Here is a 57671-nt window from a genome sequence, read left to right on the forward strand (position 1 = left end):
GGAAGAAACAGTCATTACGCATGATCCCGATACGTTATTTCCTCCATTGAAGCCTTATTTTGTGCTCGGCATGTTTCATGATTCCTTCCAACGATTATTCCGCAGCTACTTCGGCAGTGAGAACGTCATGAGAGGCTCGGTGAGCGAGGATTTGCTGACTTGGCGAGCGGCAGGGGAAGCTTATAACGTACCCCCACAGCCGGAATATACGATTCTAAGAGACCCCTTTCTCTTCTGGAATGATGAAGAGCAGCTGTATTGGATTATCATGACAAGTCGAAAAGGAGGAGACAACAATGGTCCCAATGGAGGCATTGCCTTTGCATCGTCCTCCGATCTGATGACCTGGGTACCTCGCGGCGATCTATACTTCCATGGCGACATGGGTGATCCGGAATGTCCCGAAATGTTCCGCATCAACGAGAAATGGTATTTGCTCTACAGCGCATATGACCATGCGGTCGGAAGACCTGATTATCTGGTGAGCGATCATTCCACTGGACCTTGGGTCGCCCAACATTGGGCTTGCCTGGACGGAAGCGATCTGGCTGCCGCCCAAACCATACCCTACGGGGACGGCAGACTGATGTTCGGCTGGATTCCCCTTCAGGATAAGGAAACATTAGGCCATCAGTATTGGGGAGGACATCTTGCTTTTCCCCGTGAGATCTATCAGGATCGCGATGGTTCGCTCGCTTCGAGATTGGAGGCATCGGTTGGGAAGAGCATTCGCGGTGAGCTTCTATTATCCATGGATCAGGCCGCAATGAATCCAACGGCGGCGGTTGAAGCTTTGCCCGGCAGCTACGAGCGTATCGACATGGATATAACCATTCAATGGGACACTGGCTGTGAACGGGTAATAATATCCCTTCGGGATGAAGAGTCCCCGTATCCGGTAGACATCCAATTGGATCGCAAAGAAGGTCGATTGATGATTGCCACGAATGACACGATCCACAGCGATAGACCCGTTCATTCGTTAGACTCCTGCTCCCAGGTTCGCATCATTGTCGAAGAAGATATTATCGAGCTGTTCGTGGACGATCGATATTCTCTGGCCGCCAGGATTTCCGTTAAGTTACGTCAATTCACCGTAGGTCCCTCCACTGAAGGCGGGGCTGCAGCCTTGGAACGGATTCATATTTATCGCCTGAAGGGAGGTTGAGTAAGATCAGCCGTACTTTTCGAATGGGTATGATTGGCTGTGGCGCAATCTCCCATCTTCATGCAGGCTCCATTGCTGATCTTGCAGAGGATTTGCGCTTCTCAAGCTGCTGCTCACGGAATGAACGCCGTGTGCAGCAGTGGGCGGAGCAATATCATTGTGACAGTTTTTATACGGATTATGAAGAAATGTGCAGCAAGGAAGAGCTTGACGGAGTATTGTTGGCTACATGGCCGACGCAGCACTACGATCAGATTAGGATGCTTATCGATGCAGGCGTGAAAAACATACTGTGTGAAAAAGCATTGACTTTAACAGGTGAAGATGCCAGGGCCTTATACAATTACGCAAGGAAACATGATGTGTTCCTGATGGAAGGCTTTATGTATCGACATAATCCGGCCATTCATAAAGTTGCTGAGTTAGTCAACAGCGGTCGTTTTGGAGCAGTGGATAGTGCTCGGGCTGTATTTCATTCCTATGACGATGAAGCTTCCTCTCCGGAAGATGGGGATCGGAACTGGAGGCAGCGTAAAGAATGCGGAGGGGGTGTCGTCTATGATCGCGTATGTTATTGTGTCAATGCTCTCAGTCACTTCATCGGTGGAAATCCTGTCAGGGTGTTTGGAAGCGGTACCATAAGCGCCAAGTATGAAGTGGAGAATCGTTTGTACGGATTAATTGAATACGATAATGGACGAATCGGTGTGATCGAGAGCAGCAAGCAAGCGCATCAAAGCCAGGAACTGCAAATTACTTGTGCCAAAGGTATTGTTCATCTTCCGGTCGCGTGGACGATGAAGAAAGAGAGCGAGATTAGAGTGATGCAGGCGGGAGCAAGCAGTCCGCGGGAAGACGAAATCTATCGGGTTCCATGGATGGACTCCTATCGGCTGCAATTGTTGAATTTCGCTAGAGCTGCACGGGGCGAGGAGCTTCCGGTAATGCCTCTTCTGGAATCGGTGAACAATTCGTATGTCATCGAGTCGTTATTGAAGAGCATGCATGAGAAAAGGGCGATAGAAGTCAGGGTTGCGCAGTAATGGAGGAGGAAGCGTAATGGGGCTTTTACGATTTACAGGCAAGACGGCACTTGTTACCGGGGGGGCTTCCGGGTTCGGGTATGCTGCAATAGTCCGGATGGCGGAAGAAGGCTTGGGGACGGTTATCATTGTGGACCGGAATCGGGTATTGAGTGAGCAAGTACGGGATGAAGTTGCGGAGAGGGGCATTAAGGCTTTTTATATCGAGACCAATCTGGCAGAATTCCAAGCTATTGTCGGGATGGGTCGACAGGCTGCGGAGCTAGTAGATGGCTTGGATATTTTGATTAATAGTGCCGGGATCCCCATTGGCGGCGGCAATCTGGAAATGGCAAAGCCGGAAGCCTGGGAACCAGGTCTATCCATTAATATGAAGGCTCCTTATTTTGTTACGCAGCAAGTATTGCCTCTGCTCAAGAAGAGGGGGGCGTCTGTTGTGAATGTTTCCTCAGATGGTGCGACAATAAGCAGAGCAGGCGCCAGCCTGTACGATTCAACCAAAGCCGGTCTTCAGTCGCTGTCTAACAGTATGGCAGTCGAGCTCTGCAAATACAATATTCGGGTTAATACCATTGCTCCTGGGAGGGCGGCGACTGAATTTCATTATGGCTATGGGCCCGGTGCCGCTGACAGAAAGAAGGAGCTCGAACAGATGAGAATTACGAGCTGTATCATGAATCGCATCGGAAGAGCCGAGGAGATCGCTGCGGGTATTGCTTTTCTGGCCAGTGATGACTCTTCTTACATGACCGCTGCAACGCTATGCGTGGATGGCGGACGATCCGGAGTCGATCTGAATTATGCACAGTAACAATCCGGTGTGCCTCAGCCATTCAGGCTGAAATGTCTTGAATCGCAGGTTAACTCAATCCAGTTGAGACAACGTTGTCATAACGATTGCCGGGATCTGCGATTATGCTGTAAGCCATCCTGTTAGGAGGAATGAAGCATGTTGCGAAGGAAAATTCGCCCGCTGTTATTATCCATTCTTTTGTTTGTTACATCCGCCGCCTCTCTGGTTCAGGCAGAGGAGCCTGCGCCTGGATCGGGTAATTGGGCGGGCAAGCAGTATAAGGCTTCTGAAGCTTACAATACAACGACGCAAGGCAAACAATACTGGTACTATCAGGATTGGAACGGAAGCACTTATGAGAATATGGCTTATAATTCTTCTATTGATGGTTGGCAAGGAAGGGAAGAATGGTCTCGAATCGGCTTTCGAGGTGCGGATAAAATGCACCCGGGGAGATCTAATGTAGACAGTGTTCGGACTTTTGAAGCTCCGGTTAGCGGGGTTGTCGCAGTATCTGGAGATATTAAGAAATATGATCGAAATGGCGGCGACGGCGTCAATGTGAAAATTATGCATAATGATACGCAAATATGGCCGGCCTCGGGGTGGCAGCATATAACCTACAATGAGGCAGTCGGGATCGCTGTCGATGTTACTGTGGATGTAGAAAAGGGCGATCATCTTCGTTTTGTTCTCAACCAGAATATTAACATCTCCAACGATAATACGATCTGGGATCCAGTAGTGACGTATATTTCCTCGGATGCTCCGGATATTCCTGTGATCACAGGAGTTGAAGAAGGCATCCTATACAGAGAGGCTAAGACGCCAGTGTGGGTTAATGCTGCAGGCACGACAAGCTTAGCGTTTCTGACGAAAGACAACGGCGCCGGTGTACCTTATATAGCGGGAACACCTATTGTCGAAAGCGGGCGTTATGAGTTGGATGTCACCTCTACCAGCATAGCGAGCGGGTTATCAGCGTCTACCAAAATTACATTCACTTTGAATCTGGATCCGGGAGCAGGAGACTGGGCAGGCCGCACGTTCAAGTCGTCGGAAGCTTATAACATGCAGAAGCAGGGAACCGGGAACTGGTACTACATGGACTGGAACGGCACCGATTATTATTACATGGGTTATCAGAGCAACTCGTTTAATGCATGGCAAGGAAGAAGCCCCTATACACTGATCGGATGGAACGGCGCGGAAACGGTGCACCCTGGTGACGGATCGGATATGGTTCGTGTTTTTAAAGCTCCGGTCGATGGCGAGGTGTTGATCTCCGGCAACGTCAGGAAGCGTGACAAGAATGGTGGAGATGGTGTACGGGCCAAAATTTTGAAGAATAACGTGCAAATCTGGCCAGCCTCGGGATGGCAGCATGTCGCATTCAATGATGGCGTTGGATATACGATCAACTTGCCGACTGAGATCTCCCGAGGCGACAAGCTTCAGTTTGTCCTTAACAAAAACGGTAATATTACCAATGACAGCACTTACTGGGATCCATCTGTGACTTACCTGTCTTCGGAAGCGCCCGAAGTGCCGCATATAGAGGGTGTAGAGGACGACAGCGTATACACATCGGCTGTTACTCCTGGTTGGTCGAATCCTGCGGGCACTTCAAGCACGGCTGTCTTATCCCTAGACGGTGGAGCCCCCGTGCAATTTATGCAAGGTGCTTCTATCAGCGCTCAGGGCAACTATGTCTTGACGGTGACCAGATCGAGATCGGTGGACGGTCATCTATATCAGGCCTCACAGCAGGTCGGATTCGGGATCGGGGTGCAGAGCAAGAAAAGGTATATCGCATCGGAAGGATTCTCGACAACCGCGCAAGGAAACGAGCATTGGCATTACCGGGAAAGCGATGCTGCCGGTTATCGGGACATGACTTATAATACTGTTATACGAGCATGGCAAGGCACGAACGGCCAAGCCTTGATCGATGAGGACAAGATGCGTCCGGGAACTTCTTCCGACAGTGTAAGAGTATTCAAGGCGCCAGTCGAAGGGAGCCTGAGGATTAGCGGAACGGTCAATAATCCGGATTCTGCGAGCGGCATTGGCGCAAGGGCGAAAATTCTTCTTAACGATGTTCAAATCTGGCCATCTGTGGGATGGATCGGAGTTGTGTACAACAACGGCGTCGGGTATAACGCCGACTTACCCGTCTACGTATATCCCGGAGATGAAATCAGATTCGTGCTTAACAGCAATGGAACGGTTATTGAGAACAGTCTCGACTGGAATCCGTCCATAAGCTATTCTGTCGATCCACTCAAGGATAGGCTGCATTACAGACAGTCATCGCATTATATAGGCGATGTGCATCCTTATTACGAGAATGGGATTTACTATTTGTACTATTTGAAGCCTGGTACTTTCGAGCCCCTTCTCGTGACTTCCACGGATATGATTCATTGGGAAACTCAGGTGCTGACGCACGGCAGCCCTCTACCAGCACAAGTATATTATGCGCTCGGCGTTTTTAAGGATGGCAATACGTACCGAAGCTATTACGGTAATTTCAGCTCGATGAAAGGCTCCGAAAGCATAGATTTGCTGCACTGGAACAATGCTTCGGCTGACTATGATATTGCCAATAATATGAGCCTCTTTGCGGCCGGCGCAAGAGACCCTTATGTGTTCTGGGATCCGGATATCGAAGCGTACCGGATGGTCAGCACCGCTTACCGCTCCAATCCGAGGAACGGCATTGGCACTACATTGGATGCTTCCATTGCCTTGACGACTTCGAATGGAGCCGACTTGACGGACTGGGGAACGCAGACAGAGCTTATACGCTTTCCGAATGCGGGTGCACCGCTTAGCACAGCCCAAGATCCCGAAGTGTCGCAAATGTTCAAGATAGGAGATCGCTGGTATTTAATGGCCAGCATTGCCGGACAATCCGTGCATCACGTCGGCAAGCCGACTTACTGGATTGGCTCTCCGAATACGCTGATCGATCAGGAGGACTGGTCCTCCAAACAAGCGCACAGCTTGGATGGAGAAGACCTGGACGCTGCACAGATTTTCCAAAGCGATGGCAAGTGGTATATGCTGGGATGGCTTCCGCAGCAGGCAACCGGCAATGCTTGGGGGGGACATTTGAGCTTACCACGCGAAATTTATCCGCTCAGCGATGGGACCTTGGCTGCCAGATTAGAGACCGGCATCAGTGCTGCCATACGTGGAGACTTACTGTATTCTTCCGCTTCTCCGTTACCGATCGTCTCGGAAGCGGGCAGCTGGCAGACCAATAATTCTGTTGTCCATTATTCCGGTACCGGCTTCGGTATGGCTAAGCTGCCAGGAACGTATGACAGAGTCGATATCGAGCTGGAAATTTCTTTGGATGCAGGAGCAGCCCGGGGCGGCTTATTGATAGACAAAGACAAAAGCGGCCCTTACGGCTATGAATTAACGTTGGACAGAATCAACAATATGATTCGAGTCAGAAAGGATACGACAGGCTCCGGCGGTTGGATTAATTTCGCGGATATGAAGGTTAAACCGGGAGATCTGAGCGGGACGAACAAACTCCGGGTAATCGTGGAGGGAGATATGCTTGAGCTATTCGTGAACGATAAATATACGCTAGCAGCACGCATTTCCACAGAGTTGTCCGCCACGGGCATCAGGCTTTTCGCTTCGGGAGGAGATGCTTCCTTTGGCAGTATTCAGATTCGTTCATTAAAGAGCAAATCTGTTACTGTCGTCGATAAGACGCAGTCGAAGAGTAAGGCAAAGCCGGGTACGCCTGTCCTTTCGGATAATCACGGTTGGTATGAAGCATCGCTTCCATATGGGGATTACAATATCACCATGAACATGTGGTATGGCGATAACGGTACAGTATATAAGCTGTATGAAAACGATAGCTTGATCGATACGAAGACTCTGACTGACAATTCACCGAATGCACAAACAGCGGTGACTACCATAAGGGGCAAGCCCAATGGCATCTATCGTTACTATGCAGAGCTTACCAATGCATTCGGCACGACGACTGGTGCTCTGCATGTGGTAGAGGTAACGAATGCAAGCCCGGGCAAGTCCGTCCTGTCCCACGACAACTGGGACGGTGATGGCAGCTTTAAGGTCAGCATGAATATGTGGTGGGGGACTAACGGCACGACGTATAATTTGTACGAGAACGGTGTGCTTATCTACACTCAGCCCCTGACAGGGAACTCACCGGCTGCCCAGTCAGCTGTGACCAACATAACGGGCAGAGCAATCGGAAGCTATCACTACCGCGGTGAGCTGGTTAATAAAGCTGGGGCTGTATCCAGCGATACGTTGATTGTTAATGTAACCAAGTAACTTCATTTCGGGAATGACAACGTTGTCACAAGGCGTATCCGCTTTGTTAAGGAGGTGGTATAAGAAAGGCAGATCGGGGTAAGTTTCGTGTTTCGTCCACATCGGAAAGTGCGGGTCATTGATTCAATCATCCAATATCGGGAGGGTTTAACATGGGTATGGGGATATCAAAACAACTTCTTGGAACGGTAGCGCTTGCTGGGATTTTAACTATCATGGCAGGCTGCACAGGAAATAAAGAAACAAATACAAAAAGCAGTGAATCGCCTAAAGCGACAAACAAAACCGCAGAAAAAGTCTCCATTAAGATGGGGGTCATGAAGGCTGCGGATCATGGGGACTTCAAGTCGATGAAAGTGGTCACGGACTATGAAGCGAAGAGCAACATCCATATCGACTGGGTGGAAATACCGCAGCAAAACTTTCAGGAAAAATGGAATTTGATGCTGAGCAGCGGAGACTACCCTGAAGCTTTCTATGGCAGGGGGATGGAGAACAGCGGATTGGATGAGCTGTATGGCAAAAACGGCGTGTTTCTCCCGCTGGATGACCTGATTGAGAAACATGCGCCTAACATCAAGAAGATGTTCGACACGGTTCCGGGGGCAAAAGCCAGAAGCATGGTGAACGGCAAAATTTATTCTTTGCCGAATCCGGCCAGCGCCTACCATATTCAGACGGAGCACAAATTCTACATCAACAAAGTATGGTTGGAAAAACTGGGTCTGAAGGTGCCGACAACGACGGATGAGCTGTATGAAGTTCTCAAAGCGTTTAAGACCAAGGATCCGAACGGCAACGGCAAGGCCGATGAAATTCCGTTCACGACCTTATCGGTTGGGGGCTACGACGGGTTGGATACGCTGTTCGGCTCTTGGGGTGTACCGGATAATGCACGTGACCACCTGAATTTGAATAATGGCAAGGTAAGCTTCGTTCCGGCGCAGGACGGCTACAAGAAAGGCCTGGAATATTTGAATAAGCTGTACAGTGAAGGCCTGATCGATCAGGAGGTATTCACGCAAACGGATCAGCAAGTGACTGCAAAAGGAAGTGGGAAGGACGTCGTATTGGGCAGCTTCATCCGTCATATCGGCGACTATGTGGTTGGTTCGGAGCGCTTCGACGATTATGTGGCGGTTCCTGTACTGAAGGGGCCGGATGGCCAGCAATTGGCGACAAAGATCGACTTTCCGCGATTGATGCTCAATACATTTGTCATTACGAACAAGAATAAAAACCCGGAAGCTACAATTCGCTGGATCGATTATATGTTTACAGAGCAAGGGGCGCTCGAGTTCAACCTGGGGCCGGAGAATGTGAACTGGAAACGCAATGGAGATGGTACGTGGGAGCTGATCCCTCCGCCTGCAGGGGTGAATTCCAACACTTTCCGCAATGGCAACTCACCGGGAGGGTACGGATTGTCCTGGATGAGCGAGGCAGTGAACGCCAAAGCAAAAACCACTTCCAAGATCGAGCAGGCTTATAATGAGCATACAAAGTTGTATGAAAAGTTTTTCCCGAAAGAGGTTTACCCGACACTGAGGTTGACTCAGCAGCAATCGGATGCGCTTAGCACGATTAAAGGCAGTTTGTTCAATTACGTGAACGAGATGCAAGGGAAGTTCGTCACTGGGCAGCAGTCATTAAGCAAGTGGGACGATTACGTGAAGGAACTGAACAAGATCGGGGCGGATAAGTACGTCAAGATCATGCAAGAAGCTTACGACAGCTACAAAGCCATCAAATAATACCGGCATAGGGATACATGTACAGGAGCAGCCTCACTATTGCGGCTTCTTCTGTACATCTTCTTATATAACGGAAGATATGCAAAGGAAGCGAGGTATAATCATGCCGGGTTATAAGCCGAAAGGGCTGGAAATGTGGGATGCTTGGTGTATTGAGCACGAAGGTGTGCTGCACATGGTTCATCTTCAATTTTTGTCGCAAGATTCAACACGCAGCAAGAAGGAGGCAAGCTCTCTAGGACATGCCGTCTCCAACGATCTGATTCATTGGGAAGAGCTGGTCCCTGCGTTCGAACCGGGAGAGGCTGGCAGTTTGGATGATCTTCAGCCATGGACGGGTTGTATATATAAGCATGGAGACACCTTCTACTTGTATTACACGATGCGTTCTAGTCTCAATGATGCCAAAGAGCAGCATATCGGATTAGCTACCAGCCAGAATTTGACCGACTGGTCCAGGTATCCGGGAAATCCTGTTATTTCACCAGATCCTCGCTGGTATGTGAACAGAGATATGCCTTTGCCGAATGGTGTTGTGGATGGCCGCGACCTGGTAATCGTAGAGAACCCCGAAGGCAAAGGATGGTACGGCTTCTATGCTGCAAGGACGCCGTCTACCAAATTGGCCGAAGGCGCTGTCATTGCCCTGGTCTACAGTGAGGACCTATTGAATTGGGAGCATCGCCCTCCGGCATTTGCACCTAATAAGTATGCCTGTATTGAAGTGCCGGATGTGTATTTCCTGGACGGAAGATGGTATATGACTTGTCTTACCGGGATTGGATATGGCAATCGAGGCATTTTCAAAGAGAAGTCTGCCACTCATGGAACGATCTATGCAGTTGCCGATTCCATCGAGGGACCCTATTACGAATGGCCTGATGACCACTTGCTCCTTGCAGGGGATTATTCTAGTGGATACTCCTGCCGCAGCTTTATCTTTCAAGACAAACGGTATGCCTTGTATACGGAACGAAAGACGAACACAATCTCGCCGCCAATGGAGCTGTGTACGACTGAGGAAGGATACTTGCGGCTGAAATATTGTTCATTGACACAATCCTGGCGGAAAAGCGCGTTGATTGAATCAAGCTTTATGCCGGAAATTGCAAGCTTGCCTTATTGTCATCGGATCTGGAGGCTGCCAGGCGCAACGTGGGAGATGGAATCAAACACTTATCTCGGTCAAGCCTATCCGGGCAGCTGGCAGATTGCCGATCTTGCAATCGGCAGCGCCGATATGGAGATGGAAGCCACTCTTACGATTCTGAGCGGTACAGCCGCAGGATTAGTCTGGCGCGGACACTCGTCGCATGTGGACTGCAGCGATAATGTTATTTTTATGCTCGATGCTAATGAAGGTGTCGTTAGTGCGAACATTGCTCCTCACTTCGGCGAGACCTGGTCGAGGAACTGGCCGATTAGACGGGCACAACCGTACCATGTCCGCGTAGTCATTCGCCGACCTCGCGTTGAGGTGTATGTAGATGATTGGCTTGTTCTTCAATTTGCCGGCAAATTTGCTGAAAGTATTGAGCCCAGTGTCGGTCTGTTTGTGGATCGGGCTGCTGCGAGGATCAGCAATTTGACTGTTTATGCCATCTCGCAAGAGGAATAGCCTTAGGAGGCAGTTTGGGAGGACTATGAGAAAAAGAAGCTTGCTCTGGATCATACTCTGGGGTCCGATATTAGCAATAGCCGCTATCATTGTTTATAGTACACTGAACGCTCCGACAACTCTGAAGAACACGGATGATGGAAATGTTAATAAAGGAGAGGCAGTGAGTTCATCCGAAATTCGACCTCAATCGGGAACAGCAGCTTTACGTTCATTCGTTCATTTTAAGCCGAATTCTCATTATTTGGGGGACGTCCACCCCTTTTACGAGAACGGGCTTTACTATCTTTATTATTTGAAGCCAGGTGGCTTTGAATCTGCACTTGTTACTTCCAACGATATGATTCATTGGCAGAACCAAGAGCTGAAGCATAACGGGTTGGCGGCTTTTGCTGCCTATTATGTGCTGGGTGTCTTCAAGGATGGAGCTGTTTACCGAAGCTACTTTGGGAATCATCATTCGATGAAAGGCTCGGAAAGCGAAGACTTGTTCAATTGGAAAAACTCTGATTTCGCCTATGACATCCGGGGGAAGTCCAATGAATATATAGCCGGTGCAAGAGATCCTTATGTGTTCTGGGACCCGGACATCGGAGCATACCGAATGGTAGCAACAGCTTACCGATCCAGGGAAAGGATTAATGTCGGCAGCGGACTTGATGCCACAATCACCCTGTCAACAGCTGAAGGAAATGATCTGACGAACTGGGGAACACAAGCGGATTTGATCCGTTTTCCCAATAAGGACGTGCCACTCGGGTCTGCCAAGGATCCGGAGGTTGCCCAAATGTTTAAGATAGGGGATCGTTGGTATTTGATGGCGAGTATTGCCGGGCAATCCGTTCATCATGTTGGTCAACCGACCTACTGGGCAGGTGAACCCAATCAACGGATCGACCAAGTGGATTGGGCCTCTCAGCAGGAGCGAACATTGGATGGGGAAGATCTCGCAGCTGCTCAGCTGTTCTACAATGGCTCCAAATGGATTCTCCTCGGGTGGATTCCGCAGCAGGCAATGGGCAATCTCTGGGGAGGACACTTAAGCTTTCCGCGTGAAATCTACCAGCGCGAAGACGGATCCCTGGCAGCGAGGTTGGAAACGAAGTTCGGTGAGAAGATTCGCGGTCAACTCCTGTATGCGGTGGATACCTACGAAGGTAATGACGGGGGTCTTGCCCGTTTGCCAATCACAGGTGATGGAATAGATATGGAAATGGAAGTTGATATGGGGTCGTCCGGTACTCGAGCAGGCCTCGTTCTGGGTATAGATCAGTCTAGCCCATATGGAATAGAAGTGATGCTGGATTCAACTAATCATACGATTAGTATTGGAAAGGGTACTGCCGTCCCTGAACAAAGAATGACATTCAGTGACAGGAAGGTAGCAATCGGCAGCCTTGAAGGGAAGAACAAGCTTAGAGTTGTGATGGAAGGAGATATCATTGAAGTTTTCTTGAATGATACGTATACTTTGGCCTCCCGGATATCGTCTGACCTGAAGGATGCGAATATGGATCTGTTTGCCCCCGCAAGCGATACCCATTTCAGGAACATCCAAGTATACTCATTAAATAACAGTCCATATTCAGAGAGTAAGTAATGGAGGTATCTTAAATGGAAAAGCTATTGTTTTTCGATGATCATTTTCTCACCGTAAGAAACAATGTAACCAGGAAAACATCCAAGCCTGCTTTACTCTCGGAATCCCTCTATTATGACCCTAATATGGAGGAAGTGAATTTGAGATGGGGTTATCCGTTTGTATTCAGAGATGAATTAAACAGCAAGTGGAGAATGCTGTATCAGGGCTGGCCTGTCGACCGGAACCTTCTTCCTTGTATTGTGACGTTTGCTGCCGAAAGCAACGACGGGCTTCATTGGGAACCTACGGATACGACACAATGGGTTGAAATGGAAGATCGCAGATACCCCCATCAGCTATTGCCCCTGCAAATGTTCGGCGGGATGTTCGGTGAGGGTCAGTTTTTTATGGATCAGAGAGCATCGGCGGAAGAAAGGTTTAAAGCGTTAGTGATATACCGGTTGCCGAAGTTTGAATTCAGGAGCTGTATATTCGTCTCCGCAGATGGATTGAGATGGAGCTTGAAGGAAGGAGCGGAGTGGCACAAGGGCAACGACGCTCCCGATTATCCGGTATCTATATTCTGGAATGAGGTTCGGCAGCAATATGTTCTGGTCGCAAGACCTGCACATGCAGATCGGAGAATCTCGGTATCCGAAACGAAGGACTGGATAAATTTCACTTCCCAGGAGCTGGCTTTGCAGCCGGATGCTCTTGATGAACCGCTGACCCAGATGTATGGCATGTCGGTATTTCCTTATGACAGCTACTATCTTGGATTTCTGCTGCTCTATCATCCGACTCCCTATCATGAATTTTTCGGCAAAAGGGTGAGCAGTCTTTCCTCACACAAGTTTATCGACGGTCATGTGGAATGCCAATTAGCCTACAGTATGAACGGATGGCATTTCCAGCGGGGACTGCGAGACACATTCATTGGACTGGGTGAGCCCGCCGCTCCTGATTTCGGCTGCGCTTATCCATGCTCCATCGTCAGAGTGGAGGATCATTTGATTATCTACGCATCAATTGGTTCCCAGGAGCACGGGAGAATACCGGCCGGATCAGGTGCAATTGCTGCTTATAAATTAAGGGATGACGGATTCGTCTATCTGGAGAGCATGAACGGCTTTGGACAAATCGGAACGAGGTGTCTATGGTGGAATTCCGGAGAGCTTTCCCTCAACATATGGAACCCGAGTGGAGAAATTTTCGCTCAAATTACCGATCAAGCCGGGAAAGCGATAGAGGGATATTCATCCGGTGAATGCATTCCCTTCACGGGAGATAGCGTAAATTGGTCGCCTCAGTGGACTTCAGGGAAAACAATGTCAGACTTGTCCGGCACCATTATTACCGTTGAATTGTTCATGAGAGGAACGAGGCTGTATTCGATTAAAGGTGATTTTATTCCATTAATTATTCCTCAAATAGAGATGTATAATCACTTTGGCACCATTCCCGAGAAGACATTTGGATTCTGATTGAAACTATTACCCACCCCCGTAAACATGCAGAAAGCATGCACTTACGGGGCTTTTTGCAGTAGAGTTTCAAGTTATTTTAATTAAAATAGATGACATTCACATTCAATTCACATTTATATGGTATTGTAAACCTAATATTTCAACACATATAAGGTGATCAATACGTGAATAAGCGAATGAAGCTACTATCTTTTGCTCTGATCTTGATTTTACTGCTGCTAAGCTTGAATACCGATACCGTTTCTATTCTAATTGCAGGTGACCCGGAAGTATTACAATACTTGTCGCAGGGAAGTATTTTTATACTTCTTTTTTTTACAATCCTGCTGATGACGATTCAAAATATGCTGCCGATCATTCCGCTATTTTTATTGATTTCGGTGAATGTTTCCGTTTTCGGGTTTACAACTGGGTTTATTTGGAGCTGGCTGATCAGCGTTATAGGGGCTATTCTGTCATTTATGATTGCCCGTTACTGGTTCCAGTCTTTTATTAATAAATTTGTAAACGATAAGGTAAAGCTGAAAATTAAAGAGCAGGGCTTCTGGTATGTATGGATAGGAAGAGTGCTGCCGATTATGCCCACAAGTGTGATTAATATTGCCGCTGGGGTGAGTTCAGTCCGTTTCAGCATCTTTTTATACGCAACTATTCTTGGCAACATGATCTATATCTTGATTCTCTCCTTGATCTCACAAGGTTTATTGTCTATGCAACTAGAAATGCAAATCATTATTCCTATTGCTGTATTGGTGCTTGTGGCGTACGTTATAATGAAGCTATGGAAAAGGAAACAGATGAACAACGACAAACTAAGCAGCAAGTAAAAGGAGACAGCAGACGTGAACTCTTCCAACTCGGCAAAGGCTAGACCGACATTAACAGAAGGTCCAATAGCCAAAACACTGTTTCTATTCTCTCTGCCCATTCTACTAGGGAATGTCCTCCAGTCTCTTAACGGCTCCATTAATGCGATCTGGATCGGCAAGTTCCTCGGGGAACAAGCGCTTGCAGCTACATCTAATGCCAATATTCTCATGTTTTTACTGATTAGTGCTATATTCGGGATTGCAATGGCAGCCGTTATCTTGATTGGTCAGAACCTCGGTGCTAAGCGGGTTGAAGAGGCCAAGAAGGTTGTAGGTACCAGTACCGTATTCTTCTTTGTACTCTCCCTCCTGGTTGGGGTGCTGGGAATGGTGTTCTCTTCGCACATCCTAGACTGGATGAACACACCTGCGGATGCACGAGAATTTGCTGTGACTTACACAAGAATTATGTTTGCTGGCGTTCCGTTTATGTTCGGGTATAACCTGGTCATGGCGATTCTTAGAGGATCGGGCGATGCCAAGACCCCATTTTACTTCCTGTTGCTGTCCGCTGCGCTTGATATTGTGCTGAACCCGTTATTAATTCAAGGGATGGGGCCGTTTCCTGAACTAGGGATAGCCGGGTCGGCAATAGCTACCTTTATTTCGCAGCTTGTCAGTCTCACTTTGTTGATTTTATATTTGTACCGCAAAAAGTATTTCCTGCGGATTACCAGGGACGATGTTCATTTATTAACTTTTGACTGGGTCATTATTCGAACACTGATTCAGAAGGGCCTTCCGATGGGGCTCAGCATGATCGTGGTGTCCTTGAGCAATATTTTCTTGATTCATCTGATCAATTCCTACGGGTCGGAATCAGCCGCTGCTTTTGGAGTGGCTACGCAAATCGCTAGTTATGTGCAGATGCCAGCTATGGCTATAGGCGGGGCGGCGACCTCGATGGCAGCTCAAAATATTGGAGCAGGCAAATGGGACAGAGTGGGCCGCATCACTTGGACCGGTGTCGGATTTAACGTGCTCCTTACAGGATTAATCGTGCTTTTGATTCACTTTTTCAATAGAGAGGTGGTCGGGTTGTTCCTTCCTGCTGAAGGAAAAGCAATTGATATAGGTGTCCATATCAATAACATAACCCTTTGGTCCTTTATTCTGTTTGGGATTTTTAATGTAGTCGGCGGGGTAGTACGTTCTTCGGGTGCGGTTATTCTTCCGCTTGTGTTTACCTTTATAGCACTCCTAGGGGTACGGAATCCACTTGCGATATGGCTCGGTCATGAATATGGATTCGATCATATATGGTGGAGCTTCCCGATCAGCTTCTTTATTGCTGTTGCCCTGAATGTGTGGTATTACAGGTTCGGTAAATGGAAGCAAGCCAGAATGGTGAGTGCTGCGAATAAGGTGTAAACGGCGGCCCGGGAAAAAGTAGACAGTGTCGTTCAAACATAATTTCTCGGTTCGTGGTATACTATAGGGAGAAGTAACATGGAAAAGGAACAAGAAAGGTGCTAATGATGCGTGAATTTGAAGATTGGAATCAAAAAGTGAAGAAAACGTTTAATGCGACAAGTAATGAAGAGGTGTTGACCGTTACTGAAGCAGGAAGCGCGTTGGGGTTGTCCAAAGATCAGATGAAGGTATATGTAGACAAACACAAGCTGACCAAGATCCCTATTATGAGAAGCGTCCATAGGTACTTGTTGCTGAAAAGCGAGATCGAAGAGATCCTTAGCAAGACCAAAACTTTTGTATAATCAGACACCGACGCGGTGTCTTTTTGCTGTTACGTCTTAAGCTTCAGCTCTTGAATCCTACCAAAAACCGCGCAGCGTCATGAGCAGGCTGCGCGGTTTTTGGTCATTGTCCAATCGTCTTACTGCATGAGCCCGATAATGACTCCTGCAGCTGCATACGAGACAAGATGATAGCCGACCGTAATGAGGTACAGCTTGAAGGGAGCGTTCTCGAACAAATAGTTCATGCCGATCTTAACGGAGATGCTCACGCCAATCAATAGAGCTACCGTCAGCGCTGATACCAGAGTTGTCTCTTCGCCCATCGTTACGAGCAGAGCCAATAAGAAAGCGCCAATCAAGGCCGTCAGAGCAGTCAGCACATAGGTTCCCGCGCCGCCTCCCGACATGTCTTCCATCTTCAGCTTCCGCAGCTTGGCCCAAGCATTGCCGAACAGCACTGGTGAATACCACAAAAACCCGAGCACCATAGTAACAACAGTGGCAATAAGAACGGCCCAATAATTGACCTCTGACAAATTCAACATTCCAGCTCTCCCTTTGGCTACAACGCCAATGTAATGCCTCGCTATACTTAGTCTATACTGGCATCTTATTTGTGGCAATACTAGCGGGCTACTCACTAACGATTGATCAGAACTACTGGTATTTGTCCGGAGGCGGTCTGGTTTCGACTGCAGAGATGATTAATCAAGCGGCGAAGGGTTATAAATAAGCGAATATAAAAAGAGCCGATGACAGATTCATTCTGCCTCGGCTCTTTCGTGTGCGATGAAGTTAGTTGTTCGAATTAATAAGATCAAGAGGACGATTGGTACACACTTCGTGCTACAATATCCGGCAGCTCTGCTAATTGAGCCTGATACACTTGCAAGGGAATGCTTCCCTCAGCCAGGCGTTTATTCAATTGTTGCGTTAATTGGGCTACTTGAAGATCGATGATCGGCTGGACTTCCTTATCATTGCCTGCTGCGATAGCAGCAAGGGAGTGACCGTTATACAGGGCGTCCACCACTTGTTCATCAGACGAAGCTCCTAACACTTCCAGGAACGTATCTGCACCTGATGCATGGATTACAGACTCAGATGAGCTTGTTTTGGGATCAGATTTGTTAGCTCCAGACGCATCTAATGGGAGTTGCGCTGTATTAGCATTAGCCTCATCAGACCACAATCCTCCACCCATCGTAATGGCAAATGCCATAGTTCCAATTATAATGATTCGTTTGATTTGCATAAGTCTATCCTTTCTTCAGAACCGTTATGAGAGAAGTCTCCTCCATTGTTTACCCCTTTCTATACGTTTGAATCATATATTAGTTGCAAATTGAGTTTCATAATTTCTGGATTTCTACATACAGTTGATAAAGTCGAAAGTTATTTAATGGCCATAAGGAGTGTGAATTTCAATCCGGGTACAAGATATTGAAAAAGGGTTGCGGCTATCCGAGAGAGCGGGTTGGGGCTTTAATGAAAGCTCGATTAGCAAAACATCGCTGATACAATTATGTCGGAGGTTAGACGACCATGGAGGGACAATCAAGCTATTAGAGCTTGGTGGGGGACAGTCAACGCTATTCTGGTGGGCGCTCCGAGCGCTTGAGCTGCTGCAGGTAGAGGTTACAACGTTAGTTCATGAGGCAGAGTGGGCAAAGGAATTACAACATCGGGTAGAAACGGAAAAGAACTTCAAGGTGATTTCCCAGACGCTGAGGCAGATTACAGATGAAGAGCTGGAGTTCATGTTATCCAATCCGCTGGATGCAGCTTCGATTTGGGCATCTACCGGATCCGTTGTTCCACGGCATGCCTGGTATAAGGTAAGGAATTGCTTTTATGGTGAGGCCAACCGTATCGGGCTGTCGCCTCAATCCCTTGACGTTGTGGTAGTTGGCGGACCGCAAACAAATGGAAGATCGCTTGCTTGTCTGTTGTTGTGTCGTGAATTAAAGCCTGACGCATTCGTGCTAGTAGATCAGTTTGATGAATATCCATTTCTTCATGATCTGGGCAGAGTGTTCCGATTCGAGGAAATGTATCGTGAAGTAATCGGCGGGAAGCGTTCGGTACTGCTGCGCCTGCAGGGGATGCGTGCGGGTGTATGCGTGGGTTGAGCGGGCTTGATGGGTGAGGAATGGTTGGTTCATAATCATGCAAGGGAGCATCGTAAAGGTGCTCTTTTTTGCATTCCAAATAAAGCAACAACCAAGAGGCTGCTGTAACTTCAAATTGTAATTGACGGTATTCCAAGGAAGAAACTATAATAAAAACAAATCAGGAACAAACCAGATAAGTGTGACATCTTGTGCGATTATGTTGTTTTAAACTAGAAATACACCAAACAAATAGAGCTTCGCCGGAAGGATCATTGCTCCTATGATGCACGTTTCAAATATACAAGAACTGCTTGCATTATCTCTAAGCGAATGCAGAGCGTACGAGCTAGTCTATGTCCGAGGCTATTATACAGAAAACGATGGCGGGGGGAAGCTGGTACATTGGGTCCCCGCAAGCACCAGAATGCATAATAACGGAACCGTGTTCAATCCTTACCCTGACAACGTACACGCAGGCCGATGGGAGCAGGTCCATAACGGAGTTGCGGATTTTCGCGCCTTCGGCATATTCGACCAGACTCAAAATGCTGATGATGCGCTTGACTCGATGGTGAACGACTTGTCTATTCATCGGATTGAAGCTTACTCGGATCTTAACTTTGTAAGACGCCATGTCTTCAATCGCAGCAACATCGAGATTGATTTCCGTAATCACACGGTTACAACCGAAGGAATTGAGTTGAATACACAAGATAACCCTTTCGGAGCTGTTATCTGCTTTCGAGGTGTGCCTGCTGGTATAACGCAAACGGTTACGCTATCGGCTGCTCTTGCAGAGCTATCCGATGTGCTCGAAGTCCATGATACGAGTGTGTTTCAACTGGAAGATTGGTGGCTCGCCCGAGTGGATAATCACCCTGCAGGCGCCGCTCAGCGTGAACTTGATTACTTATTAAGAGTAACCGAGATTGTTGATGCTACTCATATTCGTGTGAATTACAAGCTGGGATGGATGATCGCCAAAGGACGTCAAGTGACCTACAAACAGATGAGCCCTGTGTACCGCAGCCATGTTCGCAATATGAGATTCGTGGGCGTGCCTGTGCCTCCTACAGATTCCGTAAGCGTCCGGCCGTTCGAGACATGGGATCAGATTGGCTCTAATCCAGTTGCCTACGAATTCGCTGTTGAGTGCGATGTATCCGGTATTTATGCAACCCGAGTGTTCTGGCCGGTTGTCGAACGCCGCTATTGCTCGCATTTCGTAACAGAGCGCTGTGAGTTGATTAATCCGGAGGAGCGGGACTGGGGCGGCACCGGATATCTGACTCAACAGTTGAACGTGCTGTACGGCCAGATTAGAGATTGCAATACAAGCAATTCCCGTCACCTTAATGACTTCACATGTGCCGCCTATTGCATTGTAGAGAATTGCCATGGAGATGGAGACGACTACGGCCCATTTGTTACACACGGACAGTATGAGCATGATCTCACATATATCGGTAACTCTGGTCTATTATCGTTCGCCAACAGCGGTACGACCTGGGGCGATAGCGCCAAGCGCATCACAGTTAAGAAGCATGTGGCCTCGCGTATCGTCGCGCATAAGTGTTTGACGGATCTTACATTGGAGGACGTGCATGCTGTTAAAAAAGAAGGACTGCCTGACTCCGGCTCGATCTGGGCTAATGTTGACGGGTTACAGATGAGGGGCTGTACGGCAGAGGCGATGATCAAGCTGTCGAAGAGCTCGGATCGAGCGAAGCGCAAGAACATTATTGATAGCTGTACGTTCACCATGATCGCGGGAGGCGAGATTGCCTTGCCAATCCGGGAGGGTACCGCTAGCGTCGGTACGATGCCTGTTGACGGCGATCTTCTCATTCTGAATAGCGAATTTAATCATATTGAGCAGGTCGATTTCGGCAGCATCAACCGTTTGACGCTTATTAACACCTGGTTCAAAGGAGCATCGCAAGAGACGGGTACCATTCGAATCGGTTCGCGAGATATTATCATGCAAGGCGGCGGGTTCTTGGATTGCGGATTCGTCTTGACAGGTGCTTGGGATAAGACTAACCGTGACGGAACGAACCCTGATCATAAGACGAATCAGACGCTTGTAATAGAAGGCGGAGCTCTGATGCAGGGAACGAATGGTGAGAAGGCATTCTTCAAGAGCATAGATCCAACCAACATTGTTACTTGGAGCTTCGGCACTTGCGTAAGTGATGCTGCCGACGCCAACACCGCACACTTCCATATCGAAGCCGGTACGCACAAGTTTAAGGCGGTCGGAGCTTGCTTTAAGGGTGGTCAATATAAGGCTGGCACAGGCGGCTTTGCGGGTCGGAGCTACTTTTTCCTTTCCTCCTGCATTGAAGAAGACGTGAATCGTGATTCTCTGCCTCTGGAGGATAACAACAGGATCAAACATAGCTTCAATAATATTGTTTTGTAACGGGTGAGGCATGGGTCTGCAATCAATGTCTCCCGACAGGTTCAGCAGAGATATGATATACTGAAACTTAATAAATTAGGAAGTCTCGGGATGAATGGGTGAAAGTAATGGACAAGCAAGAACAAGGTCGTAAAAGCTCCCGTACACGGTTAAATGAGCTTGTAAGCATGCTGCGCAGCGAGATTCGCGGGGGTCGAAGAGCAGCAGGTGAGTTTCTGCCTTCGGAGAAATGGCTGGCTGAGCAATATAACTTAAGCAACCAATCGGTTCGCAAAGGACTGGAAGTGCTTCTGGAAGAAGGATTGATTGAGAAGATCCCGCGTGTAGGAAGCAAGGTTCTGGGTCTGCCTGACGAGGGTAAAGTGACGGTGAAGCTTGGGTTCCATACCTCTATAACAAGTGAAGCACAAATCGACGAGATTCTCGACCGATTCCATAGGCAGCATCCATCTATTCGGGTGCAACCGGTGCCGCTGCCCTATTCAACATTCAGTCATATGAAGCAATATTTGACGGGGCAAATTCTCGATGCTGTCATGATGAATTACAATGATTTTCAAGACTTCGCGGAATCAGGAGGCACAGGCTTACTGGAGCCGCTCTCGCGTAACCCGGAATTATATCCGTTTCTTTCCGATGCTTTTACGCAGGATGGGTCCTTGCTTGTTCAGCCTTTTATTTTCTCACCGCTGGTGCTTTGCTACAACCGCCAACACTTCCTGGAGCAGCAACTGCCGGAACCTGACAGCAGCTGGCGCTGGAAAGATTTAATTGAGTATGCAGGCCAGTTAGCGGTTCCTAACGAACGAATCGGCTTTCATTGCGATTTCTACTCCCAGAATCGTTGGCCGCTTTTGCCGCTGCAGGCTGGAGTCAAGGTGGAGCGGAATGCAAATGGAGGAATCCGCCTGGCCAATACTCCGATGATGGAAGCGCTGAGGACGTGTCGGGATATGAAGCAGCAGCTCCCGCTAATATCGGAAGTAATCACGGCAGGTCAATCGGAGCAGTTGTTGGCCAAAGGCAAAGTATCCATGATCATGACGAGTTACTTCTATCTTAATTATTTGGCGGGGGAAGACGTACAGTTTGATGTTGCGCCCGTTCCTCACTTCGGCAGCCCTGCCACTATGCTGCTTAACACAGGGCTCGCCGTGAATAGCCAATCTAGCGTGAAAGACGCTGCAGTTCAATTGGTCGAATTCTTCACTTCCTATGAGACGCAGTTGATTATTCGGCAACAGACGTACAGTCTTCCAGCATTGAAGCAGGCTGCCGAATGGCAAGGCGAAGAGATGATGTATCGACCATCCAGATTCTCCCTGTTCAGAGAGACGATCCCGGGCTTTCGCTATTTCACTGAGCTGGGTCTCCAAGCAAGCGAGCTAAGAGAGATTAATCGAGAGGTTAAGTTGTATTGGGCAGGACTCGAGTCCGAGCAATCCTTCTGTTCACGCATGGATGAGAAGTGGGAAGAAGTGCCGTTGCCGCAAGGATGATTGTATATATTTGCTTATTTGGGACTACTGTGGTATGATGTGAGTAATTGAAATTTGACCTGAGTTCACATGTTGCATAGGGTTATGTTCTATGGAAGGTAACCTTTGCCGATTTGTGAATTTTTTATTTAGCTTGGTCAGGTCAGTTTAGGATTGAGAATGGAGGTATTTCCTTATGCAAACAGGTACAGTTAAATGGTTTAACGCAGAAAAAGGCTTCGGTTTCATCGAAGTTGAAGGTGGAAACGATGTTTTCGTTCACTTTAGCGCAATCACTGGCGATGGCTACAAGTCACTAGACGAAGGTCAACGCGTTGAGTTCAACGTAGTCCAAGGCAATCGCGGACCGCAAGCTGAGAACGTAGTAAAACTGTAAGACTTAATCTTAGTCTACACGAACTGCCCTGATCCAAGAGTGAAGGGCGGTTTTTTTTTATAATTAGATTGTCGATTTCAGGGATGGAGGCTGTACCCGTGTATTCAAGAAAAAGACTGTTAGAAGATCTGGTTGTTGAGACAACAACGGTCTGGTCATGTGAAGCCGAGGGCTGTAAGGGTTGGATTAGAGATAATTTCGCATTCGAGGTTGTACCTACATGCCCGCTGTGTAAGGCTCCGATGGGGAGAAGCATGAAAGAACTGCCTTTACTTGTAAATACCAGAACAGATCAGAAATCCTTGAAAAAGGGAATTTTAATCGGCGCGAGGTAATAAGCAGGACATCGGATATAACTTGCAAGTCTTGAGAGTACCGCAGGCGGTGCTCTCTTTTTGTCGTTCCGGGAATTGCAATCCTATCTCATCCCATTATTGGATAGGGCTGAAAGCCGGATAGAAATCTGGTATCCTTAGAAGGATGGTATTCGAACAGAATAAGAGCGCCAGATAGAGAGGAACATAGAATTATGGCGAAGCAGAAATATTATGTAGTCTGGGTAGGGAAGACACCCGGCGTGTATTCGAGTTGGCCCGACTGTCAGAAGCAAGTGGAGAAATTCGAGGATGCCAAGTTCAAATCTTTTGAATCCAAGCAGGAGGCGGAAGCCGCGTACAAAGCCGGGTGGAAGGGGATATGGGGAGCTGGCGGAGGTGGAGGCGCAGGCAAATCCGATGGTAAGTCCAAATTCAGCAAAACGAAGAAAGAAACTGTATACAGCAATGACGATATCGAATATGACAGCATCTCCGTAGATGTAGGGACGAGCGGGAATCCAGGTCCTGTGGAATATAAAGGCGTGGATACCCGAACAGGAGAGGTTCTGTTCTCTGTCGGTCCAATTTCTAAGGGAACTAATAATCTAGGTGAGTTTCTGGCAATCGTGCATGCATTAGCTTATTTGAAGCAGCAGAACAGTACGAAGACCGTCTACAGTGATTCCGAGAATGCGCTGAAATGGGTCAAGCAGAAGGCGGTATCCTCCACTTTGGTGCGAGACCATACAACGGAAGAGATCTGGAGATTGGTTGAGCGTGCAGAGAATTGGTTGAAGACGAACAGCTACAAGAATCCGGTAGTGAAGTGGCAGACGAAGAGCTGGGGAGAGATCAAAGCCGACTACGGTCGGAAGTGAACTTGAATAGGCAGGAGGAATCGAGATGGAATCATTCCAGGCATTAGTATTGGACAAGATCGATGGGGAAGTGAAGGCTCGCAAGCAAGAGTTGAGCTTAAGCGATTTGAAAGAAAATGATCTGCTGATCCGAGTGGCCTATTCCAGTGTGAACTACAAGGATGCATTGGCCTGCGTTCCGAATGGCAATATTGTGAAGCAGTTTCCTTTTATCCCAGGTATAGATTTGGCGGGTGTGGTGGTCCGCAGTAAGGACAGCCGGTTCAGTGAAGGGGAAGAGGTATTGGTAACGGGGTTTGAGCTTGGTGTCAGCTTTTTTGGCGGATTCAGTCAATATGCATGGGTATCGGCGAATTGGGCGGTGAAACTGCCTGCAGGTCTATCGTTAAAAGAGGCGATGATTCTTGGCACAGCTGGCTTTACAGCAGCCTTGTCCGTCCATGAGCTGCAATCGAGCGGAGTTATGCCGGAGAAAGGCCCTGTCTTGGTTACGGGATCGACGGGTGGAGTAGGCAGTATCTCGATTGCGATCTTGTCCAAATTGGGTTACGAGGTGGTGGCCAGCACGGGAAAGATGGAGTATGAATCTTATCTGCTGGAGTTAGGGGCATCCCGTGTCATGCTTAGGGACGAATGGATCCCGGAACAGCCGCGTTCCCTGGAGAAGCAAGTATGGGCAGGCGCTATTGATTGCGTTGGCGGCAAAGCGCTAGGCGCCATCCTGAGCAGTACTAAATATGCGGGGGCAGTAGCGGTCAGTGGCTTAACGGGTGGGGTTGAATGGACAAGCAGTATATTTCCTTTCATCCTGCGCGGGATTAAATTGATCGGGATTGACTCGGTATTCACCCCGATGGAGACGCGTGAACGCGTGTGGCAGCGTTTGGCCTCCGAGATGAAGCCGGCTGCGCTTGATTCAACATGTACAGAAATCACATTAGACGAGATTCCGGATCAAGTAACTATGCTTTTGCAGGGACTTTCACGCGGAAGGACTGTAGTCAGGCTATAGAGTCAATATGGATTGGGATTGGTCTGAAGGACGCGAAAGAACTCATTATTGAACTTCTCCAGCTCATCATAGAATATGCCGTGCCCGCTCTTGTCGAAGCGATGCAGAACCGATCCTGCAATACCTTGATGCATCAGCTCAGCAAATACATAGGGACAGATCTGATCCAGTACCCCATGGAAAATATGAGTAGGAGAATGAACTCTCGCCAGATCTTGCCGCAAATCTTCATCACGCAAAGAGATAGCGCCGGCTATTGTCCCATGGGAAGAGGCTTGCAGACCGAGCAGCTGGAACCAGTTTCGGAAGCTCGGGGTTATGCTGCTTGCGAAGAATTGCTCCCCGAACTTCTCTAACATCGCAGGGCGATCTTTTAGGGTTTGGGCAATAAGCTGATCCACTGCTTCTCTGGTCATGCCGTAGGGATAGCCGGGTCTCTGGGTAAAAGAAGGGGCAGCGGCGGCCAGAAGAATCAGCTGTGAAACCTTGTAACCGCGGTGACGGCTCATATACCGAATCGCGATCGCCCCGCCCATGGAGAATCCGACAAGGGTGAAATGCGGAAGCCTTAGCGCCTGTATAACAGTCGCAATATCGTCCGCTAATCGATCGTATGAATAGCCATGCCACGGACAATCGGATTGTCCGAACCCCCTCAGATCAATCTGGATACAGCGAAATCCGAATCGCGGCAGCTGAGTCACTTGGTATTCATACATCTTGTGGTTGACAGGCCAACCATGGATGAATACTACAGGCTTACCGGTGCCGATATCCTCCACATACAGCTTCACGCCTTGTTCTACCTCAATAAAGTACCCCATCGTTCACACTCCTTCTAGTAAGATGTCTGTTACTTCAAGTTCTCCGTGTAATAGTTATGTGAGAAGAAGAGAACTATGCCTTTGTTATAGTTTTGGACCGTGCAGGATTTGAATCTCAAATGGCGAATTATGGTAAATAGAATATGTATGCGCATTCACAGCGCCGATCATAAGGAGGATTCTATCATGGCCAAGCAAATGAAGCTGCTAGTAGGAACGAACAAGGGTGTATTCGTCTACACATCCAACATGGACAGGACAGATTGGGAGCTCAGCGGACCTTTCCTGTCGGGTTGGGAAGCTTATAGTGTTCTAGGTGATAGCAGACATGGCAATGCGTTAATTGCGGGTACTTCCCATATGGCTTACGGTACTTCGATACGGATCAGCTACGACTTCGGACAGTCGTGGACGCAGATTGAGGAAGGTCCGGCTTATACTGCTGCAAGCGGGTTTGCCTTGAGTCGGATCTGGCAGCTTGTCCCTGGTGCACCATCGCAGCCTGATACCCTTTACGCAGGTGTTGAGGAAGCGGGACTATTCGTTAGCCATGACAGGGGGAACACTTGGGCCGAGCTGGACGCTTTGACCAAGCATCCATCACGCCCGGGCTGGTTCGGCGGTGCTGGCGGGATGTGCCTGCACACGATTATTGTGGATCCGATTAATCCAAAGCGAATCTGGGTGGCAATGTCAGCAGTAGGTGTGTTCCGTACGGAGGATGGCGGAGAGACATGGCAAACTTGTAACCATGGACTAGCCCGAGTGCCGACAGGACAGCCGTATCCGGAGATCGGCTATTGCGTCCATAAGATGGTGATGGACCCTGATCGCCCAGAGACGCTCTATATGCAGGAGCATGGAGGCGTGTTCCAATCGGATGATGCGGGCGATTCCTGGTACCCGACAGAGGAAGGACTTACGCTTCGCGGAGAAGACGCGCCGTTCGGCTTTCCTATCGTAGTTTCGCCAACAGGCGACCTGTTCCTGATTCCTCTTGAAAGCTCGGAGCAGCGGACGATGAAGGATGGCAGAATGCTTGTGTACCGCAGGAATCGGGATGAACCAACGTGGCAGCCGATCGGAGATGTCGTGCCTGAAGAAAAGCGGCATGTCAGCGTTCTTCGTGACGCGATGACGGTAGATGCTCTGGACCCGTACGGTCTTTACTTCGGCACAACCTCCGGTGAAGTGTTCTGCTCGCTCGATCGCGGTGTGAACTGGCAACGCTTGCCGGGGCAACTGTCGCGAATACTGAGTGTAAAAACGTGGATCGTGGAGGATGGAGAATGACCGAAATTGAGGTGACGGTTCCAGGCTTGCTCGCGGATTGCACAGGAGGCAGATCCCGCTTTCCGCTGCAAGCCGAGACATTGCAAGATGCGTTGGATCAGCTGTTCTCCTCGTACCCCTTGCTGAAAAGGCATGTATATACAGAGTCGGGGAAGCTTCGTCAGCATGTGCTGATTTGTTACAACGAAGACAATCTGGATTGGCTGGAGCGGTTGGATATTCCGCTTAAAGCTGGAGATAAGCTTTATATTCTACAGCTGGTATCGGGCGGCTAGAAGTGAAATAGTTTTCATTCCCATCCTCTTTATAATCTGCTAAAATCAAATAAGAATAGTCGGATATAAGCTGGAGGATGGAATAGGATGTCGATTACTTTTATTGCGATTGGAATCGCTTTGTTTTTTGCAATGAATATTGGAGCCAGCGGTGCGGCTGCCGCAATGGGAGTTGCTTATGGAAGCGGTGCGATCAAGGCTAAGCGTCTAGCTCTCGTCATTGTTGCGATTGGCGTATTTCTAGGCGCTTATCTCGGTGGAGGAGAGGTCGTCAAGACATTAGGATCTGGCATCATTCCTTCGGATCTGCTGACGGTAAACCTCGTTATTATTATTCTTTTATCGGCTACTTTAACCTTGTTCGGTGCGAATATGATGGGGATTCCTCTGTCTACTAGTGAAGTTACAGTCGGAGCCGTTGTGGGAGTGGGCGTAGCATATCAATCCTTGTATGTAGACAATATTCTGCGTATCGTGTTTTTCTGGATTGCCATTCCTATCGTCGCCTTTATTATTGCCTGGGCTGCTGGGTATGCTATCCGTAGTTTAGAGAAGCGTGATCAGCGTTGGAAAGGGATCGGCAGCAGCAAGTGGAAAAAGATACTCATAATACTCGTCGCTTGTGCCGGGTTCCTGGAGGCATTCTCTGCAGGGATGAATAATGTGGCGAACGCCGTGGGTCCTTTGGTGGGGGCTAATCTGATTGATACGGAATCCGGTATACTTTGGGGCGGCTTATTCGTTGCCTTGGGGGCGATCCTCCTAGGTGGGCGCGTGTTAGAAACGAATGGCAAGAAAATTACGAATATGTCCCTGTTACAAGGAATCGTAATATCCAGTACAGGCGGAGTATTGGTGATCATAGCATCTTTATTCGGAATCCCGGTCCCTCTGACGCAAGTCACCACTACGGCCATTCTCGGTATTGGCACCGCTGATCATGGCTTTCAACTGTGGCAAAAAGGGATCATTGTGAAGATCATCAAGGTGTGGATTGTTTCCCCAGTACTCTCTTTAGTTGTTTCCTTCTCATTGGTGAAGCTATTCATTGACCCGTCTCCTTATACGATGTTGGTGCTTGTGTCGCTTTTGATTGCAACGATTGGCGTGAAAAGCTTGTACGAAATGATTCAAGCCGAGAAGAGAGCGGTCAATGAAGACGGCGGGGGAATCTAGGTTAACAGCAGGAACTGTAACGGTTACGTGCAGCAGAATCAGCAAGATCCATAAAGGGAGAGGAACATCTTAGGATGCTCTTCTCTCTTTATTTGTTGTAAAACTTGACACGGTTGCTAATCGAGGGTATATTATAACCAATGGTAACTAACCAATGGTTATAACTGAAAAAAGGAGGCGCTTTTCATGCCAAGCAAGCAAGAATTACGTTCCGAAGAAACGAAGAGAAGCATCCTTGCTGCAGCCGGTATGTTGTTCGCTGAGCGCGGCTTCAATACGGTGACTATGCGTGAAATCGCCAAGGAAGCAGGCTGCTCCCACACAACTATATATATTTATTTTAAAGATAAGGAAGCATTGCTTCACCAGCTCGCCATGTCCCCTCTGGAGCAGTTGAAGCAGCTGCTCGAAGGAATCGCCGATCATACGGACTATACACCCGAGCATAAGCTTAAGGCAATCACTCGCGAAATGATCCATTTTTGCCTGCAGAATCGCAATATGCACGAATTGTTCTTCATGGTGCGTTCTACACAAGTGACTGTAACGGAACCCGACACGGAGCTCAACAAGATTAGAAATGCTCTGTTTGCCTTATTGATGAAGGTGGTTCAAGAGTGTGTGCCCTTACCTACTGGCAGTGAACAATTGTTGTCCTTCAGCCGCATCTATTTCTACACCTTGCAAGGCATGATTGGAACCTACACCCATTCTGAGGAATCGGTTGAGGAGCTGATGGATCGGTTAGGGTCTACTTTTGACGAGGCGGTTGAAGTGCTGTTGATAGGGTTTGCGACAAAAATGAACAAAAGGAGCTGAACGAGCGATGAAAATCACACAAATATCGGAGCATATCTGGAGCTTGAAAACTTGGATCATTATCCCCATTCACGTGTGGGTTGTAACGGATGAGGATGGCGTAACTCTTGTAGATGCTGGAATACCTATAATGGCCAAAGGGATTCTTAACTTTATCGAGTCTTTGCAAGCAGGACCTTTGCGAAGAGTGGTGTTGACGCACGGTCATTCCGATCATGTGGGGTCAATCAAGCGGATTAGAGAGGTTTATCCGAACATTCCGGTCTACGTCCATGGGATCGAACTTCCTTATATGGAGGGAGCGCTGCCGTATCCCCGCCGCAAGAAAGCCGAAGCCAGCCTTACCGCAGGAATCGCACAGCCCCTTGTACAGCAAACAGATGAAGAGCTGGCATCCGTTGGGGGATTGAAGCCTTATCATACACCAGGACATTCTCCGGGACATGTGGTGTATTATCATAAGCAGGATCGTGTGATGCTGGCAGGGGATCTCTTTACTTCGAAAAAGGGTCAATTACGTAAGCCGATGGCTATATTCACAGCAGATATGGAACAAGCCGTGAGAAGCAGCGCGATTGTGGCTGAGCTATGTCCTGACAGATTGGAAGTGTGTCATGGGCAATCCGTATTCCAACCTGCGGATCAATATCGGCAATACGTACTCAGCATGCAAACCATGTGAGATGACTGACCCTTAGTCGCGGCTATTTATTACCAAAGCCCCCTACTTAAACCTAATGAAAAAGCTCGTGCCGCTTGTGCTGGATTTCACGGCAATCTCCGCGTGATGGTGGTCGGCGATTAAGCGGCAGACGCCCAGACCGATGCCGGTGCCGGTTTCTTTTGTTGTGAAGAAGGGGGTAAAGATGGTATTCAGAAGCTCCTCTGGAATCCCGGTACCTTGATCAGCAACCTCAAGTACTACTTTATCGGTCTCCATATACGTTCGAATCGTTAATATCCCCCCATTGATCATCGCTTCTATTGCATTTCGGCTTAGATTGAGAATCAGCTGCCGAATTTCGTTCTCGTTCATCTTAAAGGGTTTGACAGACCCTAAGTATATTTCCAGCTTCTGATTGTTCCTCAGAATATCAGCTTCGAGCAAAGGCAGCAAATAGTTAATAATATCATTCAAGGATTTGACTTCTTGATTATGTAATCCGTCACTCGGTGTTGCGAGGGACAAATATTCCGTTATGATCGAGTTAGCGCGGTCTAATTCGTCCACCATTAGAGTGAACGTGTCCTGATGAGCTCTGAATTCAGGCTTGCTTCTTAATAATTGCAGGAATCCCTTGACGGTAGTCATCGGGTTACGAACCTCATGGGCAATGCTTGCGGCCATGGATCCCAGCAGATCATACTTATCAAGCAGGCTCATCTGTTTGTCGTTGTTCTTCTTGTCGGTAATATCTGTCATAATACAGAGTACATAATCTTCGTCATCAATTACCACCTTCTCCCCGGAGAACAGACAATAACCGATGTGACCAGTAGAGCAAGTGAATGCAATTTCGGTATTTTGGATAACACCATAATGCTCTATCCATTGCATATGTTGGGTTATGCAAGTGCAATTTCCGTGTTTTTCTAACTCATAAATACTGATACCTTGTACATTGAAAGGATAAATCTTCGAGAATAAATTCAGAAAATTAGCATTTGCTTCAACAACCACTCCCGTTTGCAGATGAACGATGAAATTAATAGTAGGGCTGTTATGGAAGGCGATGGAAAACTTTTTGTTCGAAGAAATCAAATGGTTCTCTAACTTCTTGCGTTCCGTAATGTCCCGCCCAATAGCATAAATCCATCTATCCTCTACTTGAGGAATAACACTCCAATGAATCCAATAGTTGTCCTCGCCTACCTGATAACGTGTGATGATATCATCAGGTTCAGAACTGGTTATCCACTTGTTATAGGACGTGATGGTTATGGAGATGTCATCCGTATGAATGTAAGGGAGAAGGTCGCTAAGCTTCTGAACAGGTTCCTCTCGTTTAAGCAGTCGGACATAGGCACGATTCATCTTTTGGACGTTCCCTTCCAAATCGGAAAGGATAATAAAGTCACTTGATGCATCAATCATACTGTATAACTGTTGTAGTTTGATCAAAGGATCATGCTGCATGTGGAGTTCACCTTATTTGGTTAGCATTATTTTTATTGTAAAGAAAGCGCTCTCGGAAAAATGTAAAACATTGGACATAGTTCAAATTATATCACATCATACCATACTAGCGTATACAAATAACGCTTGCTTGATAGATTAATCTAATTTAACATACAGGAATAGTGAGTTATATAAAGGAGGGATTGAAATGCAGTATCGTACAGTAGGCAAGACCGGAATTCAAGTATCCAATCTTTGCTTCGGAACGATGTCCTTTGGTGGAAATGCCGATGAGGACACGTCAAGAGCGATGTTTCATCGTGCGCGTGAAAAAGGCATTAACTTTTTCGACACGGCCAACGTGTATAACGGAGGAGTATCGGAAGAGATATTGGGGCGTTGCATAGCCGGGATAAGAGATGAGCTTGTCCTGACAAGCAAGGTGTGTATGCCTACCGGAACCGATGTGAACGCAAGAGGGATGTCTAGAAGGCATATTTTGCTGTCCGTGGAAGCGAGCTTGAAGAGATTGGGTACCGACCGTCTCGAGTTTTATTTCATTCATCATTTCGATTCCCTTACGGCCATTGAAGAAACCCTTCGTGCTCTGGATGATTTGCAGCGGCAAGGGAAGATTCTGTATCCAGCCGTCAGTAATTGGGCGGCCTGGCAGATTGCCAAGGCATTGGGGAAATCCGAGCAAGCAGGCGTAGCGAGATTCGAGCTCATCCAGCCGATGTACAACTTGGTCAAGCGCCAAGCGGAAGTAGAGATTCTGCCGCTCGCGGAGTCGGAGCAAATAGGGGTTATCTCTTACAGTCCGCTCGGCGGCGGTTTGTTAACCGGTAAGTATGGATTGAATCGTAAGCCAGCCCAAGGCCGGTTAGTGGAGCAAGCAAGCTATGAGCGGCGTTACGGAGAGGATGCTTACTTTGATGTAGCCGAGCGATTCAGCGCCTATGCCTTGGAACGCGACATTCACCCCGCTACACTGGCGGTTGCTTGGGTTGCCAGTCATCCTGCGGTTACCGCGCCAATCATTGGAGCGCGCAACCTGGAGCAGTTAGAGCCATCCTTGGCGGCGCTTGATCTTGTCATGGATGAAGCGTGGCGCAAAGAAATATCCGCACTCTCCATAGCTCCTCCGCTTGCAACGGATCGCAGTGAGGAAGCAGCGCAATAATGCTGGCGCGGTTGCTAGAATGCAAAGACCGATTCAAGTTGAATCGGTCTTTTGTGCTAGTTTGGGGGGACCGAAGGTTCTCTCTTTTTAATTTTTTTAGCGGAGAGCGGAAAATCTCAAGGAACGTCGAACAGAAAAGGGCATGAAGGTGGAGCGGAGAAGCGTCAGCGGTCGCCTTTGCACTTGGATTCTCACCACTAAAAATAGTTCAACAGAATTCAAGTGCAACAGCGATCGTAGCCCACCTTCCTGCCCTCCACGCGCCGAACAGAACTCAACCGCCTTTACCGGTGTTAAGAACATATAGTCCAACTGGTTGAACACCCTGTTCATTCTCTTGCTCACAGGGGCTCTGCTAAAGTTAATATAGGCCTAAGGCTCACGATTCCTTCGAAAAGAGATAGCGGAAGTGTGTGCATATTTCTTGAATAGGCGCGAGAAATAAGCTACGTCCTCAAAGCCAAGCCTATGGGCGATCTCTTTGATCTGAAGGGTAGTGTAGTTCAGAAGCTTCTTGGCTTCGGATACTTTGAGCCGATTCACGTATTCATTCAACGGAAAACCCGTGTTGTGATGAACAATGCGACGCAGTGTGGAGCGGGAGATGTGGTTGCGTTCCCAGATTTCTTGCTCATTCCAGGGCTGATACAGGCTGTTAGCAATATCATCCAACACTTGCAATACAATCTCTTGCTTCTGCGATTGCAGATGGCCGACTTGGTGGACCGTATGTGCCTGAGAGAACTCATAGACGAGTGACTCCAATAGCAGAGAGGCCCGATCTGCGTTATCAGGTACTCCGCTCTCCAAGTAGGCTCCGATCGCTTCGAGCTTGCTGATCCATAAAGGGTCCACACCGACGTGCATGACGGAATCGAGACTCGGAATAATGCCGTTCAGCAGCCATTCCTGTACCCGGTCCCCTTCGAAGATGACATAATATTCGTCCCAATCTTCATTGTCAGCAGGTCCGAATTGATAGGCTTCGTCTGGCCATTCCCAGAATAAGCTGCCTGCGTTCACTGGCTGTACAGGACCCTCATTAACTTGAAAAGTGCCTCTACCGCGAGAGATGTATGTAAAAGCCATAAAGCGGCCATAAGCTACTTCTCTTTTGAACGTCCTGCGCGGGAGATAACCGTATTGCTCTATATTTAAAGACTGGATCTTCAACTTCGACCGGTCTACCTTACGATCCACAACTTGAATGGCAATCGGGCTGATCTTATAGTCCACGAATTTAGCCAAGACCTATACGCCTCCCATACACTTATGAAGCTATTGTATAGAACGTGGACCAACTTTACTACAATTATTGTTTTCTGCATAAACAGAGGAGGATGGGTTGATATGAAGCTGCATTTAACAGGGGATCTGACACATTTAATGCAAGGAATAGCTATAGCTGCCAAAGAAATGGGGGTGGAGCTCTCCGCAGACGGCTATAAGGTAGATGTGACGCAGCATGAAGAGAATGTAATTGAAGTTACTAGCAGCGGGGGGCAAGCCAGCATTCGCTACTCTCGTAAAATTCATTTCTTCCGTGCCTTCGGACTGCTTGTTGAAGAGCTGCGTTCTAAGAAGAGTGAGTTCCACCTGGTAGAACGCCCGCAATTTTCAATGAATGGTCCAATGTTCGATGTGTCACAGGGCGGTGCCGTTATTAAGGTCGACAGTGTCAAAACGTTCCTGCGGCATATGGCGCTGATGGGCCTTGATATGATTATGCTATACACGGAAGATAGCTATGATGTGGCTGAGCAGCCTTACTTCGGATATATGAGAGGCCGTTACTCCCAAGCGGAGATCCAGGAGCTGGATGATTATGCGGATCAATTCGGGATTGAGATGATCCCGTGTATCCAGACCTTAAGTCATCTGGAGGATGTGCTGAAGTGGGACACATTCAGCGATCTGCGTGACGATAAAGAAACGATGCTGGTAGGGTACGAACGAACCTATGAATTTGTCGAGCAGATGATTAAGGCAGCAATTGCCCCAGTACGGACGAAACGCATCCATATTGGGATGGATGAAGCTTGGAAGCTTGGGCTTGGCGAATATTTGGTAAAGAACGGGCTGCATACCAAATTCGAGATTATGAATAATCATTTGCGGCGTGTGCTGGAAATAACCGATCGGTTAGGGCTCAAAGCGATGATGTGGAGCGACATGTATTTCCGTGCGGGGTCCAAGACAGGGGCTTATTATGATCTCGATTGTGTCATTCCGGATGAAGTCATTGCCGATATGCCAAAAGGTGTGCAGCAGGTCTACTGGGATTATTACCATTATGACGAAGCGTTCTATACCGAGTGGATCAACCGACATAAGAAATTCGGACATACCCCTGTATTCGCGGGAGGAATTTGGAACTGGAGAGGGTATGTGCTTAACTATGGCGCGACGTTCGCCTCTACTAATGCAGCACTTAACGTGTGCAAAAGAGAAGGTGTAACCGAGGTCATCGCCACTTTATGGGGGGATGACGGCACGGAGTGCGACTGGTTCTCGGCTCTGCTTGGGCTACAGCTATTCGCTGAGCATGGTTATGCGGATTCGTTGGATGAAGAAAAGCTGAAGCGTCGCTTCCATTTCTGCACAGGCGCCCATTATGATGATTTCATGGATATTAAATATGTAGACGAAACACCAGGGATATCCCCAGGCAATCTGGAGACGTATAATGTTTCCCGATCTCTGCTCTGGCAAAATGTAATGATGGGACTGTTCGATTCTAACATTCGCGGCTTCGGTCTAACGGAACACTACGCCGAGCTTGAACAAAAGATGGCTTTGTATGCAGGGCGGAATGGCGAGTATGGCTTTGTATTCGAGCTCCTCCGCAGACTGTGTGCCGTCCTGTCGCTTAAGGCAGAGATGGGCATTCGCATTACCGATGCTTATGCTGCGGGCAACAAGTCGATCGTGAGCCGGATTGCAGATACCGAGCTTCCTGAGTTGATCCGACTAGTGAAACAATTGCACACCTATCACCGCAAATGCTGGCACCAGACCAATCAATCCTTTGGTTGGGATATCATGGATCTGCGATATGGCGGATTGCTGATGAGCTTGGATACAGCCATAGACCGACTGCATGATTACGTGAATGGAGAGGTCGAACGTCTTGAAGAGCTGGAGGAGAAGCGGTTGCCTTTCCAAGGGAAAGAAGGACTTGCCGACTGCTACTTCTATCAATTCATGCCGACCGCCAGCCGTATTGCACGAGTGTAAGAATGACACTAATTAAATTCCAAAGGAGCCCATAATATGCAGCAGCAATTCGGAAGTAAGTTAGTAAAAGGGATAGCCTATCATGGCAACCGGATATTGAGACACGTAGAGACCGATATGCGGGACATTGTGGAGCATCATTTCAATCTGGTCGTTCATATGTTCTCTCACACGGATTGGGATCGTCACCGCAACATTATGAAAGAAATCTTCCAGATTACAGAAGGACACGGGCTGGATGTATGGGTGGATAATTGGGGAATCGGAGGTCCTCCAGGGGACAAGTCGCATTTCCTTCAATATTCCCACTCCAGTCATCAAGTGTACTCAGACGGAGCCGTTGATCCGGTCAGATCCTGTCTGAACAGTCCGGATTTCCGCAAGTTTACGCGGGAATGGATTGATGTGGTTAAAGACATTGGCGGGAAAAGCATCTTCTGGGATGAGCCTCACTTGGCTGCCAAATCGATGGAAGACAATAAGCCCAAAGTGTGGAGCTGTTACTGCGATCGATGCAAAGCCTTGTTCCAAGAACAATACGGCAAGCCAATGCCGTCCCTGTTCACAAGTGAGGTAGAGGCGTTTCGGGTTTGGTCTGTTGTAGATTATTTCCGCGAAGTCACACGGTATAGCAGGGATAAGCAGATGGAGAATATCGTCTGTGTAATGCTGGGGGCTTCCTACGGAATTAATCTCGAGACCATTGATCAAATAGCTAAGTTGGACACCTTGGATAATATTGGCTCAGATCCTTACTGGCTCGGACACCAGGACGTGGAACCCTACGAATTTGTGTATCGAGGTACAGAACGGAATCTGGACATTTGCAGAAGGTTCAACAAAGACCATAACATTTGGATTCAAGGCTACAACACCCCTGCCGGACGGGAAGAGGAGATCGTATGGGCGACAGATGCCGCTTATGATGCAGGGGCGCGAACGATTCTCGTCTGGGGATACCGCGGTTCGGAATCGAACGATTATCGGGCCGTTCATCCGGACAAAACCTGGCGTGCGATTGGAGATGCTATGCTTCGTATAACCGAAAAGCATCGGGATGAACAACGCCAGTTAAGGAACGCCGCTATGCAGGCCAAAAATTAGGGTACTAGGTGCACATCAGTGAAGGAGTTCGTTGAAGAATGCCGTATATAATAAGTAGCAACTAGATAGATTCACATAATCGGTAGGGGCAGAAACGGAAGGTATACACATGGATGAGTCCTGTACCCAATCAATAGAAGGGCAACGAGGGCAATTGCAAGCATCGGGGGCAGAACGCAAGCCAGTTCTCCGCCAAGCCATGCGAAATGGGCACTACGAAGCGGTAACTTCCACGATCTTAGGTAATTTGATTGTGGGGCCTTACTTGACGGGATACTTATTGTATCTGGGCGCGAGTGCGGGTCAGATCGGATTTATTACTGCGCTTCCTCTGCTTATGAATGCGATACTGGTTATTGTATCCGCGTTCCTGATGGAGAAATATACGAATCGTTACCAGATCGTCTTCGTGACGGTCTTGTTTCATCGTATTTTCCTATGTGCTTGCGGGTTGATTCCTTTTATTGCGCCAAGTGAGTGGTGGATACCGCTATTCATTATATTTTTTCTGACGCTCTGCTTCTTCGGCTCCTTGTCGTCTGCTCCGTTTACGACCTTGCTTGCAGATATGGTGCCCACCGAGACACGCGCGAGGTACTTCGCGATCCGGTTCACTTTAACGGGTGTAGCGGCAGCCATTACTTTGTTCGCTACAGGCTGGGGCCTTGATCGGGTGTCAGAGTCTACAGGATTTGCTGCGCTCTATATCATAGGAACTGCTGTGGCTTTAATTAACATGATTACGATCGGGAGATACCCCAAAATCCCGCATACCCCTTCAGAGAATGGGTTATCGATCAAATACTTATACAAGCCGTTCCGAGATTCCGGTTTTATTAAATCGATTCTTTTCGTGTCGTTCTGGATTATGGCGCAGGGCAGTACTATATCACTGTTCAGTTACGTGATGCTGGATATCATGAACATGAGCTATGAATGGATCGGAATTTCGAATACGCTGCTCGCTGTTGTGTCGATTGTGGCTTATGTGGTCTGGGGCAAATTAAACATTAGGTGGAGCAACCGTAAGCTTCTTTTGTGGGTGTTTCCGCTCAATGCCGTATCCATTATATTGTGGGGCATTCAAGCCTTTGTACCCGCCACCTTTATGCTGATTGTGGTGTACACTTGTCTTGGTATAAGCATGGCAGGCTTCGGACTTCTTGTGTTCAATTTCGTTATCAGCGATACACCCGATAAGGATCGTCCCATCTACTTCTCGGTCTACGCGTCCTTGACAGGTTTATTCGGCTTCTTCGGACCCTTGATCGGGGGACTCCTGTTTGATTATGTGAAAACATGGCCTCTATGGTTTCAGGAGTATGGCCTAATTGTGGGGATTGGAATCATCATGTTAACAGCTTCTCTGACGGTCTCCTTTCGAATCTTTAGTGAAAAAACCTGACTTTATCCTACTCCAATGTACACCGCTTTTTGCCCTGCATTTAAGTAATTTTGTTTCCTAAGCTATATAATAGCTGCCAGTGGAATGGGGGGTAGTCTGATTTCCTCATCCGTAACAGGCAGCTTTTTTGCCATTTCAAAATACAGCTTTCCTTAATCCCATCAACCGTTACATATTCATACACTTTTCGAAAAATAAACTGCCCGATTAATTAGGAAGCTATATCCCATTTGTTCACATCTTCACTATTTTTCATGTAAATGATAATAGCGTGATAAATCGAAAATATTGGAAATATTAGGTCATGGCAGTTCCGTACTACAATTGATTTTGAAAGCGGTTACTAGGGGGTGAGTACAGTCCACTACACCACGTGATTGCACACGGTAGTTGATACACCCATTCATTCCTAGAGAGGTGAGATTTATGATCCGAACGAAGCGTTTATTGGCCATCTTGTTCAGTTTGATGTTGTTGGCCGCCCTGATTCCGATGCTCCCTTCACCCGCAAGCGCAGCTGTTGTATCCCTTATGTCTCCTGCGGAAACATCCGGCAGTATTCAAGTGAACCTTCATCCGACGGAAGGTGTTTCTACAGGGGTCTCTAAGCTAGTGACGTTTGGTGTTCCTTTCCCAAGAGGCTCGGTAACCGCTGCGAATCTGAACAAAATTCGCGTATTAAAAAATGGTGTGGAAATTCCTGCTTATGTAGAACAGCAAACACCGTGGAGACACATAAGCAACACCGGAATAGACGGTCAATCCGTTCGGATTGCCCGGATTCAAATTAACAATACGTTTGGCGTGAGCTATCCGAATTATGAAACCATCACGGTACAGTGGGGAAGCACGGCAAGAACACTGAACATATCTACATTCGTCAACCCACGCACCGCATGGCATCAAGTCACTTCGGGAACGTTTGTATCTGCGAATAACGTATATGAACCCGATGTATATGCGGTGCTTCCGCCTGCTCATTTGACCAAGAGTGGAATTTCACTTAGCCGGATGAACCCGCTTGATAGTAGTGTCCCGTTGACTCGGTCAAATCCAACCACGATGGATGCTACTGAACATTGGCCTGGATATACCGAAGCGGAGCATGCCTTCAAGAATAATTTCTTCTCTATTATTAATGAAGATGATCCGTTAGTCACTGCACCCAATCAGAATCCTTATAAAACAGATAGTGAGCCTTGGCTGTATGACCGTTCCTCCACCATGTATATGCTGTATTTGCGAACGGGATCTTTCAAAGCGCTGCGGGAAGCCGTAAGGAGTACGGATTTCTATAAAACACAGCTTTATGACGCCTCCATAACACCGGCAAGAGCTATAGGATTATTCAAGCTGAAAAATCCTGATCCGTCTGGATGGCCGGGCGGGAATGGTGCGATGTACAGCTACAATGAACCGCTCGCTTATTCGCACTGGCTGACAGGAGATAATGATGCGCTCACATACATTCCGCTAGTTGTGCAAGCGCATGAGACGAATGATGAACCGACACGCTGGGCGACTGGCCTTGCAACTTGGACCGAACGTCACACTGCGTTACGTCTACTCTCCAACATTATCGCTTATGAGGTAACGGGCAACAGTACTTACAAAGCCAATATTATTTCCCAGTCGGGTGACTTCATCTGGCATCAGAACGGGGCTGGCGGAGTGCTTCCGGCGGGTCGAGTGGATGGAGGGCTGTATCATTACGGCAGTCAGCACGGTGATGGAGTGAGCGGTGATCTGGTGGCATCGTCTTGGATGACCGTACTTACGGTCGATGCCATGGTGCGGGCTTATGCACTTTCGGATGATTCTACGATTGCAGGGTTTATTAAACGAGTAGGGAACTTCCTGAAAGTTGCTTCCAAGTCGGATGCTTACCATATGTATGACACTTATACCGGTACACTGCGATATCCGGACTATATGATGAAGTACGATGGCACTACAGATGCTATTAGCGGCGAGAGAGGCAGCTCAAGCAATCCGTATGGAGGAACTACGATAGAACATAACCTGGATGTAGCGAATGCCATCCTGTGGGCTGAATATTTCAACCAACTTACAGGCGGCTCACCAGACGCTGCACTTAAAACTGCGGCTTCCGATCTGTATGCCGGGTATGATATAGGGGTGAATTACTGGATTCGTCCGACAGGCCCGCCGGCGGGGAAGACTGCTTATCGAGTAAGCCCATGGAGAAAATGGGGCTGGGAGCATCGAGTAACTGGTAACTTCAGTTGGTTGGCTGGTCAAGTGCTCTCAGGAGGAGGCTCTACCGATACGACACCTCCGACCGTATCCATGACTGCCCCTACGGGAGGCGCTACAGTTAACGGGACGATTACTTTGTCGGCAAATGCTGCAGATAATGTAGGTGTGGCGGGTGTTCAGTTTCAGGTAGACGGAGGGAATACGGGAACAGAGGATACGGGTTCCCCTTACTCCTTATCTTTTAACACGAACACGCTGACTAACGGAACCCATACGTTCCGCGCGATCGCCCGGGATGCAGCCGGTAACACTACGACTTCATCAGCAGTAAGTGTTACGGTTTCGAACGGTGTGACACCAGTAACGGTTACCTTCCAACAGGGTGTGAGCTCTTATACGGGAACGAAGGATGTCTTCATTACATCACAAGGTGGAGGCAACGGATCACGGGATACTACTGGTGATATGAAAGTCTTCGATCAAACGCAACAAGCAACTCCTTATGAGATCCGCAGTTTGCTGCGTTTTGACGGCATTACGATTCCGGTGGGCAAAACGATCACTTCTGCCAAAGTTACACTGCGCTTCGATACATGGAAAGCCGGCTTCACCCTCGAGGGCCGCTATTTGAATACAGCCTGGAACCCGGCGGCTCCTACCTTGGGCTGGCAGAACAGAGATACTTCCTTGTTGTGGAATACGGCAGGAATCAAGGGCAGCGGTACTGATTATCTCAGCAGTCCGACCTTCACGGTAACAGGCTTCACCGCTACCGGAATCCAGACCAAGCAGTTCGCCTTAGACCCGTCTATCGTACAGGGATGGATCACGAATCCCTCGACCAATCACGGCATTCTGTTCTTCATCAACAACCAGAACACGGCACTCAACATCTCTTCATCAGAGAACAGTACGGTGAGTTACCGGCCGATTCTAGAGATTACCTATCAGTAGAAGCAGAGACTAGCTGCCGAACAGGTAATCGCAAGATGGTCTTCATCGCAAAAGGCTCGACCTTTCGTGGATCGGATATATAGATTTCATGATGCAGTCCGCTCTGAATCCAACTATGTTGTTTCATGAAGCTGTGGAGTTTGTCCAAAGTTTCCGGCTCGGTGGAGTAAGGTCCAATGTGCAGCATCTGCACACTTGGGCCTTCTTTGTATGTCTCAAATAAAAGTTGGCGAAGGTCGTCCAGGTCTTTTTTCGTATTCCCTGCCAAATACGGTCAGTTGATTTAAGCGGATCTTGCCATTATTCGACCATCCTGCAGCTGCAGGATCTGATCGGACAATCTCGTCACAGCCATGCGATGGGTAATGAAGATGAGGGTTGTCCCTTTAAGCTGCTCGGTGAGATGGGTCAGCAGTCTTTGCTCCGTCCGCATATCCAGGGCTGAAGTAGCTTCATCCAGTATGAGGATGGAGGGCTTGCGAAGCAGGGCTCTTGCGATACTGATTCGCTGCCGTTCTCCGCCTGACAGGATAAGTCCCTGTTCGCCAACCTGCGTGTGCAGTCCATCGGGCAGCTGTGCGATCCAATCTGTCAGCTCAGCGTGGCGGATTGCCTTCTCTACCGCATCGGTATCCGTATTGTCGCTGCCATACAATATATTATCCAGAATCGTCCCGTTTCGCAGCATAACCTCTTGCGTAATACCGAGGAATTGCCTGCGCAGCCAGCCTTCATCGATCTGGTCGAGAGGAACGCCGCCGATAGTTAAAGTTCCTGAGGAAGGCTGCCGCAGGCCTAATAACAGCTCCGTCAAGCTGGATTTCCCTGACCCTCGTGAGCCGATCACCGACACAACCGAGCCTGCTGCAATATGAAAGCTTACTTTCTCCAGAATGGAGTTCCCGTCATGCTTAAAGGATAAATCTTCTGCTTCAATGTCCATAGATCGGATTGAAGGGATGATACCTGACTTAGCCGGAACGGAGAAGGCGACTTCTGCAATACGTTCTACTGCCGGAGCAACTTTCTTGGAAGCAAAATAAGTTTCGAAGAGGGCGATTCCAAATGGTTGCAGCCAATTATAGACGGCCAGAAAAGCGATCAAGGCTCCAATGGTCATCTGCTTATCGGCTACCGAATGACCCCCAACCCAATAAAGCACAACAAGAAAACATGAGCCTAACCAGGTATTAAAGAACTCGACCAGATGGTTGGTCTGTATGCCTTTGCGGGTTACATTCCAATCGTTGTGCAGAACGGAGTCAACGGTCTCAAGGGCACGGCGTTCTTGTCCCGAAGCCTTGATGAACGGTGCTGCTGTGAGCACCTCGCGGATTGTTTCTGTAACATGTGAAGCTTGCCGTGCCGATTCCGCAGCCCGTTGTTTCACACGGCGGCCAAGCAGGGAGATCAGTACCGCATGAGCTGCCCACAAGCCAAGGAGGAGCAGAGCAAGACCGGTGTGCAAGGTGAGCAGAACTATAGAACCGATCGTGATTGTAATAATAAGCCATAGCATCCACCATATTTTACTGTCCACAAAAGCAATGATTTCCTCAGAATCATCAAGAGTCCGAGTAATTAGGTCTCCTGATCGCTGTCGCTGCATCCAACTTAATGATTGATGCTGGATGCCATTGAATAAGTCTGCTCGACCTTGTCCGCCAATATATAAGGCAAACCGCATAAGATACGTTTCCACTAGAATAACGGCACTGCCAATGATCGGTACGATAACGGTACACAGACACACGACTACGAGCAACCCCAAATCCTGCTGAGGCAGAACCTGTTCCAGAATGTATTTAGTCATGAGGGGCGGAGTCATAAAAGCTATTGTTCCTGTGAGAATCAAGCAAGCAGTCCATACCATATTTGTACGATACGGGTGAGCTAGCTTCCTGAGATAAGCCAATACAGCTTTTCGATTATACGACGGCGCTGGCAACGGTGTTGTCCTCCCTTTGTACATCCGAGTCGTTGGTTCGCTCATGCAACTGACTGTGCCATAGCCGGGAATATACACCGGAGGAGTGGGTGAGCAAGGCTTCATGTGTTCCTTGTTCCACTAACTCGCCATTATGTAAGACAAGAATGCGGTCTGCATGAGCGGCTGCTTGGAGTCGATGAGTTACGATAATGCGGGTCAGAGCTTCTGACTTAGCGTATTTGTTCAGAGCTTCATAGACAATGGCTTCACTGGCTTGATCTAAGGATGCGGTTGCTTCGTCTAACAGCAGGCAGTCTGGACGCTTAAGCATCGTGCGCGCTAATCCGACTAACTGACGCTGTCCTCCCGACAGAACGGAGCCTCTGTCTCCTAGAACCGAGTCATACCCTTTTGGCAGTGTCTTTATCATGTCTGAAGCACCGAGAGCATCCATCCAATAGTCAATATCCCCTTGGTCCGCGTCAGGCTGTAAATAAGTCAGATTTCTCAACAGACTCGTGTTGAACAAGTAGCCTTCCTGTGTCATATACCCCATACGCTTACGCAAATAAGCAGCATCCCACTCGCTCAATGGAGTTGTTCCGATCACAATAGTTCCGGCGGAAGGTTCCTGCAGACGAGTTAGCAGCTTAAGCAGCGTGCTTTTACCTGATCCGCTATGGCCTACTATGGAGACATGTTCCCCTGGCTCAATGGAAAAGGATAAATTTTTAAGCAGCAAGCCATGATCACCCTCGACGCATACATTGCGAAAATGAATCGGATTATTCTTGAGATCCAGTGGATGTAATAACCCTCTGTTTCTCCCTGGCTCTTCGGGAAGCTGCATATATTCCATAATGCCTCGAATCCGAATTTGAATATCTGCGAAAGTTACGTAGAGCATGAAGAACAACCGAACAGGATTATTAATAGCCGGGATGAAGGCGATGACAGTCATAAGCTCGCCAATCGTGGATCGGCCTGCTGAGACCTGCCATCCAACGAACAGGAATACGAGTGCCGGAGCCAGAGAGTCCGGAATGCGCGGGAAGCCTTTGAAAGCATCGGTCAGGATGTTCTCCTGGAACGTAAGCTCTGCCCATTTCTTCTGCTCTTTGGAGAATTGCTCATACTCTTGTTGTTCGGTCCCGTAAATTTTGGTCTGTTTACAGCTCTCGAGTTTCTCCAATAGACTCTGGCGCAGGGCTGCATTGTGACGAATAAGGCGATGACGCACGTCACCGCGCTTTTTGCCAAAAATATGAACCGGAATAAATAGAACCACATAAGTGATCACAACCATTACGGCCACTGGCCAGTAGATTCGACTTATCACTACAATTGCTGTACATCCGAGTAAGGATGCCTGTACAAGGGATGGCAGTGTGACTAAGCCGAATTGCTGAATCATACGAGTATCCTGAATAATTCTTTGTAATAATTCGCCTCTTGGAGTTTTGTTGAAGAAGGATGCAGAGGTACGGAATACAGCAGCCAAAGTATCGCGTGATAATCGGTAAGTCAGACTTTGCATAGCTCTGGCCGAAATATAGCTTCGAGCAGTGATGAATATATGCGTACATAGATAAATCGCTGCAAGCTGGATGGCGTAAGAGAACAGTTCGTCACCATTGCTATGTGTAACTTCATCCACTATTCGCCCGATGTATATGGGGGCGGCGGCGCTGGTAACGATGATTACGATCGTCAATAAAGAGATAAGAAGCAGGGTTCCCTTATTACTGGATAATTGTTTTATGAAGAATACGAGCCAATCTGGAAATTTGATCAATGGACACACTCCCAAATGTTAGAAACGCCATCATCGTATCAGCTTGTCCAAAGGAGGGTCAAACAGTAAAAACAAGTGTTCGCTTTTTTGGAGCATCATGCACTTCTTGTTAAGGGCTAAGCTTCCGGGCATTTTCAGAAAATGGTATCTTCTTCTATCTCACTCATTCGCAATTTCTCATTAATCGATAACATAAAGCTTACGGGAATAAAAGAAATAATCCGCAAATATAATGATCTGTGCTACCATATGAGGTAAATATATACATAACGAAGAGGGATCGGTGAGCGGATGTGGACTCGCAGTGAATTGAAGCACAGGGCCAAAAATGTCCTGAGAACGACGTATTGGAAAGCATTTCTAGTTAGTCTGCTGCTTGCCTTTATTACAGGGGGGATTCCTAGCTGTTCCTTCAACTCCGGCTTTGGAGGCGGGAGAAATGATGGAGGATCGACGACTTGGTCCGGCGTTTCGGATGGATTCGGAGATTTGGACGGTGCCTTTCTTGTAGTCCTTATCATCATCATTATTATTGCAGTTCTGGCTGTATTGGCTGCAATAGCGTTCCGAGTGTTTCTTTGCAACCCTCTGATCGTTGGAGTCAGACAATATTTCAAACAGGCTGCGCAAGACGATGCGAACATGAATTATCTGGGCTATGCTTTTGCAAAAGGGAAGTATATGGCGGTTGTCAAAGCGATGTTCTGGAGCGGGTTTCTCAATTTTTTATGGTTCCTACTGCTCATCATACCGGGATTCGTGAAGATGTATGCGTACAGCATGGTGCCTTATATTCTGGCTGACAATGCTAATATTGGTTCCAGCCGGGCGGTGGAGCTCAGCAATCGAATGACCCGCGGGCACAAGTGGCGGATATTCGTGTTAGACCTTTCCTTCATTGGCTGGTATTTACTTGGAACTATAGCTTTCCTTGTGGGGGTATTATTCGTCTTGCCTTACATCAACGCCACCAAAGCGGAGCTGTACTTGGCAATCCGTCAGGAAGCGTTGGACGAAGGGCTGTGCAGTAGAGCCGAGCTGGGCTTGCCGGACCTTGTGTGAGGTGTATGGTGACATCTGACTTATTCTAATAATGACGCATGCGCAAAGGACTGTCCGGAACCGGACAGTCCTTTGTTAATTTGGATTTATAATCGAGAAATGCAAAACCGCCGCATTTGGAACATCACTGTGTAACATTAAAGACCTGGCCATCGTCCAAGTGTTCTTACTCAGCCGGAATGAAACTGGTTCTGCTGAATATGCCGGTACTCGGTAGGGGACGCCCCGGTCCAGCGCTTGAATTGCTTGCTGAAATGCGCGCCGTCCTGAAATCCCAGCTTCTCGGCGATTTGCTCCATCGACTGATTCGGGTTAAGCAGCTCCAAACGGGCGTGATGCAGAGTCGAATTCGACAAATATTTGCGAGGAGAAACTCCGAATACTTTACGGAACACACGGCATAAATAAGAACGGCTGTATCCTAACTTCTCGGCAAGATGAGCGATGCCCGTGTCCAGAGAGGCAGTGGCTGCATCATCGAAGCCGGCCTTCGATATGTTATCGATATGCTCCGCCATCCGGTATACAACCTGGTTGACGTCTTTTGGCGGGCCATCTGACTGCTGCACGCTGCCCAATGATGCAAACAGCGCGAAAACATGAGACATAAGCTTCATCCGAAGAGCAGGCTGGGACAAATCGCGAGTCCTATAAGCCTTCAGCAATTCAATCAAATCGTGAAGCGGTTTGCGGATTTCCAGCTCAGTCTCTGAATCGCGGCGATGTAATCCGCATCGGTACAGGCTAAGGAGGGAACGGAACATGTAATCTTCAACGTCGAAATGGATGGCGAAGTACGTGACGTCATTTCCACGCGTACCTACAACGCGGTGGGGAACGCCTGGCTGAATCAACAACACGTCACCCGCTTGCATTTCATATTCCGTATCGCCAATCAGCACATCCTGAACGCCGTCCAACACGATGTTCAGTTCAAATATCGGATGATCGTGCAGCGGCCTCGACCAATAAGACTTCGTGACTCGCCAATGTGTTTGATAAACACGAAAGGCACAATCCATATCTGGCATGTAGATCGTAGATCGATAAGATAACAAGGGGTTGTCATTGTTATTGTCGGTCATCAATCTCCCTCCTCGGCATAGGGTCGGATACGATTATTTTATCATGGTTTTTAACAGTTGAGTGGTTGCTTGTCCAATAATTGGTGCTTTTTGTCCAAAATGAAGTCAAAAATGTCCCTGTTCCAAACCGGTTCCATTCATTATACTAGTTGCAGGCGTACGCAAGGTGCGCCTCTTGCATTTATATGATGGAGGAGTGAAATGATGAAATTGGAAACAGGCAAGGCTGAAAAGCGAAAGCGGCTGCGTCAAGCAGCGGCCATTCTTTTGATTCCCTTTTTGTTGTTCGGGTTATTGCCCCCAGCTGTCTTCGGAGCAACAGAAAGCGCTGATCCGATCCGTTACGACTTTTTGAATGCGTTTACAGGAAGCGGCACCCTGGTCGCGCTAGGGAATTTGACACAGACACCCGTTACGACCCGAAACAAAGCTTACGGTGCGGCTATTTCCGCCAAGGCCATCGGGGAATCTCGTTCTTTCCAATTTGTCGTACCTAGATCCGGACATTATTTGCTTTCGTTTAAAGGCTATTTGTACTTTAGTGCAGGTATTGGGGAGCTTGCAGTCGATGGACAGCGAATAGGCACGTACGACTTCTATGATCCAGGGAGCAAGTTCGGCCCTACGACCCCAATGAAAACATTGGAACTAACGGAAGGGAATCATGTTCTCACCTTCAAAGCTATCGGGCGCAATCCGCTCGCAACGGCAGGTAACAATTACTCGATGTATGCAAGCGAGCTGATCATGACCCCGATGCGGGGTCCTGCAGTGGTTCAGCTATCCGCGAGTCCAACCAAATCATTGCTGCAGCTGAATGAAACGACCCAAATGCGAACGACAGTCGGGATGTCTGACGGTACGGCTGTAACCGGCATGACGACCAGCTACACGAGTGATAACACCTCGATTGCTACAGTAAGTGCTAGCGGTGTTATTGCCGGTATTGGAGAGGGCACTGCCGCGATCACGACTACAGTAGCTTCGGATCAGGGCACGGCATCGGTAACATCGACTGTTACCGTAACGAACCAGCAACTGGCAGAGGTGATAGTCAGCTTGAACCCGCAGGAGCTTTATGTCGGTGGGACTGCGGCTATCGTACTGAGCGGGAAACTGACGGATGGGTCACCCGCCGATTTGTCACATGCTTCTGCTGTGTACGCTGTGAACAATCCTGCCATTGCGACTGTATCGACCGGCGGAATTGTTACTGGCGTGCAGGTTGGTCAGACATTAGTGCATGTATCCGTTACATTCAATGGAACAACAGTGGAGGGTACTTACACCGTGGTAGTTACACCAAAAACATTGGCATTGGTTGAGTTGAAGCTGCAGCCGTCCGTCCTTACCGTGAGCCAATATTCGGAGGCAGTCGTCACAGGCAAGTTCGATGATGGGACGGAAGCCGATCTGAAGCTTGCGGAGATTGTATACTCGAGCAACAATCCGGGAACGGTGAATATTGACGCCAATGGGAACCTCAAAGGGCTGCAGACCGGTACGGCGGAGCTTACGGCAACCGTAACATTAGGTTCATCAACAGTTACTGACAGCGCCGCCGTTACAGTGATCGAGCTGACAAACGATAAAACGAGAAGCACAATCTATACACCTTCCAAGCTGACGAATGCAAGAGACAATGCAGAGCAGTTCGCTTGGGCGACAAGCATTCGTGATTCCGCATCAGCCGCCGGCGATTATTATGTCGGGCTCGGCTACGAGTATTTGTGGAATCTCGTCCCTCCTCAGAGCTTGCCTCGCAGCTACGGCGTCAATCAGGTGCTCGGCAGTCCTGTAACCGGCAGGGAAATTGACAAGTTCGGTAACTATCCTTACTTGGCCGATCATACTGCGGAGCCATGGAAATTAACGGATCCGTCTAGCGGCTACAAGTTCCCGACTAACGATTTCGGCGCTTATTACGAGAGTGGAAAGGACGAACACGGTTTATTCCGTCCCGAATTGGCCGATCGAAGCTTGCTCGTCAATACGCTATATCCGGAGAAAGGCCCTACGTGGGGCGTCGATGACGGATATGGCTGGGTGGATGAGAACGGGAACCGATACACGTTCATTTCTTATTACGTGCACTGGCATCTATGGTACAGCAACGGCATTATTCAAAGAGCGGTGCGCAGCTTGAAGGATGCGTACGTTTATACCGGCGACATGAAATACGCTCGTGCCGGAATCGTGCTGCTTGACCGGATCGCTGATATATACCCGAGCTTGGACGCTTCGGCCTATGATCCGACGATTTACTTGCAATCTGCCCAAGGAACCGGGACTGGTAAAGCGGTCGGTTCCATATGGGAAACGTCGCTTGTGGAAGACTTCGTAAGCGCCTATGATGCCTTTTACCCTGCAATGGACGATCCCGAAGTAGTCACATTCTTAAGCGGAAAAGGACAGGAGCATAAGCTGTCCTGGAAGGACTCGGGAACAGGCCTGCGCCGCAACTCAGAGCAAGGCATTGTGAAGCAAGTATTCCCGGGCGTGCAAAAAAGCCAAATCCGCGGTAATGTCGGCATGCATCAAAGCACGCTCGCTATGGCGGCGGTCGTATACGACACATTCCCGGATACGAAGGAATGGCTCGATTTCAACAACCAAACTGGCGGACTAGTCCAAAATCCTTGGCGGGTTACCGGCGGGAATATGTTGATCTCGCTCGTGAATGATGTCGATCGTGACGGAAACGGCAACGAATCGGCGCCGGGATACAACCGATTGTGGCTCGGCAATTTTCTGCAAGTGGCAGATGTGCTGTACGGCTATGACAAATATCCGCAGGCCGATCTGTACCAGAATGTAAAGCTGCAAAAAATGTTCCATTCGGCTTATCCGCTTTTCCTGTCCGAGAGCTATGTGCCTTCGATTGGAGATTCTGACAGCACGGGCAACCCGAGTCGAACGGGACTGGACGCCGCCCAAATGATCAAGGCATTTGAAGTTTACGGGGATCCGATCTTTGCGCAAATGGCTCATTTTCTGAACAACAACAGCGCAGACGGGATTCATAGCGACATCTTCTCAGCGGATCCGGACAGCGTGGCGGAACGCATCGAGGACGCCGTTAACGAACACGGACCGCTTGATTTGTCCAGCGTCAACTTGACGGGCTATGGCTTCACGGCTCTGCGTGACGGGGAGAATGAGAAACGAAAATATGGCATCAGCTACGGCTTTCCACAGATGGAAGTGACGGGAGCTACGACTGTATACAACACGTATGCATCTACAGCAACAGTCCAACTGGAAGCAACTACGGCAGGGCACAGCATCGGCTTCCGGTTCGACGTGCCAGCGGCAGGTACATACCATGTTCGCTTGAAGCCGTTCCGAGCGAGCTCCTATGGTATTTATCGTGTATCGATAGACGGAGAATTCGTGAAGGAAGTCGACTTTTTCGGAACGAACAAAGAGCTCGAGCTGCTGAAGGTAATGAATCTGGCAGCAGGCTCACACACGATCACATTCGACAATAACGGACGCGGCCCATCTGCCACCAACTACAAAATGGGGGTAACCGAGCTGCAGCTGCTGACGCCGGAGGAAGCCGCAAGCGCTGACGCCCAGCAAAATACGCTGCGCGATGCGTGGCTATACTACGGCCGCAGCTCCGGACACGGCCATCGTGACACGCTGAACCTCGGGCTTCACGCTTACGGCCTTGATTTGGCGCCGGATCTTGGTTATCCGGAGTTCGCGGATAACGTCGATATGCACCGCGCCCAATGGGTGCACAATACGGTGAGCCATAACACGGTCGTTGTCGACAAGCGCAAGCAAACGGCTCAATATGTGGGCACACCGAAGCATTTTGACGATACGGATCAAGTGAAGCTGATTGATGTTGAAGCACCAAAAGTTTATTCACAGACTCAGACTTATCGTAGAACAACAGCGATGATCCGCGTCGACGACGAGCATTCATATTCCGTAGATTTCTTCCGAGTCAAGGGAGGCTCGGATCATCATTTCAGCTTCCACAGCGCCGAAGGTTCGGTCGCAACGGAAGGGCTTGCGATGACAGCACAGCCTACCGGCACATATGCAGGACCGAATGTTCCCTTCGGACAACGCGCGGATGATGTGGAGGGAGCAGGTTACATGGGCAGCGGGTTCCATTGGTTGAAAGATGTGGAGAAGGATGAGAATCCTTCGAATGCATTCAGCATCGACTGGAACGTGAAAGACACCTGGAATGTCTTTGGCAAAGGAGCGCGTGCGGCTACGGACGTACATCTCAGGCTGACCATGCTAGGACAGGTGGACAGCATCGCTTTGGCCAATGGAGTACCTCCAAGGAACAAGCCAGGTAACCCACCGGAGCTGCGGTACATGATCGCGCACCGCTCTGGAGCTAATCTAGATAGCTTGTTCACCTCGGTGCTCGAGCCGTACAAGGCGGAGCGATATGTAAGCTCGATCGCTGAAGCGCAAGTGACGCGGGATGGCGCCATAGTGAATACTAGCGTGGATAACAGCGTCCGAGCAGTAAAGGTAGAATTGGCAAACGGGAGAACGGATTATATCATACAGTCCTCGGACCCTGGTGCGACCTATATCATTGACGGGAAAATCACATTCAACGGATTTTTCGGTCTGTACTCGGAGCAATACGGACAAACGGTGTACACGTATGTGAACGACGGCTCTTCGATTAGCCGGATCGGCGATACCGCTTTGACATCCGAGGGAGCGCTGCTAGGCACAGTTGAGGATTTCACCAAAGTGCTGTCCGTGTCCAACGGAATAACAGCCCAGCTGGATTTGAAAGGAACTTCTCCAGACCAGTTGAAGGGCCGTACCGTGTATGTTCAAAACGATGGAGAACGGAATGCGGTCTATCTGATCAAAGGCGTCACAAATCTTGGGAATAGCCGATATTTACTTGATATCGGAGATATAACACTCGTCCGCAGATATATCGATGCGAACGACTTCAGCAAAGGGTTCGTGTATGATATCGCCCAAGGAGCATCCATGCGGATACCTCTATCGGCCGAACTGAAGCTTCCGGTAACGAAAGCTGACATTGCCGGTGAGCAGGTTAACGGTTGGTACGCCGGAGCTGGGGCGACAGTGACTCTTAGCGTGTACGGCGACACACAACCAGCATCGCGAACGGAGTATAGCTTGAACGGCGGCACAAGCTGGTTGGTATACGACGGACCGACTGCCTTGACGGAAAGCGGCACTCATACACTGCAATTTCGTTCGTTGAACGAAGCAGGTCAGCAGGAGCAGACCAAGTCCATCTCCATCCCTATCGACCGTATCGCGCCTCAATTCGTTTTAACAGCTAACGGCTCGCCGCTAGTAGACGGTTCAGTGCTGCAGGACGGTACACCGATTACCTTGACATTAACGGCTAGCGATCCGTTGTCTGGAGTAGTCCGGAAGTCAATGACCATTACGGATGCGACTTACGGTAACGGCACTTACGCTGACACAGCTGTTGTCGATTGGGCCGGACGACCTGGCGAGCATATCATCCTTGTTGAAGCCGAGGATGCAGCAGGCAATACGGCGTCGGTTTCCGTAACGGTAACCATCGCAACCAGTCTTGACTCGATGGACGCGCTGCTCGAGCGGTATATCGGTTCGGGAGATGTAAGCGGCCCGCTCATTCCGCAGCTATCTAATTCACTAAAGCAAGCAAGACATCATGCAGATAAAGGTTCTGCGACGCAGGCTGCCAAACACTTTGACGATTTTCTGAAGCACTTGAATAACGGCCCGATGGAGCAGCATGTGTCGGTCGCGGCGAGAGCTGTTCTAGCTGCAGACGCCGAATATTTGATTGACCTCTGGTCGTAAACTGCACACCATCACTTCCAAAAACGGTCCCGGCGCCAATAGGCACCGAGACCGTTTTTTTGAATAAGTTACCAGAATACAATCTATGTAGAACGGGATGTTTCTTTTTGCTTCTTTATTTTATACATGTTGCTATCCGCGATATCGATGAGTTCTTCTAACGTAACAGCATCCGTGGGATAAACGGCTGTTCCGATCGAAACGCTGATATCCGAATGATGGGAATCGGAAAGTTTGATCAAATCCATTTTTATCCGGTTCGTTAACGCTTCCAGACCTGCAGTATCGATCAAAGGAGCCATAATAATAAACTCATCGCCGCCCCAGCGGGCAACCACGTCGCTCCTTCTGGTCAACTGCAGCAGCAAAGCCGATATCTGCTGTAACACGAAGTCGCCTTTATTATGCCCGAACTTATCGTTTATCGCTTTAAAATCATTGATATCCAGAACCATCAGTCCCAAGCATTTTTGATTTCGATCCGACAACGCGCATAATTTGGGAAATGATTTATAAACAAACCTACGGTTATGAACTTCCGTAAGAAAATCTTTATCTGAAGAAAATTGAATCTTATCATATTGGAACCCGATCCACCAGCAGACAGGGATAAAGAAGAGGGCGACTAATGTGTGGGTAATGAAGCTACTCCCATAGAGATAGTCGCTAATCGTAAGCAGCGTTGTTAACACTGCCAATATAATAAGTAAGATAAGTCTACCTCTATATCTCATGCTTTTTCCAACCCCTGAAAAAAGATGAAAGCCAACAACCCTGTTTAAATCGTAATACCCCGTTCGTGAAAAACTTTAGCGACGACGGCCAAGGCGCCGCACCCGCGCGGGAATCCAGCATAAGGCGTGCAGTGCAGCACCGTTTCAACGATCTCGTTAGGTGTCAACCCGATATTCAGCGCGGCATTAATATGGAATGGCAGTTGTCCTTCAGCTCCTTGTGTAATCAAGGATGACAAAGTCAACAGCTCCCTTTGCTTCAAATCCAACCCGGGACGCGAATAAATTTCCCCGAACCCAAACTCGATAATGGCCATGTAGAAATCAGGAAAAAACGTTTTGATTCCTTCCAAAGAGTTTTGAATTCCCTCTTGTCCAGCCAGTGTTGTAACAGTCTCCATTCCTTGCTCAAAACGTGTCTTCATCGATCTTCTCCTGCCTTATTATTCTATTATTATGCGCTGGTTAATGCTCTTGACATGATCGGTGGAATTTCATGCGGATCGACGATGACTTCAATAACGACGGGGCCTCCAATCCGCAGGGAGGACTTCACCGCTTCCGAGACTTCCGTTTCATTGTGACAACAAAAGGCTTTTGCTCCCATCGATTCCGCAAATTTAGTGACATCCAATGGAACTTCGTAGATGGTGCCGACAGAGCGGCCTGTAAAGATCGACATCCCTTTTTCCACCATGTCCAATCGCCCATTGTTCAGCACGACGAAAATCACGGGAATACGGTGATTGACCGCTGTAGCAAATTCAACTCCATGCATCATCGTGCAGCCATCACCAGTTAAACAAACAATCGTCCTGCCGGGATTTCCAACTTTGGCACCGATCGCATATCCAATCGCATGTCCCATTGCTCCGAATACATCGTCAAAATAAAAGGTTCCAGGCTCGTAAATATCATAATGCCGCACCGCAAAAAAAGTATGGCTTCCGTCGTCTCCGAACAGAATAGTCTCTTCAGGCAGCTGGGAGCGAAGGGTCCGGATAGCTTGTGCGGAAGAGAGCAGCTTCAATTCATTGTTCGAAACGGGAGCTAAGGAGGAGGCGGTGATTCCATAATCTTTGCGGGAAGCATTCGCAAGCTCTAGCAGCTTTTGTAAGTTTAATTTCGCGTCGCCTAGAACAACATGGGTTGGTACCGGAATCGATTTCCCTGTAAATGTGATGTCGGAATCAAAATGAATGAGACGAGTAGGATACATCTCCGGCGTATACCCGGCCAATGTCATGTCGCTTAGCTTGGAACCGACTACAACCATAAGGTCCACACCTGATTTCAGATACTCGGCGGATTTTTCGGTCCCGCCTAATCCGAAGCCTCCGAGACTAAGCGGATGATTCGTAGGAAATGCGCCCTTTCCGCATGGAGTGGTCATGACTGGAATACCCCAATGCTCGGCAAGGGTCCGCACTTCTTCATAGGCATCTGCGATTCCGGCCCCTTTGCCTACGAAGAGAACAGGTCGTTTTGCTCTGTCCAACAGTGGAATCACCTTATCGATCTCCGATGAAATGACGGGAGCTGTATGGGTCGGCAACGGGTAATAGAAAGATTCGATTTCTTCCATGTAAACGTCGAACGGAATGCACAAATGAACTGGGCCTTTGGTTCCCGTACAAGCTTTCTCAATGGCATGACGTAAATAGATGGGGAATAGCTCGGCACGATCCACTCTTGCGCTGAACAAGGTAACCGGTTCGAACATCTTAACTAAATCCGTACCGAAAGGACTGGAATCTTGGCCTTGAGCCCTGCCCGTTGATTGGATCGGAGGATGCCCTGTAATAATGAGCAAAGGCAGATGGTAAGCTTTAGCTTGTCCGGCCGCGGTTAGAAGGTTTGTTCCTCCGGGACCGGATGTTCCAATCGCTACACCAATTGTTTTTCGAGTTAAGGCAAATCCGGCTGCTTGAAAACCGGCCCCGCTTTCATGCCTGCTTAATATAAAATTGACATCTTGATTTTGTAGTTCGAATAACAGAGGACAAACTGCTTTACCGGGAACCCCGAACACATCGGTTACTCCCCAGCTTCGAAAATGATCTACCATTATTGTTGAAACCTTCGTCCTCATAGAACGGCTCCTCCCCAGCAAAAGATCGTTTCGGATAATGCCGAAAACCGATTTGCATTGGCTTAATGTATGGTTAACGTTTCTTCACCGGTTCCGAGAGCATCATTTATATGTTTGATGAAATCTGGGACATTGATAGGTTTGGTTAAGTAATTCATAAAGCCAAGATCCATTCCTCTTTTGATATCAGTAGGCATTGCATTGGCGCTTATGGCGATGACCGGAATATCCTTTACAGTATCCAATGCTTGCAGACGGATGAATGCCTCGAATCCGCTAATGTCTGGGAGATTGATGTCCATAAGAATTAGATCGGGCCGGTAAGACCGAGCCATTTCTATACCAGTCAGCGCATTGGGGGAAGCGAGCAGCCGGATATTGGCTTTCCCTTTGAGAATACGGGTTACTAATGTCAGATTTGCTTGATTATCCTCCACATAAAGGATGGTGAACATCTTTTCCTCGGGAGAAGTCTTATTGCCAGTCAAATCGGACACTGGAGTATCTTTCCCATCCAATTCACTATCGGGAATCATATTTAACTCAATCCAGAACTCACTGCCTATGCTTGGCTGACTCTTGACTCCTATACTTCCGCCCATCAGCTCAATCAGTTGTTTTGTAATCGTCAAGCCAATCCCTGTTCCTTCAATGGCATTGTGTTTGGGGAGCCGATGAAAGGGTTGGAATATGAAAGGAATTTCAGATTCCTCCATTCCATAGCCTGTATCCACGACACTCAATCGATAGCGGTTATTGTCGGGGGTGCCCCCGATGACCGTAACGCTGCCTTCGTCGATATTATATTTAATCGCATTCGTTAATAGATTGATTAACGCTTGCTTAAGGCGAATACGGTCGGCGGATACTTGAACGTTAGCAGCAAATGGCTTCCAATAAAGCCCTATCTTCTTCGCTTCGGAAAGCGGCTGAATAAGAGACAGGCATTCTTCCATTAAGGAATCCACGTCTACGGTGGACAAAGTAACTTGCATTTTGTTGTTCTCGATTCTGGACAAATCCAGGATTTCATTGATCAGCTCAAGTAAATGATTACCGGCTTTAATAATTTCCTGGACATCATCCAATTGTGTTTCGGCCGTTTCAAACTCTAACAGTTGGGCGAAGCCCAAAATAGCGTTAAGAGGTGTACGCAATTCATGGCTCATTGAGGATAGGAATTGAGATTTGGCATTGCTCGCTTTTTCAGCCTCTTCCTTCGCTTCGAAGCTGTCGGTGATGTCCCGGAACTGTCCGAATGCTCCTACCAGAACGGAATTTTCGTCGTAAATAGGGAGGGCGTCGAACAAACAAATTTTTCTCCTCAGTTCATGCGTTTGTTCGAATATCATCTGTACGTCTTCGAATTTATTGCCGTTCTGTAACAGGCTGCACAAATAATCGCCGGCGGGTTGTATGGTACGGACTGATTTCCGCAAAACATCCTCTTTTCTTAATCCGGTCAGCCTTTGCGCGAATTCATTAAACTCAGTGACGGTGCCTTCCTTATCGGTTACTATGATCCCGTTTCTTGTTGACTCGATCATGATTTGGTTCAAAATATG

At 48.4% G+C, this 57671-nt stretch carries 43 protein-coding genes (2 of these 43 running past the window's edge); 30 read left to right on the forward strand and 13 right to left on the reverse strand.

Going from position 1 to position 57671, the window contains the following annotated elements; translation table 11 throughout:
- The 11 genes from AC58QD_RS15960 to AC58QD_RS16010 all read left to right on the forward strand — a co-directional run.
- Window positions 1–1168, forward strand: partial view of a hypothetical protein gene (locus AC58QD_RS15960; RefSeq protein ID WP_497334898.1) — the 3' portion only. The gene continues 140 nt to the left of window position 1, outside the view; 1168 of the gene's 1308 nt are visible here — the last part of the coding sequence; its start codon lies beyond the left edge, outside the window; its stop codon occupies window positions 1166–1168.
- A complete protein-coding gene (locus AC58QD_RS15965) occupies window positions 1165–2211 on the forward strand; it encodes a Gfo/Idh/MocA family protein (protein ID WP_497334900.1) in 1047 nt (348 codons plus the stop codon). Before AC58QD_RS15960 ends, AC58QD_RS15965 begins: the two co-directional genes overlap by 4 nt.
- 16 nt (window positions 2212–2227) lie before the next feature.
- Entirely contained in the window at window positions 2228–3022 is a 795-nt protein-coding gene (locus AC58QD_RS15970; RefSeq protein WP_497334902.1) for an SDR family NAD(P)-dependent oxidoreductase, read from the forward strand.
- A gap of 138 nt (window positions 3023–3160) precedes the next feature.
- Window positions 3161–7339 (forward strand): GH32 C-terminal domain-containing protein, encoded by a 4179-nt coding sequence (locus AC58QD_RS15975; RefSeq protein ID WP_497334904.1) that lies wholly within the window; start codon window positions 3161–3163, stop codon window positions 7337–7339.
- A 152-nt stretch (window positions 7340–7491) separates the two neighbouring features.
- Window positions 7492–9093, forward strand: coding sequence for an extracellular solute-binding protein (locus tag AC58QD_RS15980; protein ID WP_497334906.1), 1602 nt, complete (start codon window positions 7492–7494; stop codon window positions 9091–9093).
- Window positions 9094–9196: 103 nt separating this feature from the next.
- Window positions 9197–10711: a family 43 glycosylhydrolase gene (locus tag AC58QD_RS15985; protein WP_497334908.1), complete on the forward strand. Its 1515-nt coding sequence runs from the start codon at window positions 9197–9199 to the stop codon at window positions 10709–10711.
- A gap of 25 nt (window positions 10712–10736) precedes the next feature.
- Complete coding sequence (locus tag AC58QD_RS15990) at window positions 10737–12311, forward strand: GH32 C-terminal domain-containing protein (RefSeq protein ID WP_497334910.1); 1575 nt, start codon at window positions 10737–10739, stop codon at window positions 12309–12311.
- A gap of 14 nt (window positions 12312–12325) precedes the next feature.
- Window positions 12326–13777 carry a hypothetical protein gene (locus tag AC58QD_RS15995; protein WP_497334912.1) on the forward strand — a complete coding sequence of 484 codons (1452 nt, stop codon included), beginning with the start codon at window positions 12326–12328 and terminating at the stop codon, window positions 13775–13777.
- A gap of 167 nt (window positions 13778–13944) precedes the next feature.
- Window positions 13945–14607: a TVP38/TMEM64 family protein gene (locus tag AC58QD_RS16000; protein WP_497334914.1), complete on the forward strand. Its 663-nt coding sequence runs from the start codon at window positions 13945–13947 to the stop codon at window positions 14605–14607.
- Between the two features lie 15 nt (window positions 14608–14622).
- Entirely contained in the window at window positions 14623–16020 is a 1398-nt protein-coding gene (locus AC58QD_RS16005; RefSeq protein ID WP_497334916.1) for an MATE family efflux transporter, read from the forward strand.
- A gap of 107 nt (window positions 16021–16127) precedes the next feature.
- Window positions 16128–16367: a DNA-binding protein gene (locus AC58QD_RS16010; protein WP_497335017.1), complete on the forward strand. Its 240-nt coding sequence runs from the start codon at window positions 16128–16130 to the stop codon at window positions 16365–16367.
- A gap of 119 nt (window positions 16368–16486) precedes the next feature.
- On the opposite strand, the gene AC58QD_RS16015 is transcribed toward AC58QD_RS16010, so the two are convergent.
- Window positions 16487–16894, reverse strand: a complete 408-nt coding sequence (locus tag AC58QD_RS16015; protein WP_497334918.1) for a DUF1761 domain-containing protein — start codon at window positions 16892–16894, stop codon at window positions 16487–16489.
- Between the two features lie 272 nt (window positions 16895–17166).
- Entirely contained in the window at window positions 17167–17604 is a 438-nt protein-coding gene (locus AC58QD_RS16020; RefSeq protein WP_497334920.1) for a hypothetical protein, read from the reverse strand.
- A 199-nt stretch (window positions 17605–17803) separates the two neighbouring features.
- Here AC58QD_RS16020 and AC58QD_RS16025 point away from each other — a divergent pair, with 199 nt between their 5' ends.
- The 7 genes from AC58QD_RS16025 to AC58QD_RS16055 all read left to right on the forward strand — a co-directional run bounded on the left by AC58QD_RS16025 (window position 17804) and on the right by AC58QD_RS16055 (window position 24970).
- A complete protein-coding gene (locus AC58QD_RS16025) occupies window positions 17804–18481 on the forward strand; it encodes a hypothetical protein (protein WP_497334922.1) in 678 nt (225 codons plus the stop codon).
- Between the two features lie 262 nt (window positions 18482–18743).
- Window positions 18744–20888 carry a putative phage tail protein gene (locus tag AC58QD_RS16030; RefSeq protein WP_497334924.1) on the forward strand — a complete coding sequence of 715 codons (2145 nt, stop codon included), beginning with the start codon at window positions 18744–18746 and terminating at the stop codon, window positions 20886–20888.
- A 107-nt stretch (window positions 20889–20995) separates the two neighbouring features.
- Window positions 20996–22387 carry an ABC transporter substrate-binding protein gene (locus AC58QD_RS16035; RefSeq protein ID WP_497334926.1) on the forward strand — a complete coding sequence of 464 codons (1392 nt, stop codon included), beginning with the start codon at window positions 20996–20998 and terminating at the stop codon, window positions 22385–22387.
- A 175-nt stretch (window positions 22388–22562) separates the two neighbouring features.
- Window positions 22563–22763 carry a cold-shock protein CspD gene (gene cspD, locus AC58QD_RS16040; RefSeq protein ID WP_199620314.1) on the forward strand — a complete coding sequence of 67 codons (201 nt, stop codon included), beginning with the start codon at window positions 22563–22565 and terminating at the stop codon, window positions 22761–22763.
- Window positions 22764–22846: 83 nt separating this feature from the next.
- Window positions 22847–23098 (forward strand): cold-shock protein, encoded by a 252-nt coding sequence (locus AC58QD_RS16045; RefSeq protein WP_497334929.1) that lies wholly within the window; start codon window positions 22847–22849, stop codon window positions 23096–23098.
- 194 nt (window positions 23099–23292) lie between these two features.
- Window positions 23293–23958, forward strand: coding sequence for a ribonuclease H (gene rnhA, locus AC58QD_RS16050; RefSeq protein ID WP_497334931.1), 666 nt, complete (start codon window positions 23293–23295; stop codon window positions 23956–23958).
- Between the two features lie 25 nt (window positions 23959–23983).
- The gene (locus AC58QD_RS16055) at window positions 23984–24970 is read left to right on the forward strand and encodes an oxidoreductase (RefSeq protein ID WP_497334933.1); all 987 of its coding nucleotides are present in this window, start codon (window positions 23984–23986) and stop codon (window positions 24968–24970) included.
- A gap of 2 nt (window positions 24971–24972) precedes the next feature.
- Here AC58QD_RS16055 and AC58QD_RS16060 read toward each other — a convergent pair whose 3' ends face one another.
- A complete protein-coding gene (locus AC58QD_RS16060; protein WP_497334935.1) occupies window positions 24973–25794 on the reverse strand; it encodes an alpha/beta fold hydrolase in 822 nt (273 codons plus the stop codon).
- A 186-nt stretch (window positions 25795–25980) separates the two neighbouring features.
- Between AC58QD_RS16060 and AC58QD_RS16065 the strand changes: the two genes are divergently transcribed.
- The 5 genes from AC58QD_RS16065 to AC58QD_RS16085 all read left to right on the forward strand — a co-directional run bounded on the left by AC58QD_RS16065 (window position 25981) and on the right by AC58QD_RS16085 (window position 30039).
- Entirely contained in the window at window positions 25981–27087 is a 1107-nt protein-coding gene (locus AC58QD_RS16065) for a WD40/YVTN/BNR-like repeat-containing protein (RefSeq protein ID WP_497334937.1), read from the forward strand.
- Window positions 27084–27362, forward strand: a complete 279-nt coding sequence (locus AC58QD_RS16070) for a MoaD/ThiS family protein (RefSeq protein ID WP_497334939.1) — start codon at window positions 27084–27086, stop codon at window positions 27360–27362. Before AC58QD_RS16065 ends, AC58QD_RS16070 begins: the two co-directional genes overlap by 4 nt.
- Window positions 27363–27449: 87 nt before the next feature.
- Window positions 27450–28538, forward strand: coding sequence for a sulfate permease (gene cysP / locus AC58QD_RS16075; protein WP_497334941.1), 1089 nt, complete (start codon window positions 27450–27452; stop codon window positions 28536–28538).
- A 186-nt stretch (window positions 28539–28724) separates the two neighbouring features.
- The gene (locus tag AC58QD_RS16080; RefSeq protein WP_497334943.1) at window positions 28725–29357 is read left to right on the forward strand and encodes a TetR/AcrR family transcriptional regulator; all 633 of its coding nucleotides are present in this window, start codon (window positions 28725–28727) and stop codon (window positions 29355–29357) included.
- A gap of 7 nt (window positions 29358–29364) precedes the next feature.
- Window positions 29365–30039 carry an MBL fold metallo-hydrolase gene (locus tag AC58QD_RS16085; protein WP_497334945.1) on the forward strand — a complete coding sequence of 225 codons (675 nt, stop codon included), beginning with the start codon at window positions 29365–29367 and terminating at the stop codon, window positions 30037–30039.
- Between the two features lie 42 nt (window positions 30040–30081).
- Here AC58QD_RS16085 and AC58QD_RS16090 read toward each other — a convergent pair whose 3' ends face one another.
- Window positions 30082–31494 carry an ATP-binding protein gene (locus AC58QD_RS16090; RefSeq protein ID WP_497334947.1) on the reverse strand — a complete coding sequence of 471 codons (1413 nt, stop codon included), beginning with the start codon at window positions 31492–31494 and terminating at the stop codon, window positions 30082–30084.
- Between the two features lie 190 nt (window positions 31495–31684).
- On the opposite strand from AC58QD_RS16090, the gene AC58QD_RS16095 reads away from it, so the two are divergent.
- Window positions 31685–32659 (forward strand): aldo/keto reductase, encoded by a 975-nt coding sequence (locus tag AC58QD_RS16095; protein ID WP_497334949.1) that lies wholly within the window; start codon window positions 31685–31687, stop codon window positions 32657–32659.
- Between the two features lie 372 nt (window positions 32660–33031).
- Here AC58QD_RS16095 and AC58QD_RS16100 read toward each other — a convergent pair whose 3' ends face one another.
- A complete protein-coding gene (locus AC58QD_RS16100) occupies window positions 33032–33907 on the reverse strand; it encodes an AraC family transcriptional regulator (RefSeq protein ID WP_497334951.1) in 876 nt (291 codons plus the stop codon).
- Window positions 33908–34009: 102 nt separating this feature from the next.
- Here AC58QD_RS16100 and AC58QD_RS16105 point away from each other — a divergent pair, with 102 nt between their 5' ends.
- The 4 genes from AC58QD_RS16105 to AC58QD_RS16120 all read left to right on the forward strand — a co-directional run bounded on the left by AC58QD_RS16105 (window position 34010) and on the right by AC58QD_RS16120 (window position 41579).
- Window positions 34010–35896, forward strand: a complete 1887-nt coding sequence (locus AC58QD_RS16105) for a beta-N-acetylhexosaminidase (protein ID WP_497334953.1) — start codon at window positions 34010–34012, stop codon at window positions 35894–35896.
- A 36-nt stretch (window positions 35897–35932) separates the two neighbouring features.
- A complete protein-coding gene (locus AC58QD_RS16110; RefSeq protein ID WP_497334955.1) occupies window positions 35933–37000 on the forward strand; it encodes a hypothetical protein in 1068 nt (355 codons plus the stop codon).
- A 109-nt stretch (window positions 37001–37109) separates the two neighbouring features.
- On the forward strand, window positions 37110–38405 hold the full coding sequence (locus AC58QD_RS16115) for an MFS transporter (protein WP_497334957.1): 1296 nt from the start codon (window positions 37110–37112) through the stop codon (window positions 38403–38405).
- Window positions 38406–38831: 426 nt separating this feature from the next.
- Window positions 38832–41579 carry an Ig-like domain-containing protein gene (locus tag AC58QD_RS16120; RefSeq protein ID WP_497334959.1) on the forward strand — a complete coding sequence of 916 codons (2748 nt, stop codon included), beginning with the start codon at window positions 38832–38834 and terminating at the stop codon, window positions 41577–41579.
- On the opposite strand, the gene AC58QD_RS16125 is transcribed toward AC58QD_RS16120, so the two are convergent.
- Genes AC58QD_RS16125 through AC58QD_RS16135 form a run of 3 tightly spaced genes read right to left on the reverse strand, consistent with a single transcriptional unit; the run spans window position 41566 to window position 45304 of the window.
- Window positions 41566–41847, reverse strand: coding sequence for a GyrI-like domain-containing protein (locus tag AC58QD_RS16125; RefSeq protein WP_497334961.1), 282 nt, complete (start codon window positions 41845–41847; stop codon window positions 41566–41568). The genes AC58QD_RS16120 and AC58QD_RS16125 overlap by 14 nt on opposite strands.
- A 15-nt stretch (window positions 41848–41862) precedes the next feature.
- On the reverse strand, window positions 41863–43527 hold the full coding sequence (locus AC58QD_RS16130; protein ID WP_497334963.1) for an ABC transporter ATP-binding protein: 1665 nt from the start codon (window positions 43525–43527) through the stop codon (window positions 41863–41865).
- Window positions 43508–45304 carry an ABC transporter ATP-binding protein gene (locus AC58QD_RS16135; protein ID WP_497334965.1) on the reverse strand — a complete coding sequence of 599 codons (1797 nt, stop codon included), beginning with the start codon at window positions 45302–45304 and terminating at the stop codon, window positions 43508–43510. Before AC58QD_RS16135 ends, AC58QD_RS16130 begins: the two co-directional genes overlap by 20 nt.
- Window positions 45305–45595: 291 nt before the next feature.
- Here AC58QD_RS16135 and AC58QD_RS16140 point away from each other — a divergent pair, with 291 nt between their 5' ends.
- Window positions 45596–46366, forward strand: a complete 771-nt coding sequence (locus AC58QD_RS16140; RefSeq protein ID WP_497334967.1) for a DUF975 family protein — start codon at window positions 45596–45598, stop codon at window positions 46364–46366.
- Window positions 46367–46536: 170 nt separating this feature from the next.
- On the opposite strand, the gene AC58QD_RS16145 is transcribed toward AC58QD_RS16140, so the two are convergent.
- Window positions 46537–47451, reverse strand: coding sequence for a helix-turn-helix domain-containing protein (locus tag AC58QD_RS16145; RefSeq protein ID WP_497334969.1), 915 nt, complete (start codon window positions 47449–47451; stop codon window positions 46537–46539).
- Between the two features lie 201 nt (window positions 47452–47652).
- On the opposite strand from AC58QD_RS16145, the gene AC58QD_RS16150 reads away from it, so the two are divergent.
- A complete protein-coding gene (locus AC58QD_RS16150) occupies window positions 47653–53280 on the forward strand; it encodes an FIMAH domain-containing protein (RefSeq protein ID WP_497334971.1) in 5628 nt (1875 codons plus the stop codon).
- 83 nt (window positions 53281–53363) lie between these two features.
- Here the strand turns inward: AC58QD_RS16150 and AC58QD_RS16155 are convergent, their stop codons facing one another.
- From AC58QD_RS16155 to AC58QD_RS16170, 4 genes are all read right to left on the reverse strand, one after another.
- The gene (locus tag AC58QD_RS16155; RefSeq protein ID WP_497334973.1) at window positions 53364–54014 is read right to left on the reverse strand and encodes a GGDEF domain-containing protein; all 651 of its coding nucleotides are present in this window, start codon (window positions 54012–54014) and stop codon (window positions 53364–53366) included.
- A gap of 44 nt (window positions 54015–54058) precedes the next feature.
- Window positions 54059–54439 (reverse strand): carboxymuconolactone decarboxylase family protein, encoded by a 381-nt coding sequence (locus AC58QD_RS16160; protein WP_497334975.1) that lies wholly within the window; start codon window positions 54437–54439, stop codon window positions 54059–54061.
- Window positions 54440–54468: 29 nt separating this feature from the next.
- Complete coding sequence (locus AC58QD_RS16165) at window positions 54469–56106, reverse strand: thiamine pyrophosphate-binding protein (RefSeq protein ID WP_497334977.1); 1638 nt, start codon at window positions 56104–56106, stop codon at window positions 54469–54471.
- 62 nt (window positions 56107–56168) lie between these two features.
- A protein-coding gene (locus AC58QD_RS16170; protein ID WP_497334979.1) for an ATP-binding protein crosses the window boundary here: on the reverse strand, window positions 56169–57671 show its 3' portion. 579 nt of this gene lie beyond the right edge of the window; the window shows 1503 of its 2082 coding nt (coding positions 580–2082); its start codon lies off the right edge, out of view; it ends in the stop codon at window positions 56169–56171.

The organism is Paenibacillus sp. J2R1T-4 (genome assembly GCF_059692235.1).

Bases quoted from the DNA above. Each gene is read 5' to 3' on its own strand.
- AC58QD_RS15970 (WP_497334902.1), top strand. From the start codon at position 2,228: ATGGGGCTTTTACGATTTACAGGCAAGACGGCACTTGTTACCGGGGGG.
- AC58QD_RS15975 (WP_497334904.1), top strand. From the start codon at position 3,161: ATGTTGCGAAGGAAAATTCGCCCGCTGTTATTATCCATTCTTTTGTTT.
- AC58QD_RS15980 (WP_497334906.1), top strand. From the start codon at position 7,492: ATGGGTATGGGGATATCAAAACAACTTCTTGGAACGGTAGCGCTTGCT.
- AC58QD_RS15985 (WP_497334908.1), top strand. From the start codon at position 9,197: ATGCCGGGTTATAAGCCGAAAGGGCTGGAAATGTGGGATGCTTGGTGT.
- AC58QD_RS15990 (WP_497334910.1), top strand. From the start codon at position 10,737: ATGAGAAAAAGAAGCTTGCTCTGGATCATACTCTGGGGTCCGATATTA.
- AC58QD_RS15995 (WP_497334912.1), top strand. From the start codon at position 12,326: ATGGAAAAGCTATTGTTTTTCGATGATCATTTTCTCACCGTAAGAAAC.
- AC58QD_RS16010 (WP_497335017.1), top strand. From the start codon at position 16,128: ATGCGTGAATTTGAAGATTGGAATCAAAAAGTGAAGAAAACGTTTAAT.
- AC58QD_RS16015 (WP_497334918.1), bottom strand. From the start codon at position 16,894: ATGTTGAATTTGTCAGAGGTCAATTATTGGGCCGTTCTTATTGCCACT.
- AC58QD_RS16020 (WP_497334920.1), bottom strand. From the start codon at position 17,604: ATGCAAATCAAACGAATCATTATAATTGGAACTATGGCATTTGCCATT.
- AC58QD_RS16030 (WP_497334924.1), top strand. From the start codon at position 18,744: ATGATGCACGTTTCAAATATACAAGAACTGCTTGCATTATCTCTAAGC.
- AC58QD_RS16035 (WP_497334926.1), top strand. From the start codon at position 20,996: ATGGACAAGCAAGAACAAGGTCGTAAAAGCTCCCGTACACGGTTAAAT.
- cspD (WP_199620314.1), top strand. From the start codon at position 22,563: ATGCAAACAGGTACAGTTAAATGGTTTAACGCAGAAAAAGGCTTCGGT.
- AC58QD_RS16045 (WP_497334929.1), top strand. From the start codon at position 22,847: ATGGAGGCTGTACCCGTGTATTCAAGAAAAAGACTGTTAGAAGATCTG.
- rnhA (WP_497334931.1), top strand. From the start codon at position 23,293: ATGGCGAAGCAGAAATATTATGTAGTCTGGGTAGGGAAGACACCCGGC.
- AC58QD_RS16055 (WP_497334933.1), top strand. From the start codon at position 23,984: ATGGAATCATTCCAGGCATTAGTATTGGACAAGATCGATGGGGAAGTG.
- AC58QD_RS16060 (WP_497334935.1), bottom strand. From the start codon at position 25,794: ATGGGGTACTTTATTGAGGTAGAACAAGGCGTGAAGCTGTATGTGGAG.
- AC58QD_RS16065 (WP_497334937.1), top strand. From the start codon at position 25,981: ATGGCCAAGCAAATGAAGCTGCTAGTAGGAACGAACAAGGGTGTATTC.
- AC58QD_RS16070 (WP_497334939.1), top strand. From the start codon at position 27,084: ATGACCGAAATTGAGGTGACGGTTCCAGGCTTGCTCGCGGATTGCACA.
- cysP (WP_497334941.1), top strand. From the start codon at position 27,450: ATGTCGATTACTTTTATTGCGATTGGAATCGCTTTGTTTTTTGCAATG.
- AC58QD_RS16080 (WP_497334943.1), top strand. From the start codon at position 28,725: ATGCCAAGCAAGCAAGAATTACGTTCCGAAGAAACGAAGAGAAGCATC.
- AC58QD_RS16085 (WP_497334945.1), top strand. From the start codon at position 29,365: ATGAAAATCACACAAATATCGGAGCATATCTGGAGCTTGAAAACTTGG.
- AC58QD_RS16090 (WP_497334947.1), bottom strand. From the start codon at position 31,494: ATGCAGCATGATCCTTTGATCAAACTACAACAGTTATACAGTATGATT.
- AC58QD_RS16095 (WP_497334949.1), top strand. From the start codon at position 31,685: ATGCAGTATCGTACAGTAGGCAAGACCGGAATTCAAGTATCCAATCTT.
- AC58QD_RS16105 (WP_497334953.1), top strand. From the start codon at position 34,010: ATGAAGCTGCATTTAACAGGGGATCTGACACATTTAATGCAAGGAATA.
- AC58QD_RS16110 (WP_497334955.1), top strand. From the start codon at position 35,933: ATGCAGCAGCAATTCGGAAGTAAGTTAGTAAAAGGGATAGCCTATCAT.
- AC58QD_RS16115 (WP_497334957.1), top strand. From the start codon at position 37,110: ATGGATGAGTCCTGTACCCAATCAATAGAAGGGCAACGAGGGCAATTG.
- AC58QD_RS16120 (WP_497334959.1), top strand. From the start codon at position 38,832: ATGATCCGAACGAAGCGTTTATTGGCCATCTTGTTCAGTTTGATGTTG.
- AC58QD_RS16140 (WP_497334967.1), top strand. From the start codon at position 45,596: ATGTGGACTCGCAGTGAATTGAAGCACAGGGCCAAAAATGTCCTGAGA.
- AC58QD_RS16145 (WP_497334969.1), bottom strand. From the start codon at position 47,451: ATGACCGACAATAACAATGACAACCCCTTGTTATCTTATCGATCTACG.
- AC58QD_RS16150 (WP_497334971.1), top strand. From the start codon at position 47,653: ATGATGAAATTGGAAACAGGCAAGGCTGAAAAGCGAAAGCGGCTGCGT.
- AC58QD_RS16155 (WP_497334973.1), bottom strand. From the start codon at position 54,014: ATGAGATATAGAGGTAGACTTATCTTACTTATTATATTGGCAGTGTTA.
- AC58QD_RS16160 (WP_497334975.1), bottom strand. From the start codon at position 54,439: ATGAAGACACGTTTTGAGCAAGGAATGGAGACTGTTACAACACTGGCT.
- AC58QD_RS16165 (WP_497334977.1), bottom strand. From the start codon at position 56,106: ATGAGGACGAAGGTTTCAACAATAATGGTAGATCATTTTCGAAGCTGG.